Raw genomic sequence first — 54,335 nt, 5'->3', positions numbered from 1 at the left:
AAATGAGACGTAAGAAGTAAGAGATAAGAAAAAGAGTAGAAGAAAAAGATGAAATCCTATAATCCTACAAGTCCATCACGGCGGCAAATGACAACGGTTGACTATTCCACGGTCACGACCGATGTCCGTTTTAAGCCGTTGACGCGCCACCTGCAGTCCCACGCGGGCCGCAATCATAAGGGCCGGATTACCGTCCGTCACCAAGGTGGCGGTAATAAAAAGGCGTATCGCATGGTGGATTTTAAGCAGGATAAGTTGAATATTCCGGCACGCATTGAAACGATTGAATACGATCCGTATCGGACCGCGTTTATCGCGCTTGCGCTTTATCGGGACGGCGAGCGACGTTATATCTTGGCGCCGCAGGGGATGAAGGTAGGGGACGAAATTGTTGTCGCGGAGTCTGCGCCGCTCGTGACCGGCAACCGTCTGATGTTGAAGCATTTCCCTACGGGCATGTTTGTGTATAATGTGGAGATGCGCCCGGGGAACGGAGGGAAAATTGCGCGTTCGGCGGGAACATACGCGGAAGTCATGGGGCAAAGCGATGGCTATACGGATTTGCGTCTTTCATCAAAAGAAACGCGTCGTGTGCCGTGGAACGGCTATGCTTCCGTCGGTCAGCTTTCCAACGCGGAGTGGAATTTGGTTAATATCGGAAAAGCGGGACGTTCGCGTTGGCTGGGTATTCGCCCGACTGTGCGAGGATCCGCAATGAACCCGGTGGACCATCCGTATGGTGGTGGTGAAGGTAAGCAGCCGAGAGGAACCAAGCGTCCGAAGACACGCTGGGGCAAAGTCACCGGCGGCAGAAAAACCCGTAAGCATAAAAAGTGGTCCACGCAGTTTATTACCCAGCGGAGGCCAAAGGTGCGCTAAATCGGAATGCTTAAAATTTAAAGATTTAAAGATTATTGTATGTCACGTTCAAGCAAAAAAGGGCCGTACGTTGCCCCACATCTTTTGAAAAAGATTTCCAAGTTGAAGCTTGGTGATTTGACGCCGATAAAAACATGGGCGCGTGCATCGGAAATTTCTCCGGAGATGGTAGGCTTTGTTATCGGCATTCACAACGGAAAAATATTCAACAACGTGACGATTAAGGAAGAAATGGTGGGGCATCGGTTGGGTGAGTTTTCTCAAACTCGGAAATTCACGAAACATGGCGGTAAGATGCAGCGCGAGCTTGAAGCGGCAAACGCGCAGGCGGAAGCGGCAAAAGCCGCGGCGCAAAAAACAAACGAAGCCGCAAATAGCGCCGTACCGAAGAAATAGTATAGTAATCACGAATATCGCGAATAAGGCTCTAAAAATAACGCGAATAGGATACAACGTTTATGACACAGGCAACCGCAAAACTTCAATATCTGCATATGGCACCCCGTAAGGTGCGTCTTGTTGCCGATGTTATCCGCGGACTTCCCGTGAACGAAGCCGAGGCGCAGTTGTTGTACCATGCGCGCCGCGCCGCGCATCCGCTCCTGAAGCTTCTGCGTTCGGCAAGCGCGAATGCGAAAGTAAAGAACATGGACATGGATCGCCTTATTGTGTTTAGTATTACTGTTGATCAGGGACCGATGCTGAAGCGTTCGCTTCCGCGCGCCATGGGACGGGCAACGCCGCTGCAGAAAAAAATGAGCCATGTGGTGTTGACGCTCGCGGAATCCGCGCGTACACGTGTCGCGCGCTTCGTGATGGCGAAGCCCGAAAAACCGAAAAAAGAAGCGCGTGAGCATAAGGCGCCGAAAACACCGAAGACAACTGCGGGAACATCGAGCACATCAGGCAAAGAAAAGACCGGATTTTTAAAGAGGATTTTTAACAGAAAGTCGGTATAAGAGAATAGAAGCGGAAAGACGCGGATAACAACGCGGATGAACGCAGATAATCAAAAGATATGGGACAAAAAGTCAGACCAACTTCATTGCGGCTCGGGATTGTGGAGGACTGGAACGCGCGCTGGTTTCCGAAACAGCGCTTGTTTCGCGATTTTTTGCAGGAAGACGAAACCATTCGCCATATTATTGATGAAAAAATTGGCACGGCCGGCGTTTCCAAAGTTGAAATTGAACGTACCGCGAACAGCTATAAAATTTTTATCAAAGCCGCGCGTCCCGGTCTTATTATCGGTCGCGGCGGAAAGGGTATTGAGTTATTGAGCGCCGCTATTGAGGCAACGCTACAAAAGCTGTGGCGCGCGCGCAAGAAGGGCGAGGAGAAACGCAAAGTTTCCATCAGCTTGAACGTGGAGGAGCTGAAGCGTACGGAGATTTCGGCGGTGAACGTCGCGCAAAACATCGCGTGGGATCTTGAAAAGCGGTTGCCGTTCCGGCGTACGCTCAAAAAGCATTTGGCGAGCGTTATGCAGAACCGCGACGTAAAAGGAGCGAAAATCAAACTTTCGGGCCGTTTGGACGGCGCGGAAATTTCCCGCCGTGAGTGGCTTGGCACCGGCAAGATTCCGCTTCAGACGTTGCGCGCTTGGATTGATTACGGCGAGGGGACCGCGTTCGCGAGCTACGGAACTGTGGGTATCAAGGTTTGGATTTATAAAGGCGAAGTGTTTGAGAAAGTTGATTCAAAGAAGATGCCGACGGCGCGATAAGTTTGCTACACACATATGTTAATGCCGAAAAAAGTAAAACATCGCAAGTGGAACAAAGGACGCTCACGCGGGCGCAATGTTGAAACGCGCGGACTGACGCTTGCATTCGGAAGTTATGGCTTAAAAGCGCTGGAGTCCAGCTGGATTGACTCACGCCAAATTGAAGCCGCGCGCCGCACGATGACGAACTTCATTAAGCGCGAAGGCCGTATTTGGATCCGCATTTTCCCCGATAAGCCGGTGACCGCGCGTCCGCCGGAAGTTACCATGGGTGGCGGTAAGGGTTCGGTTGACCACTATGTGTTTCCGGTGCGTCCGGGCAGAATGTTATTTGAAATGGACGGCGTTCCGGAGTCTGTTGCGCGCGAGGCGCTGCGACTTGCCGGATTTAAATTGGCGGTAAAAACACGGATTGTCATCAAATAGTTCGACCAGCTCACTATAAATAATCATTTGCATAATTTTCCCGCTCACTATATACTATGAAACGCACCGCAATTCAGGAAATGAAGCGTAAACCGAAGCCGGAACTTGAGAAATTGCTCGTTGAATTTCGCGATCGTCTTTGGACGCTTAAAAATGATTTGGAGAACGGAAAGGTGAAAAATGTGCGCGAGGTGCGCGAGATAAAAAAGAATATTGCCCGAGTTGAAACATTTTTAAAACTTTCCGTAACCGCGTAACATATACGTATGGAAATCAAACACCGTCAATTAAAAGGAGTGGTCGTTTCCGACAAGATGCAGAAAACCGTCGTGGTTGAAGTGTCGGAGATGAAAATGAACTCGAAATATCTGAAACAATACCGCGTATCGCGCCGTTTAAAGGCGCACGATGAAGAACGCGCGTATCATACCGGTGATAAGGTGGTTATTGAGGAGACTCGGCCGATGTCGCGTGATAAACGGTGGAAGGTTACCGGCAAACAATCATGATTCAAGAACGTTCTATTTTAAATGTCGCGGATAACTCCGGCGCGCGTACCGTCCGGTGTTTCCGCGTGCTCGGCGGCAGCCGAAAGCGCTATGCAACAGTGGGCGATATCATTATCGCTTCCGTGCAGGTTGCCGATCCGCGCAAAGCCGTGAAGAAAAAAGACATTGTGAAGGCGGTAATCGTGCGTCAACGCAATCCGTTGCGCAGACCGGACGGTTCGTATATCCGTTTTGATGATAACGCGGTGGTATTGATTGATGAAAAGAAGCAGCCGCGCGGTACGCGTCTTTTCGGTCCTATCGCCCGCGAGGTCAAAGAGCGCGGATATGACGGCATTATTCCTTTGGCGGAAGAAATTTTGTAATTTCAATATGAAGCTCAAGAAAAATGACAATGTAAAAGTGATGGTGGGTAAAGACCGGGGAAAGACCGGAAAGCTTTTGCACATAAACACGCAATCGCATACTGTGTTGGTTGAGGGCGTCACGCAGAAACGTCATCAACGCGCCAAAAAGCAGGGCGAGAAGGGAGAGGTTGTTTCCGTTCCGCGGCCGATCCAAATTTCCAATGTTGCGATCGTTTGTCCGAATTGTGACAAGGTGACGCGCCCCGGTGCACGGTTTGAGGGCGATAAAAAAGTGCGTATTTGCAAAAAGTGCGGAGGGGTAATCTAATATATATGAAGAACGATCCTTTCTCAAAAATTGAAAAAGTTGTCGTGAATTCCGGAATCGGACGGCTCTCGCAGTCCGCGAATTTTGCGGATAAGGTGTTGCCGGAAGTTGTCGCGGAATTTTCGGCTATCACGGGACAAAAACCGATGTTTGCCCCCGCAAAGAAATCTATCGCGGGTTTTAAAATTCGTGAGGGAACGACGATTGGTCTTAAGGCCACGTTGCGGCGCCGGAGGATGCGTGATTTCCTCGCGAAAGTGCTTTACACCGTTCTTCCTCGCGTGCGTGATTTCCGTGGGATCAGCAATACCGCCGTTGATGAGCATGGCAATTTGACCATCGGCATCAAAGAGCATATAGTATTTCCAGAAGTCAATATGGAAACTGTGAAGGTAAATTTCGGCATGGAGGTCACCGTTGTTCCACGGCGGCGTGTGCGTGAATCAGCGCTCGAGATTTATCGTGAAATCGGCGTTCCGTTCAAAAAGCAAGAAAGCAAGAAAGCATAAAAACAAAAAGCAAATGGCAAAGACTTCTGTTATCGCGCGAGCGAATAAAAAACCGAAATTTTCCAGTCGAAAGGTGCGCCGTTGTTTCCGCTGCGGGCGCAAACGCGGTTATATGAGAGCGTTCGGTCTTTGCCGCATTTGTTTCCGAGAAATGGCAGGGAAAGGACAAATTCCCGGAGTGAAAAAAGCGAGTTGGTAACAAAAATATTTAAATATTTAAACGTTTAAATATACCCATTATGTTAGCAGACCTTCTTACAAGAATTAAAAATGGACAGCAAGCGCGCTTAGCAAGTGTCAAGGCGCCGTTTTCGCGCATGGATTTTGCTGTCGCGGAGCTTTTGGCGAAGCATAAATATCTTGAGTCCGCGGAAAAGAAGGGGAGAATGCCGAAGCGTATCATTGAGGCGAAGCTTCGTTATGACGCTGACGGCGGAGTTATCCACGGAGTGAAATTGTACGCAAAGCCATCGCGCAGAGTCTCGGTGAGTTATAAAAAGCTCCCCGCCGCGCATCAAGGATTTGGTTTGCTTGCGCTCTCTACTCCGAAAGGTATCTTGACTGCCACTGAAGCTCGGAAAGCGAAGGTTGGAGGGATACTGCTTTTTGAAATTTGGTAATTTCAAAAACTATTTCAATATTTAAAGATTTAAACAGCAGAAAGATATGTCTAAAATTGGAAAACAACCGGTAAAAATTATTGAAGGCGTCACGGTAACCGTGGATGGAAAAACACTTTCCGTGCAAGGCAAGCTCGGCGCGGTGACGCTCCCAATTTTGGATTATATTTCCGTTGAACAAAAAGACGGTAATTTGGTTTTTACGGCCGCGAGTGATAAAGTACAGGCGAGGGCGAACTGGGGAACCATGCGGGCGCTTGCCGCGAACGCCGTCCAGGGTGTGAGTCAGGGATTTTCAAAAGCATTGGAAATTGAAGGTATTGGTTTTAAAGCCGCTATGGAAGGGAAAACATTGGTGCTGAATGTCGGCTTTACGCATCCGGTAAAATTTACGCCTCCGGAAGGAGTCACGGTTGTGGTTGAAAAGGGAGTCATCAAGGTGTCCGGGGTGAACCGCGAATTTGTGGGAGAAGCGGCCGCGAAGATACGGAAGATCAAGAAGCCGGAGCCGTATCAGGGTAAAGGTATTCATTATCAGGGTGAAGTTGTCCGGCGTAAATCGGGCAAGAAAGTAGCGGGCGCGGGAGCTACGGCGGCGAAATAAACCTATATGCGATTGACCAAACGAAAAAATCTGAATAAGCAATTGCGCAAAGCGCGAAACCGGGCGAAGATTTTCGGATCCGCTTCAACGCCGCGGCTTTCGGTTTTTCGGAGCAATCATTATACTTCCGTGCAGTTGATTAACGATGAAAAAGGCCTTACGATTGCTTCGGCATCTACGCGCGCGTTGCATAAAGGGAAAGCAAAACTGCAAAAATTAGCGGCCGCGAAGGAGTTGGGCGGCATTATTGCCGCGGCGGCGAAGAAAGCCGGCATCGCTTCCGCGATTTTCAACAAAGGCCAATATAAATATCATGGGCGCGTGAAGGCGGTTGCTGAGGGCGCGCGTGAAGGAGGGCTGGCGCTCTAACTGCCGGTTTAAAGATTTAAAGCTTCAAGTTTAAAGTTATGGACGAACAAAAACCAGCACAACCGAATACCGCAAGCGCGTCCGTGGCAAAAGCCCCGGCGGCAAAAGTTTCAGCTCCGGTGTTTCCGGGATCCGGAGCTCCATCGGCGCGTCCGCAGGGGGACCGTGGTTTTGGAGCGCAAGGAGGTGGGCATCGTTTCGGTGGACAACGTCGCCGGATGCCTTTTCCGGATAAAAAGATGGATGAATTTCAAGAAAAAACGCTTGATATTCGTCGCGTTACGCGCGTGGTTGCCGGTGGTAAGCGTATGCGGTTCCGTGTTACGATGGTTGTCGGTGACGCTAAGGGAAGAGTCGGTGTCGGTATTGCGAAAGGACTGGACGTCGCCGGTGCGATTGATAAAGCGAAAACAGCGGCGCGTAAAAACGTTTTTCTTATTCCGCTTAAAGGGCGTACTATTCCGCACGAAGTAGAAGCGAAGTTTTCCGCGGCGCGCATCCGTTTGAAGCCGGCTATTGAAGGTCATGGATTGCGGGCCGGAGGTGCCGCGCGTACCGTGCTCTCGCTCGCTGGGATTCGCGACGTTGTGGCAAAAACATTAGGACGCACGCCGAACAAGCTGACGAATGCCTTGGCGACCATGGAAGCGTTAAAGCAATTGAGAAAGAGTAAAATAAAATAGCACTCACATGTTATTGCATGAACTAAAAAGAAAAACTGCGCAAAAGCGCGCAAAACCGACCATCGGACGTGGCGGCAAGCGGGGAAACACATCCGGTCGCGGACAAAAGGGTCAGAAATCCCGTTCCGGTCACCGAATGCGTCCGGCTGAACGTGATTTGATTATGCGTTTGCCGAAGCTGCGCGGTTATAATCATAAGCCGCACAAATTGGCGATGCAGGTGGTGAATGTCAAGGATCTTGATGCTGTTGCGGGCGCTGTGGTCACGCGTGACACGTTGGTTGCGGCGGGACTTATTCGTGACGCCGGAGCGCCGGTCAAAATTTTGGGCGAGGGGACTCTTGCAAAAGCGTTGACGGTTGAAAAACTTCCGGTATCTTTGAGCGCGAAGAAAAAGATTGAAGCGGCGGGTGGTAAAGTGGTTGCATAGAAGCGGACGGACGCGGATAGTAACGCGGAAAAACGCGGATAGTTTCAAATCATACTATGTTTGCAAAACTCGCAGCGGCGTTAAAAATTCCCGATATCCGAAACAAGATTTTAAGCATCGCGTTTTTGCTCGTGGTGTTTCGTATTTTTGCCGCCATTCCGATTCCGGGCATTGACGCGGTGCGTCTCCGGGAGTTTTTGGGTTCCAATCAGTTGTTGGGCTTTTTGAACGTATTCTCCGGTGGCACGCTTTCCAATCTTTCTATCATGATGCTTGGCGTTGGCCCGTATATCACGGCGACTATCATCATGCAGCTTTTGACCATGATTTTCCCGAACTTGAAAGTGATCTATTACGAAGAAGGGGCACAGGGTCGGGCGAAGTTCAACCGTATTTCCCGTTACATTACGGTGCCGCTTGCCGGACTCCAGGCGTATGGGTTTCTGAATTTGCTGCGCAGTCAGGGCGTACTTCCGGCGTTGGATGTTTTTGAAATCATGCGCAACGTCATCATCATCATGACGGGCACGATGATTCTTGTCTGGATCGGCGAGTTGATTACGGAGAAAAAAATAGGCAACGGTACTTCGCTTATCATTTTCGCGGGTATTGTCAGCGCCCTGCCGCAAGCTGTCCGGACAGCGGTGTTGTCTTATGACGTCGCGATGCTTCCGACTTATATCGCATTTGTCGTGATGAGTATTATTGTCATCGCCGGTGTTGTGTTTGTGAATCAGGGAGAGCGTAAAGTTCCCGTAGCATATTCCAAGCGGGTTCGCGGCAATAAGGTGTACGGCGGATCTATGAGTTATTTGCCGTTGCGCGTCAATCAGGCGGGTGTTATTCCGATTATCTTCGCGATCTCCATTTTGCTTTTTCCGCAATTTTTGGCGCAGATCGTTTCCGTGGTCTCAACCGATCTTTCGGTGCGTTTGAACGACCTTGTGGCCGGATTGCTGAATAACCAGCTCATTTACGGCATTTCCTATTTTGTGTTGGTCGTCGTGTTTACGTACTTTTACACCGCGGTCACGTTTGATCCGAAAGAAATCGCGAAAAATTTGCAGCGGAGCGGGGGATTTATTCCGGGCATCCGGCCGGGGGAGCCATCCGGCGATTTCTTGAGCAAGCTCGTGAACCGCGTGACGTTGTTTGGCGCAATGTTTTTGGGATTGATTGCGGTTTTGCCGATTATCACGCAAAGCATCACTGGCATCGCGACCTTGACCATCGGAGGCACGGCACTCTTAATCGTTGTTTCTGTGGCGCTGGAGACGATGCAGCAGTTGGAGGCGCAGCTTACGATGCGTGAGTACGAAGGGATGGAGTAGTTTGGGGCTCGCTTTCGAAATGAGCGATTGCGTTGTCGCCCCTCCTCGCAGTACCCCTGTGGGTACAGCTTTGTCGTGGCTTCTAGCACTCATTTCATTTCGAAAGCGAGCCGTTCTTCTTTGTCTTTAGTTTTATATTTATATCTTTCAACCTTTGCGTTTTATTCCCTGAGCTTGTCGAAGGGTTATGTATTTGTTTGCGCCTCTTATCTCATTGATTTTTGCCTGCGGTATTGCTATAGTGTGGGCAGTGTAGGTATGAGGAATTCTCGTTGTAGAAAGGGAGACGCGCAATGACGACATGGGCACGGAAAACGGTGGAGCGGGAGACTTTCCGTCGGCAGGCCGCGCTCTGGAGCGCGTTCGTCCGGCAGCTCATGCGAGACCTCTCACCCTCAAGGCGGCTGTTGCTTAGCCCCAACGGACTTGCGTATCTGCTCCGGCCGAGCAATCGCACCTGCATCGTGACGTTCGGGCTGGAGGTGGATCGCTGGCGCACGGGGTGTCAGATTCCCGACCGACAGACACAGGTTCTGCTGCAGCGCTTGCGTGAGTGCCTGGATGCGGCTTCCCGCACCAAGGAGGGTGGCATGTGCTACTTCTTTTTCAATGACCGTTCGCGGCACTTCGGTAGGCGGCGTCCGATGGAATTGCTGCGCACCGCACGCGGCGCCGAGCGTGTTCTGCGGATTCTCGCGTAAGCGTATCTCAAAAGTTCAACACCGATCGCCTTAGGGCGATCGGTGTTTTCATTTTATTTTTTATTTTGTTATGCTAAAAAAAGTATTCTAATGTAGTCCTTCGATAAACTCAGGAACTACTTTTTCTATCGGGAGTAACGCAATGGCTAGGATTTTTGACTTGAGCGTCTACGCGGTCGCGGTGCTTGACGCATCTGACGCGGCGCTTCTCGCTACGCCTCCCGATGAACTCTTGCTCGTTGATGTTTCAACGCGTAATGAGCCGGTTTTTCGGGAGCTTATGGATAAGCGTTCGGCGCGGATGCTTTGGCGCGCGTTCCGACGCGCGGCGAACGCAGTGTCGCCAGAGGACAACGCAACGGCATCGTTCGGCGGACGCGCCATCCCATACCGAGACATCACCGATATCGGCGTGCTTGGCTTGGGAGCGATGACCAAACTCGGGAATGGGGGATTCGCGTTTTATGTGCCAAGCCGGCGTGTTGTCTGGTCAGCATGGGGCGAGCTCGTTCGCGGGCTGTGCCGCGATTTGACGCTGGACGGCAAGACGTCGCTTCGCGCCACGGAATTCGCCCTCATTATCGGGGACGGATTGGACAAGAACACGGTTGCGCAGTGGCTCACGCACAGCCGCATTTCGTCGCTGCAGTTCGCGGAACAGTTTCGGCGGATCCGCGAATGCATTGACGCGATTCGGCTGAATTGGATACTCGCGGGTCGTCATCCGTGGGTTTGGCAATTCATTCGCGGGAACTTGCCGGAAACAAAAACGCCCGTGCTGGAATTCCTGAAAACCACGGAGGGAGCGGCGCAGGTGATGGACTGCATCACCGCTACCGCTGACCCTACGTTCCTTCGGGAGCGTGTATCGCGCTAGCGCCGGTCGCCTGGAGGCGACCGGCGTTTCTATTTCTTGCTTTCTTGCTTTCTTGCTTTTATAATAACGGTATGAAAAGGGCACTTATCGTCTACGGTTCGCCGGGAGCGGGGAAGGGGACGCAGGCAAATCTTTTGGCCGCGAAGCTCGGCCTTATTCATTTTGATACGGGAAAGTTTATGGAGATGACCGTGCATGATCCGGCGAATGCCAACGACTTGGTGATTCAGGAACAGCGCGATAATTTTGATTCCGGTCGGTTATGCGACCCGATGTGGGCGTATTCCATTGTCGCCGCGCAAACAAAGCGTATCCATTCCTCCGGCCTGGGGATTGTCTTTAGCGGTTCGCCGCGTACCGAACTTGAAGCGTTCACTGCCGAGGGTGGCAAGCGCGGGCTTGTTGATCTTTTAGAGGATCTCTATGGCCGCGGTAATGTCCACGTCATTTATTTAAAGATTAAGCCGGAAACGACGGTGTATCGCAACAGCAATCGTATGCTTTGTTCGGTATGTGGAACGCCGGTGATGTATCTTCCGGACGCGCAACCGAAAATTTGTCCGTTGTGCGGAGGATCGTTCCGCAAGCGCACGTTGGACACGCCGGAGATTATCAAAGTTCGTTTGCAAGAATTCGAACAGCGCACCGCGCCGATTTTGGCGAAACTCCGCGAACGCGGCTATGAGATTGTTGAGATTGACGGGGAGCCGATGCCGTACTTGGTTTTTGCCACAATCTTAGAGAAGCTTGGAATGGCAAAATAAATCCTAAATCCCAATATCTAAATTCTAAACAGTATCAAAACTCAAATGCTCAAAATGCAGAACTGCATGTTCTTTGGGATTTTGGTTATTTGAATTTGTTTAGGATTTAGTGCTTCGTGCTTGGGATTTACTATGTAAGAATTATCGGTCCTTTCTCCGTAATCGCGATGGTGTGTTCAAAGTGCGCGGATATTGAACTGTCCGCGGTGGCATAGCTGTCGTCGGGCAACTGCACGAGTTTTCCGCTTCCTGCGGTTGTCATCGGTTCAATAGCGATGACAAGTCCCGGCACCAGTTCCAAACCGGTGCCGGATTTTCCGAAATTATACACGCTCGGGTCTTCGTGGAGCTCGTGGCCGATGCCGTGGCCCGTCAGTCCTTCGGCGATGCCGAATTTTTTTCCATGTACGTAGGTGGCAATTGCGGCACCGATGTCGCCCAAATGTTTTCCCGGCTGGGCGGCTTTGATGCCAAGCAGTAACGCCTTTTTTGTCGCTTCAATGAGTCGCGATGCTTCGGTTGTGATTGTCCCTATTGCTACGGTGACGGCCGCGTCAAGGCAAAAGCCTTCATGCCGGAGTCCGAAATCAAGCTTTAGTACATCGCCGGAGCGCAATTTGTATTGCGTGGGAATGCCGTGGACGATAATGTCGTTTACCGAGGCGCAGATGGTCGCGGGATATGGCTTGCCGGCACCGTGTGGTCGGTAGCCCAAAAATGCGGGCAAGGCGCCCGCACGCCGGATGAGTTTTTCCGCGAGCGCGTCCAATGTTTTTAGACTCACGCCTTCACGCGCCTCCGCGGCAACGTTGCGGATAACTTCCGCCAACATTTTGCCGCCAACCGCCATGATGGCGACCTCCTCCTTTGATTTTAGCGTTACCATATGACGCCCTTTATTGTAGTGATATACTGAAAGTATGTCAAAGCCGTTCATTTCGGTCATTATTCCTACACTCAATAACGCCCGGACGCTACCGTTGGCGCTCATTGATATTGACCATCACCTCACGCAGGCGAATATGCAGTTTGAAATTATCGTTGCAGACGATGCCTCAACCGACGCAACCGCGGAAATCGCGCGTCGGTTCAGGATGCTCCTCGGGAACATCCGTCTGCTTACCTCGGGTACGCGCAAAGGGTTAGGCGCCGCGGTGCGCGAGGGTATGCGCGCCGCCTCGGGAAAGTGGCGTGTTGTGCTTTATCCCACAAATTCGTCCTCGGTGGTGGAGTTTCATAAAGCATTCCCGTATCTTCAGCGCGGGTTTGACATTGCTGTCGGTTCGCGCGTGGTGGCTCGTGGTCGCGTGCGGCCGCTCTTGCGCGTCCGTGATAGTTTGTTTAGACTACTACATAACTTCCTCATGCAGGCGATTTTGACCCCTCGTGTGTGGGACACGGAAAGTGGATGGTATTGTTTTTCGGAAAGCGCGGCGGAACGGGTATTTCCGCTGACGCGTGTTGACTCTGCCGGCTGGGTAGGTGAAGTGATTGCCTTGGGAGCCCAGCTGGGGTATCGCACGCACGAGTTTCCCATTTTCTGGTCGAATGATAATCCACGACGCTTTGATTATCATCGTTACATTGAGTCGCTGATTGACGCGGTGCGGGTGCGGTGGATGTTGTTTCGGGATACGTATCAATTACCAACGAATAAAAAGGATTCACCTTCATCATAATTATGGACCAACAGTATTTGTCACCGGAACGCCTCGAGGAATTAAAAGCGGAGTTGAATGAGCTAAAAACAACAAAGCGCATTGAGGTTGCCGATCGCTTGAAGCGCGCGAAGGAACTCGGCGATCTTTCGGAAAACTCCGAATATTTTGAGGCGCGCGAAGAGCAGGCGCAAGTGGAATCGCGCATCTTTGAGGTTGAAGACATCATCAAAAATGCGAGTGTTATTTCCAAAACAACCAGCCGCACAAAAGTTGAGGTCGGTTCTACGATTGAAGTGACAAAAGATGGAGAGAAAATGAAATTTACCATTGTCGGATCAAACGAAACAGATCCTGAATCTGGAAAGATTTCAAATGAATCGCCGCTTGGAAAAGCGTTTTTGGGACGTGAACCCGGAGAAAGCGTGAAGGTAAAGACGCCGAAAGGGGAGGTGATGTATAAGATTGCGAAAATAGATTAGTATAGTGTTCGCAAATATCGCGAATTGCAAATAAAAATAACGCGAATAACTTCGGACTCCCATTCGCATTATTCGCGATTACTCCATGTTAGAAGACCTTATCGCTGAACGGAAGAAGAAGCTTGCGGCACTCACATCTGCCGGTGTGTTGTGTTATCCGGAATCTGTGCCGCGTACGCATGCCATCGGTGTCGCGTTGGAACATTTCACAGCGCTCACAAAATCAAAAAAGCGTATTTCCGTCGTGGGGCGCGTCGTGGGCATGCGCGGTCACGGCGGCGTGGTGTTTCTTGACCTTAAGGACGAGAGCGGCGCGTTGCAGGCGGTGCTCAAAAAAGATGAACTGCCGGCGTTTGATTTGTTGCGCGATAATCTTGATATCGGTGATTTTTTGAGCATTACCGGAACGTTGTTTGTCACCCAGCGCGGAGAAAAAAGCATTGCCGCGAAAAAGGTTATGCTTGCGACAAAAACTATCCGTCCGATTCCGTCCGAACATTTCGGTCTGGAAGAGGTTGAGACGCGGCTCCGGCAACGATACCTGGACCTGATGCTTCATCCTGAGCTCCGCGAAATGTTTCGTATGAAGAGCCGGTTTTGGAACGCGTTTCGCGCCGGGCTTATTAACGACGGGTTCTTGGAAGTGGAAACTCCCGCCTTGGAGTCTACCCCGGGAGGAGCAGACGCCGAACCGTTCGTGACGCATCATCATGCCCTGGACATTGATTTATATCTCCGCATTTCGCTGGAGCTTCCGCAGAAGAAACTGTTGGTCGGCGGATATGAAAAAGTGTTTGAGCTCGGACGTATTTTCCGGAACGAAGGCATTGACCACGAACATTTGCAGGATTATACCCAGTTGGAGTTTTACTGGGCGTATGCGGAGTACGGCGCGCTGATGTCACTGGTTGAAAAATTGTATAAGTCCGTTATCAAATCCGTGTTCGGGAAATTGAAGCGGTCCTGGCAGGGACAAGTCATCGACTGGAGCAAGCGCTGGCCGAAAATTGAATACTATGACGTGTTTAAAAAACTCGTGGGGCTATCGCTCGAATCCGCGACGCGCGATGAGCTTTTTGCTGAGTCGGTGAAGCGCGGTTTCAAACCCGATCCCAAACTCGGGCGTGGCCGTCTGATCGATTTGTTGTTTAAAAAAGTCGTCCGGTCAACGCTTATTGCGCCGTGTTTTCTTGTGAACCCTCCGGCGGATATTGAGCCGCTGGCAAAACGATCAGCAACGCTTTCGGGGCGAGTCGCCAGGTTCCAGGTTGTCGCGTGTGGCACCGAGCTTGGGAAAGGATTTTCGGAGAATAACGATCCCGCGGATCAGCGCGAGCGGTTTCTTGAGCAATCGCGCTTACGCGAAGCGGGCGATAAGGAGGCGCAGCGTTTAGACGAAGACTTTCTTGAGGCGTTGGAATACGGCATGCCGCCCGCGGCCGGGTTTGGCGTTTCCGAACGATTGTTTGCTATACTCGTAGATAAGCCGGCGAGGGAATGCGTATTCTTTCCGACATTGCGACCGAAAAAATTATAAGTCCCATTTGTCCTATAAGTCCCATAGGACCTATAACACCAGTATGAAAAAGGTCATGGTATTCGGCGTATTCGACGGTATCCACGAGGGGCATAAGGCGCTTTTGAAAGAAGCAAGAGCGTTCGGCGAATATCTCATTGCCGTTGTGGCGCAGGATCATATTGTGGAACACCTGAAAGGGCATTTGCCGAAGGTTGACGTCGGTGAACGCCTCGCGCATCTTGAAGCGGAAGATAGTGTCGATGAGGTCGTCATCGGCGATCGCGAACTTTCTAGCTGGGAGGTAGTGAAGAAATATCAACCGGACGTGATTGCGCTTGGGTATGACCAGGCATTATTGCGCGAAGATTTGGAAAAGAATATTGAGCAGCTCGGTTATGTGCCCGAGATCGTCGAAATCGCGGGTTTCGAGCCGAACATTAATCACAGCAGTTTATTACATAAATAAAAGTATTATGACATTTGATCAAAAAACGAAGGACACGATGATTTGGAGCGCGGTGTATAACGCGGGAGCAACCGTGGCGGAAAGTATTATCAGCAATATCGCATTCTCGGCATTGCTCGGTTACAGTCTTTCCATTGTTGGTGGAGTGGTGAATGCGGCGGTGAACGGCGCCATTATCGGAGCGATTATGGGTTACGTGCTTTCGCAGTGGTATCCGCAGGTGCTCGCGATTAACAAAAAGTATCTCGGCAATAAATTTAATACGCTGTTCAAACTGCTGTTCTATCCGTACCTTATCGGCGCTGCGCTTTCGCTGCTGACGAGCATGGGATTCGCGAGCATTGTCGGAATGGCGCCGCTGGTCGCGGTTGTCGGAACCGTCGTGACCCGTTACGCGTACGCGAAGTTGCTTGTCGGAAAGATTGGGAAGTATTATTCGGCTGTGCCGCAGCAATAACGGCGTAGTGCGTAATGCATATGAAGATTCTTATTTATTTGGTTGTGATCGCGGTTGTTGTCGGGGGAGCAGTTGTGTTGCTCGGCGGAAACGGAGCGGTGTTGGACGATATGGTATCGGATGAAGATGCCGCGTCTTTTGTTGATGAGGGCGTGCCTGAAGAAGAGGCAGGCGCGCCATTTCCCGCGACGAGCTTGTACACCGACGAGGGGTTTGTGGATTGTACGTATTTTTGGAACGACGTGCGCGCGGCGTGCCCGGGCGTGAAGCAAACGCAGTGGAACAGCAGTGATCCGTGGGATATCAACGCGTTTCCCCAAACCTGCAAAATGAAAGCGGAGGGCGGGGAGGAGGATGGGGAATTCTTGGTTAACGTCAGTCGAGCGGACGGAAAAGGCGCGGAATCGGCGGATGCTATTTTTGCCGAAGGGCGGGCGAATTTTGGGACGATCGGATTCAAAACGATTGACGTCGTCGGACTTGGTGAAAAGGCGTATACGGTTCCGGACCCGTTTTCCGATGTGCAATCCGGATATAATTTTAGCGTCAAGAAGGGCGTCTGGCTCGTGGATATCACTTCAAGCAATCCGGCGTTCTGCGCCACCGAGGCAGAGACGCGTGATGTTGTAGCGCGAATTTTGCGTAAACTTCCGTAGTCTTAATCATTCATGCTTGATATCGCGGTTATCCGAAAATCACCGGACGAGATAAAGGCTCGTCTTGCAACCAAGCGTGTTCCCGCTTCCGCGGTGGACGAGCTTTTGGCCGTGGATGCGGCTTGGAGGGAGCGGACAAAAGCCACAGAGGATCTCCGCGCGCGTCTGAATGCGTTGAGTAAAGAGAAAAAAATTGACGAGGCGAAAGTTATAAAGGCGGAGCTGAAAGAGGCGGAAAAAGAATTGCCCGCGCTGGAATTAAAGCGCGATGACTTGCTTTCTCGGCTTCCGAATATCCCTGATCCGTCCTGGCCGGTCGGGAAGGACGAATCAGAAAATAAGGAGCTGCGTTTGGTCGGAAAAAAACCGGAGTTTGATTTTCAACCGAAGGATTATCTGACGCTCGCGGAAACGCTCGGCATCATTGACACCGCGCGCGCGGCGAAGGTGTCGGGGAGCCGGTTCGGGTACTTGTTCGGCAAAGCGGCGCTTTTGGAATTCGCGCTGGTGCAGTTCGCGATGCAAAAACTTTTCGCTAAAGGATTCTGTCCGGTGGTGCCGCCGGTGATGATTAAGCCGGAAGTGTTTAGGGGGATGGGGCGCCTCACGGGCGGGCAGGAGGAGGAGCGGTATTATTTGCCGAAGGACGATTTGTACCTTGTAGGAAGCGCGGAGCATACCATCGGCCCCATGCATATGGGCGAAGTGCTTGACGCAACAACGCTGCCGCTCCGCTACGTCGGTTTTTCCACGTGCTTCCGGCGCGAGGCGGGTTCATACGGCAAAGATACGAAAGGTATTTTGCGCGTGCACCAATTTGATAAAGTTGAAATGTTTTCGTACGCTCACCCGGACCACTCAAACGAGGAGCATGAGTTTTTGCTCTCTATGCAGGAAGAACTCATGCAGGCGCTGGGTTTGCATTATCGCGTCGTGCAGATTTGCACGGGGGACATGGGTTTCACCGACGCGCGGCATTACGACATTGAGGCGTGGATTCCGGGAGAGGGGAAATTCCGCGAAACACATTCGTGCTCCAACACGACGGATTTTCAGTCGCGTGGCGTGAATATCAAATATAAGGCCGAGAAGGGCAATGAGTTTGTCCACATGCTGAATGCCACGGGGTTTGCCATCGGCCGTACGATAATCGCGATTATGGAGCAGTATCAGCAATCCGACGGCTCAGTCAAGATTCCGGAGGCGCTACAGCCGTATACAGGCTTTGCCGAAATAGGCAAAGAGGACCGATAAGCATGGCTTAGGGGTCCTCTTTAGTAGAGCATCGTTCCACCGAGTTTCGCGCTCGCGATGACACAGAGGTTGATGAACGCGTGGGCTCCTATGCTCCACAAGATGTTTCGCGTTTTGATCATGATTGACGCGAAGATGAGTCCCATTGCGAACGTCGGAAGCGGGTAGGGGTGGTCTTTTGCCGCCCAGACGTAGGTGCCCGCGACAGCAAGTATCCCTGCGATGATGTCGTGAATCGCCACGCCATCAATGCGTCGGGCGGTGAGCAGTGTACGTCCGGTCACGCGCTTCGTGAGCCACGCCGCGAACAGTGACGCGACGAGGAACCCATACGCCGGACCACGGAATACGATCTCTTCGTATACCGCGGCTTCTAAGACGTATTCCTTGATGATCTTGCTCCACGGCTCGGTCTTATACCAGCGGCACACCGTTGCCCACAACGATGCGTCATAGATCTTGAGTCGTAGTGACACGGCAGAGAGCAACATCACGCCAAGAATGGGGTAGATGAGCATTCGGAGCGACTTCGCGCCCATGAAACTCTTGATGTTCACGGCTTCACCTCCTTTCTCTAATGAGGATTCAACTACTTTCAGTGTCCGCCGTTTTTTGATTTTTTGCAACTAATACGATAATATAGAGATACAATGAAATCTCTCGCGCACGATGTCCGTACATGGGTTGAAATAAGCCGCAGCGCGGTGCTGCATAACGCCGCCGCGATGCGGAAATTGTTGTCGGCGAAAGTGAAGCTTTTCGCGGTCGTGAAATCCAATGCCTATGGGCACGGCATTTTTGTCATGCCGCCGCTGCTCTTCCAAGCCGGCGTTGACGGCTTTTGCGTGGACAGCATCATTGAAGCGGTTGCGATGCGCGAGCGTGGCATCACGGCTCCGATTCTTGTGCTTGGTTTTACGCTGCCGAAACTTTACCCTTTGGCGCAGGAACATAAGGTCACGCTTACTATCTCCGGTATGGATGCGCTCCGCGCGCTTTGCGCTGAAAAGAACGCCCCCGAATTTCATCTGAAAATTGACACCGGCATGCATCGGCAGGGTTTTTATGTTGAAGATCTGCCCGAAGTTATCGACGCTCTCAAGAAATCATCGTCGGGAAAATTTTTGACCGGCGTGTATACGCATTTTGCATCCGCGAAGGACATCAATTATCCGACCTATACTGACATGCAGGCGGCGGCGTTTGACCGCGCGATCGGGATGCTCAAAAAAGCCGGCTGGAAGAAATTGGTCCGTCACGCGGCCGCGACCGCCGGAGCGATGGTCAACAAAAAATATCATTACGATGCCGTTAGAGTCGGTATCGGCTTTTACGGTCTCTACCCATCAAAAGAGTTGCGCATCCAGCTTCCGGAAATAAATCTGCAGCCCATTCTCTCGTGGCATACCATTGTCGGCGAGGTAAAAACAGCGAAGAAAGGGGATTATGTCGGATATGATTTAGTGGAGCGCCTGCGCCGCGACTCAATGCTCGCGGTGTTGCCTGTCGGTTATTGGCACGGATTCCCCCGGGCGCTTTCCGGGGTCGGCGAGGTGCTCATTAATGGGCATCGCGCGCGGGTGCTTGGCAGAGTGTCTATGGATATTGTTGTTGTGGACGTGACGGGGATTCCTTGCAAGTTCGGCGACCGGGTGACGCTCACGGGTATGCAGGGAAAAGAAGAAATCAGCGCGGAGGAAATCGCCGCGGCCGCGGGTGGCGCCTCGTATTATGAATACTTGACGCGCATTAATCCGTTGATTGAGCGAATTGTCGTGGAGTAATCGCGAATAATGCGAATGGCGGCAAATAATGCGAATGGGGTGAGTTTGTACATACTATGACAAGTGCGGGCGTTCGCGGTCGACCACAGGAGCATATCGGATTTTTGGTGTGGTTTTCGCTTCTCGGCCTTATGTTCATCGGGCTTGCGGCGGTTGTGCTGAAATTTCCATTTTTTTATTATCGCTCTATCGAAATTTCCGGCGAAAGTCATGTGTCGCGCGCCGATCTTTTGGCTGATCTCCGGGCATACCCGCTGAAAAATGTTTTCGGCAGATTTTTGGGATTTGACCACTTTTTTGTGTGGGGGAGTTCAAGCATCGCGCTTCCTGAGCTTGTGCTCTCGCGCGTAGAAGTGTCGCGGGATTTTGCGCGACGCGTATTGCGTGTCAGCGTCACCGACCGCGAGCGGGCACTCGTGTGGTGCGGGGCGGAAAACGCGTGCGCGTGGGTTGATCCAATGGGAATCGCGTTTCAGTACGCGCCGTTCGCTGATGGGCAGTTGATTACCTCAATCAGCGAAGATGGTGCTTTGCCACCGCTCGGCGCTGCCGTGCTTCCGGGCAATCAATTTATGCGTTTGCAGCGCGTCATTGAAATTGTGCAGGGCGCCGGCCTTATGGTGGAGCATATTGTTTTTGACCGGAACCTGCTGGAAGTCACGGTGACCGCGCGAAATGCTCCGACGCTCGCCTTCAGTCTGCGGTTTGATTCGGCGTTTGCGGCAACGGCGTTAAGCGTTCTCTCGGGACGGAAGGACTTCCGGAACATCAACGTTGTTGATTTCCGGGTTGAGCAGAAGGCGTACTACAAGATGAAGTAATCGCGAATAATGCGAATGGGGGATAAATAATGCGAATAATGACGAGTAGCCTATTCGCATTATTACCGAGCCTAATTTGCGATATTCGTGATTACTCTGCCGATAACGTTCGTGTACGCGGAAAAGTTCGGGGCGCTTATGAGGGCGGTAATAATCGCGGTGAGGAGAAGCATAGCAAGCACGAGCGCCTTGATTGAAATGCTCCCGATGTTTTGCGCAAGCACGAGTACGCGCAGTAACGAGTTGCGCAACAATTCCTCGTCAATAATAATAAACCACCGCTTGATCGCGCCTGCCGCGAGGATTGTCAGCGGGGGGAGTATGAGCATGAGTGCGCCCCGGCTGTTCGGATCGGCGAGGCCGACTGCGAGATACGTCGCGGTACTCAGTTGCAACGCGAATCCGACAGGATTTGTCGCGATGTGGTTGATGAGCATGGGTTCCTTCGCGATAATATCCTCAAACGCCGCGCGTAGCATGCCGCTGATCCCCGACCATAATGCAATGACGAAAAGCCCTAAGAGTGGCAGAGGAAGCGTCAGCGCAAACGCCGTTCCTATGTGCGCGTTCAATGCCGGTAGCGTTTGGATATATTGAACGATGTGTAAGAGGTATGCGCCGAAGGGGCGGAGCGCGGCGTTTTCTCCAATCCACGCAATGATGAGTGGCGTATCTTCCGCGGTGGGCATTGCCGGCGCGGCCGCGTAAAAAAGATAGGCGAGCGCGATGCCAATGCCTAGCACCACGGATGTCCCGCGCGCGTAACGCATGGCGCGGATGATAAAGCGGTGGCGGCGCATTTCGGGAGCGACATCTTTCCAATCAACGGCAATGCTTGTCATGAGCGCGGCAAACGCAAGTGTTACGTTTATGGCGCCGGTCATAAATCCCATCGGGTGAACAAGGAGCGCCCCGCCGAACGCAAATCCCGCGATGATGAGCCCGGAACGCGACGGATGCTGAACAAAATACGCGAACGTCCATATCGCAGTGAGTAGCGCAAGCGCGGCCGAGATCCCAGGGAGCCCATCGGAGCCGTATGCAAGAAACGGCGGAGCGAACCCGAGCATCACGACGGGGAGTAGCGCCCATATGTCGCCAATGAGTCCCCTGGCGATGATGAAGACGAGGCCGAGGAGCGCAAGCGCCGCGCTTATTCCAAGAACGCGCATCGGAGTAATCGGACCGGCATTCGCCAGTAATAACCCGACGGACGCGAGAATGAATACGAGTGTGATGGTGTGCCAGTGGCGCATGTTTATAGTATACCCTTGTTTTTATATTTATCTGTAGTACATTGTAGTCAGTTCACAAATCAGGATTTCAACGGTATGAGAGGGGGTGATCCATGAGTTCGGTTCTTGACATGGTTCGGCAACGGTTGCTGGAAAAAGGGATGCAGTATCTTGTGGTGTTTGAGGGCAACTGCACCGGGACGCCGATGATCTGGGTTCACGGTCCGCAGTATCGCTCACTCGCGACCGACGAGCTGGACTTCCTGGACGAGTTGCTTGGCGATCCTAAGCCGCACACGGGTCACGTGTACTCCTACGGTGTCTGGGAGGCGCAGATTGCCATGGCGCTCGGCCTTCGGCCGGTACAGCCGATCTGCCGTCTCTGCGGGCAGGTCCTCGCGACTGATGGCGAGGTCAAAGGTTGTGTAGGGAAGCATATGGAGTCGGGCGCGAAGTAGCCGGAGCGAGGGGGGGGTCCTAGGAGCCCCCCCCGTTTCATTTTTAAATGGCAAGGCATACAATAAAAGATATGCAAAAAAGAAAAGTTGCGATTTTTGATATTGACGGAACGATTTTTCGGTCCAGTTTGCTGATTGAACTCACCGACGCGTTTATTCAAGAGGGCGTTTTCCCTATTCGGGCGCGGCGCGTATACGCGCGCGCGTTTACGGAGTGGCTTGAGCGACGGGGGACGTATGAGGAATATATTCTCGCGGTTGTTCGCGCGTTTTTGAAGCATATCAAGGGCGTACGATATGTTGATTTTTTGCGTGTCGGGAAAAAAGTTGTGGCGTTTCATAAAAATCGTGTGTACCGGTACACGCGCGATTTGGTCCACGACTTGAAGCGTCGCGGGTATTATCTTTTAGCGATTACGCAATCGCCGAAATTACTCGCTGAACCGTTTTGTGAGACGCTGGGTTTTGATAAGGTGTACGGCCGCATGTATGAGGTTGATAAGCACAAGCGTTTTACCGGAAATATTCTTCATCTTGATGTTATCTCCGACAAAGCGAACATTGTCCGGCGCGCGGTAGCAAGTGAAGGACTGACGCTCCGGGGTTCTGTTGGCGTCGGCGACACGGAGGGCGATATCAGTTTCTTATCACTTGTTTCAAAACCGATCTGCTTTAATCCCAACGCGCTATTATATGCTCACGCGAAGCGCGCGGGATGGACGGTGGTGGTGGAGCGAAAAGATGTGATGTATAAAAATATCTAGCTTGTGCTATAATATCGGAAAAGGTCAGCGTTTTATATTTCATATTCGCTATGACGACTGCTCAAAAATTATCAATATTCTTTTTACGGTTCACGCTCGGATGGATGTTCTTTTACGCCGGTATCACAAAAGTGCTTAACGCGGAATGGTCGGCGGCGGGATACCTGACAAACGCGAAATCGTTTACTGGGCTTTTCGCGTGGCTTGCGTCGCCCGGCGTATTGCCCGTCATTAACTTTGTCAACGAATGGGGGCTTACGTTGCTGGGCGTGTCGCTGATACTCGGCATCGGCGTGCGGTTTTCTTCGTTGCTCGGCGCGTTGCTCATGCTGCTCTATTATCTGCCACTCGGTTTTCCGTATCCAAACCCAAATGCGTTTATTGTTGATCAGCACATCATTTATATCGCCGCGTTGCTGTATCTTGCGGCGACGCGCGCGGGGCGTGTGTGGGGCCTTGAAGAATGGTGCGAGCGTTTGCCGATTTGCCGTAAATTTCCAGGCTTGCATCAATGGTGGGGGTAGGCAACAGTTTGCGCGGGTTAGTTTTATAGCATACAATTATTCCACAAACCGCACGTTCGGCGCGGTGAAAGGTCAATAATAACAAACAACCAAATATACTTTATGGATGCTAACCAACCGATGGCTCCTCGCCCGAAGTTTCAGGGTAACTGGGCGTGTGGAAAATGTAAGGGTGCGATCACCGAACTTCCGTTTCAGCCACAGGAAGATCGTTTGAAGGATTTGCTTTGCCGCGATTGTCATCGCGCGCGCAAGGAATCAGCTCCGCCGCGCGCGTAGTCGCAGCGTGAAGAACGACAAACAGTCCGCCCAAGGCGGGCTGTTTGTGTTTTTTGTTCGTTTTGTGATAAATTAGAAACAGTTTCTACCATAGAGAAAAGAGGTGTTTCGTGGCTCGAAAAACGTATAAAACGAGGAAAAAGAAGCCCCTTGCGGACTCCTTGGGGGAGGCTGAGGTCATGAAAATGGCGCGTCAAATCGCGGATAGGTGCGGCGCCGACGGGATCGAGGAAGTTGACCGGGATGACCTCGCGCAACATGTTTGGAAGCTTGCTATGGCGCTTTCGCCGCGCGACCGGTGGCTGCTCGTCGCGCACAGCATCAAGGAGCTTTCGTTTCGGGAGATCGGTAAGCAGGAACACCTGAAGCGGAAGGATGTGGAGCGGATCTTCAACGAGGTCTGCGAAAAGTTGAAGCGGATGTTTGAGCGTTTTGGCACGCAGTCGCTGTAAGGAGGACCCGATGGAGAACGACGGAGTTCGGCCGCATACGGAGTGGGGTCAGTGGGACGCGACCACGTGGCCAGACACGGTTTTGTGGCGCGGCGAGTACTCGGAGCGGTACCAAGCGGAAGTTCAGCGTACCGCGATGGGCATCGGCGTTCTGGCGCTCTTTGACCATGAACGGCGCAACTGCCTCGTTACGTTATGGCCGGTGCCGCTTCCGGTGGAAGCGGCGGTGGCGGATGCCGATCGGTGGAACAGGACAGTGCGTGACCATCTCTACGCTCCGCCGCCACGATACTTCGCGGTGCGGAACGTCTACCGGCGCGGGTGGCGCAGGAAGTAGGGAATTAATCGGTCCGACAGCTTAAAGCCGTCGGACCGATACTCGTTTTTTATGCTGGCCTTTGCGCCATAACATAGCGCCAGCGGCTGTATTGGTCTTTATGAAATTGAACGTTGCGATACTGTTGCGCGGCAAAAAGTTTTTCAATCGCTTTTTTTTGCGACGGGTCATATTCCATCCAAAGTACACCGTCTAGCGAAAGGTGCTGTGGCGCGGTTTTGATGAGCGCCTTGATGAAGCGCAGTCCGTCCTTGCCACCGAAGAGCGCCTTGCGCGGCTCGTATTTTAATACCGACGGTTGGACGTATTTTTTTGTTCCGATGTATGGTGGGTTGGCGACGATGGCGTTGTAGACGCCGCGGGTGTTTTTCAGTATGTCGGAGGGGATGAGGTGGTAGCGTGACGGCGGGATTCTATTTTTGCGAGCGGAGATTTTAATTCCACGTAGAACGAGCGGGTCAATGTCCGCGAAATCAACGTGAGATTTTGGGAGATGTTTTAAGATTGCGATGCCAATGCATCCGGAACCGGAAAAAATATCTAAAACGCGAAGTGATTTGTTTGGAGTCCGATGACCGGCGTCCGAAATGAACGCTTCTGTCCAAAATTCGGTTTCCGGGCGGGGGATTAACGGATGCGCTGAAAGGTCAATGCGGCACCTCAAAAATGGCGCCCAGCCGATGACATAATCCAGCGGCTCGCCCGCCTTGAGGCGCGCGATGTCGGCTAATATTTTCGGCGACCAGCGGGAATGATACTTGTCGCGTTGGAGCTGCTGAATTTGTATATCAATGTTTTTCATCGCTTACATTCTAGCGTTATTATTCTTTTTTGTCTATTGAAATGGTATGGTGGAAGGAGTGTCAGGTAAATGTCCGTCCCGATTTGGAGCGTGAGTCATGAGAGATATCTTTGCGTTTCGGTGCGGTGTCACGAAGCATGGTCTTCGCGTGTTTGTGAAGTCAATGCGCATTGACCCTCCGCAGGTTTCGGCCGGTCTCGTGATGTTCGCCGGGGTTCGGCAGGATCCTCCCGAGATGCCGGGTCTTTCGCACGCGGTAGAACATGCGATGGGTATTGCGGGTAGCGATTCCGGCGATGTGTCGAAGGCGCGGCGATACGCAATCGAGCGCGGATTTCTTCCGGAAGATTTGGGAAGTACCGGCGCGGAAAGTACGTGGTGGATGGTACGCGGCGTTTCGCTTCGGCTTCGGGAGATGCTGCGATTCCTCGCGGTATACGCGCGAGTGTTTCCGAAGCATCTTTCCATCACTCATCTTCAGGAAATCCACCAGCGTGAACTTGCCGAAGTGGGGCCGCGGACAACGCCGGTGCATCGCGCCATCTTGCGCGCGGCGTTTCCCGAAGGACACCCTGTTCTTCGCGTTGAAACATCGGAAGGTATCAATCGGTGGACGGCAGGCGCCATCAAGGATCACTTCGTCCGTTATCACACGTTGCCGAACATGGCGCTCGTTGTCGCGGGAAGCACCACGTTTTCCGAGGTGATGCGGGCAGCAGCAGAAGCGTTCCCAAAGCTTCCGCACGACGGAGACGCGAAGCGTACGATAGTTGCTCCGATGGCGGCAAGTCCCATCCGGTGCGGCCAGTATGTCGTTCGTCCGAGTGACGTGCTTGGCCTGCCTTCAAACGACGATGAGCCTGCCGGCGAGTGTTCTGTCTTGCGCATGCGCGCGACACCGCTCACGCTCATGCATGAACAGCGCGCGATGTTATGCGTGAACGTTGCGGCATCCGCGTGCTTCGCGACGCTTCGGGAGAAACTCGGCATTGTCTACGCCGTACGGCCGACCATCGAGACGTTCCGCGACTTGCGATTCTGCCGGCTCGGCGTCGATGCCGCTCCCGACCACTTCGTGGCATGCGCGGAGGCATTCAAGCAGATTCCCGAGCTCGTGAAGCGGCGGGGGCGCAAGTGGTTTGAGGTGGAGCGTGACGAGTTGCTTCTGGGGATGAGGTTGAAGCAGGTTCAGCTCTCCGGGCTTGTGCTTGCGACGCTCATCGACCTCTCGATTTTCGGGTGCGTACAGACGCAAGAAGAACTAGTGAAGGTCATCGAAACAACGACATGGGCTGACGCGGTAGCGGGCGTTGAAGAACTCTTCGCTCCCGACCGGTCACTCATGGTATCCATCGTGCCGTAGAGTGAGAAGTAAGACGTAAGAAATAAGAAGTAAGAGCATATGATCCCCGCGGTCGCCTAAGGCGACCGCGGGGATACTCATATATACTGAAACTATAGGTACCGTATTAAATATTTTCGCATCTGCATTATTACCGAGCCAAATTTTTGTGCATTAACTGTTTACATGTTCATAGCTTAAGCTGTAAAAACGTCAACAATTTATGAACGAAACCGAAGTAAAATTCCGCGTCAAAAGTTTTAACGCTGTCCGCGCGAACATAAAAAAATTAGGCGGGGTATGCGAGTGGAAAGGGGAGGAGCGGAATTATTTTTTTGATACGCCCGACAAAACATTGCGGAAGCAGAAAGCAACCCTACGGTTGCGTGAGCGGGAAAACGGCCCCGCTGCTTTGACAATTAAAATTACTCCGGAGCGCAATCACGGAAAATATAAGGTGATGCAGGAGTACGAAATTACCGTTTCTGATGTTTCCGAAACTGCGCGTATGTTAAAACTATTGGGATTTGCGCAGTGGTTTAAATACAAAAAACAGCGCGAGCATTGGAAAGTTTCCGGCGCGCACATTGAGCTTGATTTTGTCGGAAAGCTACGATTTGTAGAAATTGAAGCATCAAAGAAAAAAATAGACGCGCTCGCGAAGACGCTGGGGCTTGATTGGAAAAACTCAACAACGAAAGGATATCTGTCAATATTAGGGGAGAAGTAGGACGTAGGAAGTAAGAAGTAAGAAAGGTGGCGACTGTCATTGCGAGTCGCCTGAGGCGACGAAGCAATCTTACATTGTATTTTGTCATTCCGGACTTGATCCGGAATCTAGAAATGCAAAACTCTGGATTCTCGCTTCCGTGAGAATGACAGTGACGACGTGTAAAAATAGAATCGGCCACCCGTCCCGAAGGATAAGTGGCCGAAGTATTGCGAGAGGCGCTAGGGCTAGTGAGGAAGGAGAACGGCGGTGTAGTTCATCGGCACGAGTCCGGCCGCGGTGATCACTCTCTGGATCTCCGCGTGGTTCCTCTCCCTTTGCGTCATTTCCCTCGATTCGTCTCCGTTCATCGAAGACCTCCTCATGTTTTGTCAATGGTTTGACGTTTGGCATCTTTTTGTGTCAGAATGTATGTAATTGAATATGTCCGAGCGCGAAGTTCGCGCTACCACCCCCTATGTCGTGAGACGCGGGGGCGTTTGGGTATTTCGGACAAGAAAGCAACGAAGCAAGAAAGCATAAAAACAACATAATGTTCAAGTTGCAATCCAATTTTATGCCCGCGGGGGACCAGCCGAAAGCCATCGAGTGGCTTGTTTCTGGTTTGAAGAAAGGTATGAAGCACCAGACACTTCTCGGCGTCACGGGTTCCGGCAAAACATTTACCGTCGCGAATGTCATCCAGGCGGTACAAAAACCGACGCTCGTCATTGCGCCGAATAAAACCCTTGCCGCCCAGCTGTGCAACGAGTATCGCGAGTTTTTTCCGAAAAATTCTGTGCACTATTTCGTGTCCTATTATGACTACTACCAGCCGGAGGCGTATTTGCCGGTGACGGACACCTACATTGATAAAGAAGCGATGATTAACGACGAGATTGATAAACTGCGCCACGCGGCAACCGCGGCGTTACTCACGCGACGCGATGTGATTGTGGTGGCGTCGGTGTCGTGTATTTACGGCTTGGGCGCGCCGGAGGCGTATGAATCACAGATGCTGCATTTCAAAGTGGGTGATGCGGTGACGCGCGCGGAGCTTATGAAAAAGTTGGTCGCGATGCAGTTTTCGCGCACGAATGCGGACCTCACGCGTGGCACATTCCGCGTGCGCGGCGACCAGTGGGAAATGATGGCGCCGGATCAGGATCTGTTGTATCGGTTTGATATTCACGATGGCGTAATCTCGCATATTTTTGCGGTGGATCCTGTGAAGGGATTCGGTAGCCGCGAGGAAGTGCCGGAGGTTTATGTATTTCCGGCAAAACATTTCGTCACGCTGGGACCGGAAAAAACGCGCGCGATGAAGGTGATTAAAGCGGAGCTCCGCGAGCGGTTGCATTATTTTGAGCAAAACGGAAAATTGCTGGAGGCGGAGCGGTTGGAACGCCGCACGCGCTATGACGTGGCGATGATGAAAGAAATCGGCTACTGCCACGGCATTGAGAATTATTCTCGGCATCTTTCGGGTCGCGCGGCAGGCGAGCCGCCGGATACGCTGCTTTCGTATTTTCCCGTTACCGAAGACGGCGCGCCGGATTACCTGATGGTGATTGATGAAAGCCACGTGACGGTGCCGCAGATTCGCGGAATGTCGGAGGGCGATGCGGCGCGAAAGAAAACGCTTATTGAGTTCGGTTTTCGTCTGCCTAGTGCGGCGGACAACCGGCCGCTCAAGTTCACCGAGTTTGAGGCGCGTATGCCGCAGGCGATCTATACCTCGGCAACGCCAAGCGGTTATGAACTGGAACGCAGCTTGGCGAGCGGGCAGATCGTGGAACAAATTATTCGGCCGACGGGACTGGTAGACCCGGAAATTATTGTGCGCCCGGTCAGTGGTGGCGGTAGGCCTTCGACAAGCTCAGGCAATAAAAATAAAATAGTTCCCGAGCATGTCGAGGGACAACCGCTTAGTCAGATAGATGATTTAATTTCCCGCATCAAAGATCGCGTGAAGAAGAAGGAACGCACGCTCGTGACCACGCTCACCAAAAAAATGGCGGAAGATCTCACGGCGTATTTGCAGGAGTTGAAAATCAAGGTGAATTATGTGCACAGCGACGTGCTGACCATTGACCGCATCACGATTCTTTCAGATTTTCGCCGCGGCAACTATGACGTGCTTGTGGGCGTGAACCTGTTGCGCGAAGGATTGGACTTGCCGGAGGTGTCGCTCGTTGCCATTCTTGACGCCGACAAAGAGGGATTTTTGCGGAGTGAAACTTCGCTCATCCAAACCATCGGCCGCGCGGCGCGCAACGTGAACGGCCAGGTGGTACTGTATGCCGACGTGATGACCGGGTCGCTCACGCGCGCGATTTCTGAAACCAACCGCCGGCGGAATATCCAGCTTGCGTGGAATAAGGCGCATGGCATCACGCCGAAGACCATCATCAAAGCAATCCACGACATTGTCGCGGCGTTTGACGTCAAACGGGAGAAGGAAGTCGCCGAAGTATTGAAAACGGAATTTTCGGCGCTCGGCGCGGCGACAAAAATGAAACAAGGGTCGCTTGACCGCATCATTGCCGAAAAAATGAGACAGATGAAGGACGCGTCAAAACGATTGGACTTTGAACTCGCGGCGATATTGAGGGATGAAATACACTTGTTGAGGCGAAAAACGAAAGATAAAAAATAAGGTAAGCCTTCGATAAACTCAGGCAATAAAGTTTTATTCGCTGAGCGAAGGTCCGATGTCCGTCGGACCGAAGTCGAAGCGTTACAATAACCCATGAACGACAAAATCATTATCAAAGGCGCCCGCGAGCATAATCTCAAGAATATTTCTCTTGAGCTGCCGCGTAACAGTTTAATCGTCTTCACGGGACTTTCCGGTTCGGGGAAGTCATCGCTTGCTTTTGACACTATTTTTGCCGAGGGTCAGCGGCGCTACATAGAGTCGCTTTCCGCGTACGCGCGGCAGTTTTTGGGAAAAATGGATAAGCCGGACGTTGATGAAATTGAGGGACTCTCTCCTGCCATTTCTATTGACCAGAAAAGCCATTCCGGCAATCCGCGCTCAACCGTCGCGACGCTCACGGAAATCTATGACTACCTCCGCGTGCTGTTTGCCCGTATCGGCAAGCCGTATTGTCCGACGTGCGGAGACGAAATCCGCAAAATGACGCCGGAGGAAATTGTTGATACCGTCATCGAAGTTGCGAGTAAAGGTAACCCTTCGACAAGCTCAGGGAGTAACGATAAAATAGTCCCCGAGCACAGTCGAGGGGCTACCGCTGCCAAGCAAGAGATTATAGTGCTCGCTCCGGCGGTCATTGGACGCAAGGGGGAATATTATCAACTGCTCTATGACTTTTTGAACGGCGGTTTCGGGGAGGTGCGCGTTGACGGGAAAATATTGTCGCTCCACAGCCGCATTGAACTTTCGCGGTATAAACAGCACACGATTGAGCTTATTGTTGACCACATGCCCGCCGGATTAAACTTCGGCGTCAAAGACGTGCGCGCGCGGCTTGCGGAAGCGGTGGAAAGCGCTTTGAAGTACGGCAACGATGTCGCGACGTTTATCATCGGAGAAAAAGAATTCACGCTCTCCTCAAAGTTTTCATGCCCGAAGGACAATTTCGCGTTTCCGGAAATTGAGCCGCGGCTCTTTTCATTTAACAGCCCATATGGCGCCTGCGAGGCGTGCCACGGTTTGGGGGTAGTGGATGTGTGGTCCGAAGAGATTTGTCCGCAATGCAAAGGCAAACGTCTGAAGCCGGAGGCGCTGAACGTGCTCATCAACAATAAAAACATCGCCGACCTTACGGGGCTTTCCGTGGGCCATGCGTACGATTTTTTTGATCTGTTGGGTAATAAGGTAAAAAAAGCGGCGGCGGAAATCGCGGAAGTGCCGCTTAAAGAAATCAGAAATCGGCTGAAATTTATGTTGGATGTGGGGTTAGATTATCTGACGTTGGACCGCAGAGCCGGAACGCTCTCGGGAGGGGAGTCGCAGCGCATCCGGCTGGCTTCGCAGATCGGATCGCGGCTGGTGGGCACGCTCTATATTTTGGACGAGCCGACCATCGGTCTGCATCAGCGCGATAACGATAAGCTGCTCGCGACCTTAAAGCAACTGCGCGATCTGGGGAATACCGTCATTGTTGTTGAACACGACGAGGACACTATCCGTACGGCGGATTATTTGGTGGACATCGGCCCTGCTGCCGGAGTACACGGCGGCAATATCGTGGTTGCGGGGCCGCTTAAAGAAGTGCTCGGCAAAGGAACGCCGAAGGGCAAGTCATTGACCGTGGATTATCTCCGCGGCGATAAAAAAATTCCGGTGCCGCAAAAGCGCCGAATGATTGATAGGGACATGCTCAAAATCCGCGGCGCCTCGGCGAATAACTTAAAAAATATCAACGTGGACATCCCATTGCGGCGTTTTGTGGCGGTGACGGGCGTTTCCGGTTCGGGCAAAAGCACACTCGTGTATGACGTGCTGGAGAAAACGCTTTCGCGTAAGTTTAATCATTATTCCCTGAGCGAACCGCCAGCGGGCGGGGAGTCGAAGGGCTACAAACATCCATTGAATGCCATTCTCGGCTTGGAATACTTGAATAACATCATCTCCATTGACCAGGGAGCAATCGGCCGCACGCCGCGGTCAAACCCCGCGACCTACATCGGCGCGTGGAGTTATATCCGCGATCTTTTTGCTTCAACGGCGGAGGCCCGTATAAGGGGGTGGAAAGTCGGAAGGTTTAGTTTCAACGTGCCCGGCGGGCGGTGTGAACATTGCGAGGGCAACGGCACGATTGCGATTGAAATGCATTTTTTGCCGACGGTGTTTGTGCAGTGCGATGTGTGTAAAGGAAAACGTTTTGACCGCGAAACGTTGGAGGTGGACTACAAAGGCAAAAATATCTACGACATTCTGCAGATGACGGTGGAGGAGGCGGTGGTGTTTTTTCGCGACATTCCGTGGGTGTATGACCGGTTGAAGATTGTGAACGAAGTGGGGCTGGGATACTTACGGTTGGGGCAGAGCGCCACAACGCTTTCCGGCGGCGAAGCCCAGCGCATCAAACTTTCTACGGAACTCGCGAAGCGCGACACCGGCCGCACATTGTACTTGTTGGATGAGCCGACAACGGGATTGCATTTCGCCGACATTGAAAATCTTTTGAAGATTCTGCATCGGCTCGTGGATCGCGGCAACACGGTTGTCGTTATTGAGCACAACCTGGACGTCATCAAAACCGCGGATTGGGTGATTGATTTGGGGCCGGAGGGAGGAGAGAAGGGAGGGGAGGTGGTGGCGGTCGGCACTCCGGAAACTATTGCGAGGGCAAAGGGGAGTTTTACGGGAGAATATTTGAGGAAAGTGCTGCGCTAGGTATGTCATCCTGAGTGAAGCGAAGGATCTCTGTCTCTGTCGGCAACCCTCCTTTCTCTCCAGCGGTTTCCGCTCGGAGCACTGCTGCTCGCTACAAACCGCGCACGTTACCGAAACAAGGCGAACTCAACCTTCACGAGCAGTCGCCTCGGGCGACTGCTCGGTTTCGGGATTCATACAGCGCCATTGTTCCGACGTCGCGGTTTTCCGCTTCGCGCAGTGCTGCCCTCGCTCCAACATGCTGGCTCAAAAGAAGGGTTGCCTCCATGCGCTCTGCATCTTGGGGGAGGAGAGTGATGATAATGTAGCGCCGCGCGCTTTTGATTTTAGGTCATGGACTCATTCGCACGAATGAGGGTATAACGAGTTTAATGACTGGCGGTTGCAAAAAAGCAAGAAACGGTATATGCTTATATTCATGAAAACATCCTCTATTTCGTCATTGCGAGGGTCGACCGCGGTCGTACCCGTGGCAATCTTACATTTATTTATTTTGTCTATTGCTTTGATACTGCCAGTTTCTGCCTTCGCCGCCACAACCGCAGGTGTAAAGCCGGGCAGTTTTTTCTATATTTTTGATACGGTTTCTGAAAAGATCGCTCTATTTTTTTCATTCAATCCCGAAGCGAAAGCTAAAAAGGCACTAGAGTACGCCGACGAGCGGTTGGCAGAGGTAGAAGCCATCGCAGGAGATAAAAATCCGGACGCGGTCAAAGCGGCTATCGCGGACTATGAAGGTAACGTTGCCTTGGCGACAGAAAAGTCCAAAGAAGTTAAGGACAAAGGACAAGCGGAAAGTTTGTTTGCCGCGATTGAGGATGGTGCCTCAAGAAATCAGGAAGTGTTATCTGCTGTTTTGATTAGGGTTCCGGAGGAAGCGAGGGCGGCGATTGAGCAAGCCATTGAAGCAAGCAAAAAAGGCCAAGAAGAAGCGGCGAAACAGATCGTTGAACTCAAAGGCGAGGTTGAGAAATTGAGGCGGGAAGTGGCGGAGCTGAAAGCAAAAGATGAGGAAAAACAAGTAACCGAAGTTGAGAAATTAAAACAGGAGGTTGAAGAACTGAAGAGCGAGTTGATTAAAAAAGAAGTAGAGGAGAACAAGAAAAGGGTCGTAGCACCGATAGTTCCAACAAAATCTACTACCCCGTCCTTTGCGCCGCAAGTAGTCACACCAACTCCAGTGACTACATCAACCACGGTAAAACCACTCGAAATTACATTAATAAATGCCACCTCAACATTTGATGCGATGTTATTTGAATGGATGACAAATAAACCGACTAATTCAAAAGTTTTTCTTTCAAGCGGGAATTTACCACCGAAGATTTATGATTCCGAGTCGGGATTATCTACTCGCCATATAGTTCACGTATCTAATTTAGAGCACAATACTAGCTATTCATACGAGATTGAATCTGTTATTGGCATAGAAGTTGCAAAAACACACGGAACTCTTTCGACGAGATCAACAAAAAACTATGCGGCGGTTATCGTAAATCCATCACCTTGTCGAATAGATATGGACAATAAAAAGGTTTGCAGTATAGAAGTTTTTTATTTTGAATTCGACCAAAGAGTTGCCGCCAACAAGGTTACGATTAGTGCTGCTGATGGTGGGATGTTTATCGGGTCCGCCTATATCGATCGTTTTCCGGAATTGAATCGTTTTTGTAGCGGCGGAATAAGCAGTAACTCTGGGGCGCAAATGCAGGGGCCAAATATTTCTTGCCCCACTCTTTTGAGCAGCGTTGACGGAAAACCGTCCGCTAACTTCGTTTATTACCCGTCAGGGCCGGGTACGAGAGAGATTATAGCAATCGTTAATGGGGTAACAGGGGTCGCATTGACTCAGCAGTGAGCCTTTGGATTTAGTTCGTGTTAGCAACCCAATTCTCGTATTCTCTTACAGAGTTCTTAAATTTTTACTTTTGAATTTTTATAATAATGACCCTCCCTCACCTCAAAAAATCTCTCCCCACCACCCCCGGCGTGTAGCTTATTTTGTCATTAATTAGTAATTTGAAATTAGAAATTCTGCCCGTGTTATGTCTATTGACATCAAAAAATTAAAAAAACAACTTCCGTTAACTCCCGGTGTTTACTTTATGAAGGACACGCACGGGCGGGTTCTGTATGTCGGGAAGGCGGCGAATTTGAAGAGGAGGGTACTCTCATACTTCCAGAGGCCACAGGAGTTGCGGATTGCAAAAATGGTTAGCGAAGTGGCAAGGGTTGATGTTGAACAAACAGACACCGTCATTGAGGCGCTGATTTTGGAGGCGCGGCTCATTAAGAAGTATCAGCCGCAGTATAATGTGCTGGAAAAGGACGACCGGAGTTTTCTCTATGTCGTGATTACCCGCGAGGTATTTCCGCGCGTGTTGTTGCTTCGTGAGCGCGAGGCGCTGTCGCACGATAGGCCGCTTGGCCGCTTCGGGCCGTTTACTTCCGCCGCGTCACTGCGTGAGGCGTTGCATATTCTGCGCAGGATTTTTCCGTGGAGTAGTCACGAGATAAACAAAGGTACGCCTTCGACAAGCTCAGGCAATAAAATAAAAAAATTAGTTCCTGAGTTTATCGAAGGACAACCGAAACTGAAGCCGTGTTTTAATTATCAAATCGGCCTTTGTCCCGGGACGTGCGCTGGCGTCATCACATCTCGCGATTATAAAAAAATCATCCGGCAGCTTATCGCGTTTTTTGAGGGGAAAAAGCAAAAGATTTTGCGCGATCTGACGCGCGAGATGCGGGTGTTGTCGCGAGAATTAAAATTTGAGGAAGCCGTCGTTATCCGTCGGCGCATCGCGGCGTTGCAGCATATTCACGACATTGCGGTATTGGGTGATAAAGCGACGCGAGAAAACGACTTTCATCGTGTTGAGGGCTACGACATTTCGCACGTCAGCGGCACTTCGGCGGTCGGTTCTATGGTGGTGTTCACCGATGGCGCGCCAGATAAAAACGAATATCGCAAGTTTCGGATTAAAACAATTATCGGCTCAAACGATGTCGGGATGCTTGCGGAAGTGCTGCGTCGGCGATTTACGCACGATGAGTGGCCGATGCCTGATTTGCTTTTGATTGACGGGGGATTGCCGCAGGTGAATGCCGCGCGCGCGGTGATTGCGGAGTTGAAACTGCCCGTGCCGGTTGTCGGCATCGCTAAGGGGCCAGAGCGCAAGCGCAACGACTTTTTCTATCCGCACGAACTCCACACCGCAGTCGCGCGTAATCGCGATATGCTCATCCGCGTCCGCGACGAAGCACACCGGTTTGCGGTGAAGTACCATCGCGAACTACGTTCCAGATTGCGTAAATATTAATATCGCGGCGTTACGTATACCCTCATTCGCGCGAATGGTAGAATGCGGTGGAATGGTATATAGTGAAACGTATGCAAAATATAAAAAATTTGGAACGCGTACTCAAGGCGCTAGCAAACAAACGTCGCCTTGCGATTGTGGAGTATATCAAGCGACACCAATCGGCGTTCGTTGGCAGTATCGCCGAGGAAATCGATCTTTCACTCAAGGCGACGTCAAAGCATCTTGGCGTATTGAGCGCCGCGAACATCATAGAAAAGACACAGCATAGCTCGCGGGTGTTTTATCGGCTCGCGACACAGCAAGAGCCGGCCGCAAAATATATCATCTCGTTGCTATAGTGGTTGTAATATTTTTCTGTTTATCATTCCACCATTCCCTCCAGAGGCGGGCAGGCGCACGAATGAGCGAATGAGAGTATAACGGTTTTGGCAAAATTAAGACCACCCCGAGTAGCCTAGGGCTACCGCGGGGTGGTGGGTCGAGGGACGGATGGGGCTACTTGTTAGTCGGCTGAGGTATCGGCTCGGATACCGTCGCGCGGAGCCTGATCCACGTTCCCGTGAACAGGAGACCCGCGGGACCTAGGAGAATGTAGAGGATCGCGTAATTGTCCAGTACTTGCGCGATGGGTCCGCAGATCGTCTCCACAAACCGATCCTTGCGGCCGAATGCCGCATGGGTTGCGTGAAGCTGGAGCGAGGTGTGCGCGAAGCCAATGGCGAGCCATCCGAAGATGGAACCGAGGATTATCAGGGTGTCCATCGGATTTTCTCCAACAGGTGATAACCGAATGATTGCCACTTACTGTCGTATATGATAACTGATGGCGGCGCGGATGTCAAACTTATCATTCCACCATTCGCGCGAATGAGGGTATAACGGCGGGAATTTTAATAAGCGATGGATTCCCTGTTTGCGTCTCAAAAGAAGAAGCCCCGCGCCGAGGTGGCGGGGGCTTCGCGGCTGTTTGCGGCTCGCGGGGTTCTACCGCGTGAGGAACAGGAACGTGTCATGCTCGTTCACGCCGAGGGGAATGTTGCCGTTCAGGTAGAACGTGCACCACGGCCCAAGCGTTTCGGCGCTATCTCCGTCGCCGATGGAGAGCAGGATGACGAGGTGTATCAGTGTGAAGGAGAGTCCTTCAAACATTGCTGTCTGGATATTTTGCGACAGTACAGTGCCGTGCGGCAATCCGTGGCTGATTTCCCAGAAGATCGGCCTCGCGAGCCGTTCCTCCAGCATGCACGCCGCGGTGTTTATGACTTCTAGCGCCGAAACGCCGCCGTCGTCATACTCTTCCGCGCGCTCGCGGAGATTGCCCCACTTCCAGACGATGTCGGCAAAGCTGCTGGTCAGCGTGATGTTCGGGTTGTTCTTGATGTCCGCAAGTGTCAGGGCGGCGATGTCGCTGCAGCTCACACCGATCGCTTCAAGAAACGGTCGTGCCGTTGTCTCGAGATGATCAACCGGTGGCGCAAGAAGCATGGGCCGTTCGTGGAAGTGTCGGAGTACCTGGGCAATCTGTACGCCGTTTGGCGTTCCTAGCCGCTCACTCCATTCCACCGCAGGGGTTTCGAGTCCGTTCATAACTTATACTCCCTTCAGATTCATGCAGGCGGGATACTGCCCATAGCATAACAAAACTCTCAAAATTTGTATATAATAAAAATATCTCATGAAAAAGCTACTCATTCTCACTGCGGTTGCGGCGATCGTCTTTATTTTTTTACTGTTGTGGCGTGAGCGGCCGCTGATAGTGATTTTTACTCCGAAAGCCGATGACGTCATTGCAAGCCCGCTTGCATTTTCCGGCAAGGCGCGGGGGTATTGGTTTTTTGAAGCGAGTTTTCCGGTGCGCGTTTTTGACGCGAGCGGGGCGGAGCTTGGCGTTGGTATTGCGCAAGCCGAGGATGAGTGGATGACCGAGGATTTTGTGCCGTTTTCCGGTAGCGTGGAGTTTCGCGCGCCCGGAACGCCAACCGGCAAAGTCGTGTTTCAAAAAGACAACCCGAGCGGTTTGCTGGAACACGATGCGGCGGTGGAGGTGCCGGTGCGGTTTTTGCTGCCGTAAACTTATCCACACCCCCCGTTTGACAACTTGGCGCGTTGGTTCACCATTACAGGTGAGGATAGAGGAACAGAAGGTTCAACCGTAAGGAAGGATCGCGCAGTGCAGCAATGTGCTGCTAGAGAGATCTCAGTCCTCGTGAGGAAGACCGCGCAAGCGGGCTTCTTCATTTTTATATGTCTTTGTCTTATGCTTTTGATACATGTTGCTACGATTTCCAAAAGATGATACTGCTACGCATTGGACGTCGCATGTGAAAAGTAAAATGATCCACTATGGCCTCGGCGAGGGGCGTATTCGGCGCGTGATTAAGAATGGCACGCGGCGCGAGGAGGGAGTCGCGCCGAACACGGTGGCGGTGATGCAGCGGAATGATACGCCGAGGCGCAAGGAGGAAATTTGGGTGATGGTACAGGAGGCAAAAAAGCAACAAAGCAATAAAACAATAAAGCATGGGGACGCAAAACTGGAGGCGCTGCGGGTGTCGCTATGCAAACCAAAAATGACTATCATCAGCGCGTGGAGGTATCCGGGGATAAGTAAGCCCGGCAAGGCAATTCCGATACCGGATGACGTGATGGAGGAGCTTGACCGGATGATCGCGGAGGGAGAGGAGGTGCAGCGATAAATCAAGAAAACAATGAAGCAAGAAAGAAAAGCGGCGATTATTTCGTGCTTCCGCTTACGAGCGTAATATTTGTTTTTTCTCCCAGCCGCATTGCGATGACTGCGAATATCCGGGCGCCTTTTTTTGCTTGCACGGAGCCGCCGCTAGGGATTTTGGTGTTTGATACGATTTCCCAGCCGGCGGATGTTAATGCTTGAGCGAAATAATCGGTGACTTGTTGTACGGAGTCCGTGGTGGTGAGTGAAACGCTGATGCCGGATGTGCCCGACGGATCATTTACCGCCCCTGAGTATGTGATGCTTGCCTTGGGATATGTTGGCGCGTCTGATGGCCAGTTTTTCGGCATCACGCCTCCTGTGGAAAATGTTCCTTGACTGGTTTCAACGGTTGTTGCTCCGCTTGCGTCGGTGTTTACCGTAACATCGCCGCCGGTCTGCGCTTCAAGCGCTTTCTCTACGGCGTTTTTCCCGAAGCGGTTTCCGATCAAACCGGAAATGATCAAAAGCAAAATGACCGCGCCGACGACGTATGTTACTGTTTTTGTTCGTGAACCCACCGGAGTTTGTTGATTGTTGTCCATATATTAATTTTTTAATTAGTGATTTTATTATGGCTGATTGGTCGCAAAAGGAAATGCCCGCGCATCGGAGTGCGATGCGCGGGACCTTTATGGGCGGGGAAGAAGTGGCGGTTTGCCGTTGAAGCCGCGGACTAGATGAACGTGAGCACCGGCTTGTCTCCGTAAAGATCGTCGATCTTGAGGCGGGGAAGCGAACCGGGTTCCATCTCCGGCCATGTTTCAAGGTATGTAGGGGCCATTCCACCTTCCGTGTATGTCGGGTAGAACGGCAGTAGTGTTCCGACGACCGGCGCTTCGTGGTCTTTCGGAAGTGTTTTGGGGTCAACAGCGACTACCTTGAAGCAAAAGCGAACCTCCTCTGCGTCGCCGCCATACCGGTATTCGAGTGTGAGACCCTCACCACTGACTTGCTTTCCGCATTGCGTAAAACAGCGACGCATAATGACTCCTTATGCTGGAACTGCTTTCATGATTGTAGGATGACGGGGAAAATATCGCAAGCGTCAGACGCCTTTTCTTTTGAAAGATTTAGCGGTATAATACTGAATGATGAATCCCGTTAGAAGCCGCGATCGCGCGAGGTTTGCGGTCGCTACTTTTTACTGTACGGTATTCATATTACCAGTAAATAATTTTGCAGAGCGCTGATTGCGATCTGCTTCTAACGGGATGAAACTATCCATCGGCATTGTTGGCCTCCCGAATGTCGGCAAGTCAACGCTGTTCAAAATCCTCACGAAGAATGAGGTGAATATCGCGAATTATCCTTTTTGTACCATTGACCCAAATGTGGGCATTGTTCCTGTTCCCGACGAGCGGGTGGATAAGTTGGTTGCGATGAGTAAATCAAAGAAGCGGGTGCCGGCGATCGTGGAGTTTTATGACATCGCGGGGCTTGTGAAAGGGGCGAGTACGGGTGAAGGATTGGGAAACAAGTTCCTGTCGCACATACGCGAGTGTAGCGCGATTGTGGAGGTGCTGCGGTGCTTCGGCGGCAGCGAAATTATCCACGTGGAGAATACCGTGGATCCGTTGCGCGACATGGACATTATCAACACCGAATTGGTGTTGAAGGATTTGGACACAGTGGCGAAGAGGATGGAGAGCGCCGGCAAGGAAGCGCGCGGAGGGAAAAAGGAAGCTGCGGCGGAGCTTGTGGTGTTGGAGAAAGCAAAAGCGCGGTTGGAAAAAGGCGAGTTGATTTTGGATATGGGGCATGAGCCGGCGATCAGCGGCTTACAGTTGCTTTCCGCGAAGCCGCAGATTTATTTGTTGAATGGCGTGGAGGCGGACGTGCCGCAGGCGCTCAAAGATAAAATTACAGCGCTAGGTGCCTCGTATCTCGTTGTTGATGTGGGTGTGGTTAGTGAAATTCCGGAGTTGGTGCGCGAGGCGTATAAGAGCTTGAACTTGATCAGTTTTTTTACGACGGGCGAAGATGAGACGCGGGCGTGGACGATTGAGCGCGGGATGAAAGCTCCGCAAGCCGCAGGCGTGATTCATACGGATTTTGAGAAGAAGTTTATCCGTATGGAGACGATTAATTGGCAGAAGTTGTTGGAGGCTGTTACGTGGAGCGCGGCGAGGCAGAAGGGGTGGCTACGGCAGGAAGGGAAGGAGTATGTGGTGCAGGATGGAGATGTTGTGGAAATTAAGCACGGGTAGGATTAGGATGCCGCCGCGCTTATTTTTGTCGACGATTTTTTGTGTTTCGCCGCCCCATTCTTTTTCTTACCCGCTCCGCCTCGAATACTAGAGCGGCGCCGCGCTCATTTTCAGCAACGATTTCCGCTCGCGGAAATTCTATTCGTAAAAAATCGCGGAAGTTACCGGAACAAGGCGAACTCAACCTCCGGTCCGATGGCCATCGGACCTGCGGGATTCACACAGCGCCATTGTTCCGACTTCGCGATTTCTTTACTCGTGAATTTCACGCATCGCTCCAATATGTTGCCGAAAATGAGCGCCGCGCCTTTTTGTGGAGCACCATTCTTTGGAGGTAGGAGTGATGATAAGGTAGGCGTTGCACGCCTTTGATTTTAAGCATTTTTTGATGTTAAAAAAGAAGATAAATCCTATGTTTTTTAACGGCTCAACAGCGCACTGCCGTTGAGCCGTTTACGGTTTTTAGCGTTGTGCTTGCGGGAGAGCGCGCACTAACATTACTCCACTAATACGCGGCCGCGTAATGGTGGAGTATAAATGCTTGACTTTTGCTTAGATAGAGCGTATAATGAATGTGTTCGTTTTGGAGGAGTTAGCCATGGCGGAGATCCTGGAAGGTCCGAAGGAGTGGAGCAAGAAGTTGACCTGCAAGCATCCGGACTGTGCTGCGGTCTACTGCGTGAAGGCGGAAGACGTGAAGGAGGTCGGGGGCTTGGAAGGATTCCTCGAGTATCACGTTGCCTGTCCTTCGTGCGAAACCGATGTGAGGTTGGAGAACACGCCTCCGGTTGCGATTGAGGCGGCCAGGAACAGGAAGAAGCTGGGGTAGCACAGGCCAGACGCGAATGCCAGCCGTTCCCGATGGGGCGGCTGGTTTTCTTTTTAATGTATTCCTTCGACAGGCTCAGGAAATAAGGAGAGTGAGATTGCCACAGCCGACCGCGGTCGGCTTCGCAATGACGGACGATAATGTAAGATTGCTTCGTCGGCCGATGGCTGTCGGTCTCCTCGCAATGACAAGGATGCGCTATAATAAAACGATGGAACAAAAGTTTGATGAACATGGTAGCTTAGAGGCGGATATGAAGCGGCTTGCGGTGGAGGTGGAGCGGCAAAAAGAAATTGAAAGCCGCGAGGTGATTAAGGCCGCGTTGGGCGCAAAAATCCGCGAGGGAGAACCGGCGGGCGGGGCGGGGCATGAGGCGGCGGCATCGGCCGGCGCGTCACCGCTTCCAGCGTATTCCGACGACGCGACTCCCGAGATGCGGTTGAAGGTTGAGCAGTTGGTGGACGTTGCGTGGCACAAGGGTATTGACGCGGCGGTTGCGGAGGCGCGGGCGCTCGCAAAGCAAAAAGACGGTCCGGCGCTTTTGGATATGTTCCACGATGCGTTGACGGGAAAGTTGCATGAGGAGATGGTCAGACGCGGGTTGCTTTAATGTATCCCTTCGACAAGCTCAGGGAATAAGTACCATATATGGTTTCTCCTTTGACATTCAGTATCATATTCGCGGCGGTTGGCGCTACGATAGTCGGGGGTTATTTTCTTCGGCGGTATTTGCGTCATCAGCGACTGGCGCAGGCGCTGAACCGCCGACTGCTCTTGGTGCGGTTGCCGGTGCGCGCGACGGAAGAGCACAAAGGAACGACCGCTGATCCGTTGAACGAAATTGCGCTTACGTCGCAGCTCCTGTCGTTGCTCGTAAAACCGGACGCGCCTGCGGTATTTGAAATCGCGGTGCATAATGTTGGCGAGGAAATTGTGTTTTATATCGCGGTGGAGCGGCCATACGCGGAGTTTGCCGCTCGGCAAATTCAGGGACTGTGGCCGCAATCGCAGGTGGACACCGTGCATGAGGACTACACCATTTTTAACCCGCAGGGCGAGGTGGTTGCCGCGTACGTGAAACTCAAAAAGCATTACGCGTTGCCGGTGCGCACGTACGCCGAGGCGAAAGTGGACACGTTCGCGCCTCTCCTCAGTAACTTCTCAAAAATGAACACGGTGGGCGAGGGGATTGCCCTGCAGGTTGTTGTGGCAGCAGCGCCGCGCGGAACAAAGTCAAAAATCTCGCATTTTATTTCAAAACTCAAAAAAGGAGAAAAGCTGGAGCACGTGTTGCATGCGCGCATTGAATTGCCGCTTTCCAAAGCGGACAGAGAAAAAAAGGATAAAGAACAAAAGATTATTGACGAGGATGCGATTAAGGCGCTGGATCAAAAAATCAGCAAGCCTTTGTTTAGCGTGAATGTGCGGTTGATTGCTTCGGCGCCGACGCCATACCGTGCTTCTGAATTATTGGAGGGACTCAGCGGATCATTCGCGCAGTTTTATTCGCCGCAGCGCAACGAGTTTCAGGTGAAACAATATAGTGACACGCGCAAGGCCATTTATAAATATATTTTTCGCGAATATGACTCTAGTGAGGCGATGATACTTTCCTCCGATGAACTCGCGAGTATTTTTCATTTCCCGATTGCGACGACGGACATTCCGCGCGTGAAGGCCGTGAAGGCGCGCGAGGCGGCTCCTCCGTCGGCGCTTCCTAAGGGTGGCACGCTTATCGGCGAAAGTTTGTATCGCGGCGAGCGCAAGCCGATTTATATTACCGATGAGGATCGGCGGCGGCATGTGTATGTTGTCGGTCAGACCGGCACGGGTAAATCTAACCTGCTCGTCAATATGGTGCGGGCGGACATCGCCGCCGGGAAAGGCGCGGCAATCATAGATCCGCATGGAGATTTGGTGGACGCGATTCTCGCGGCAATTCCGCCGGAGCGTTATGACGACGTGATTGTGTTTGACCCGGGCGACCGGATGTATCCGCTGGGCTTAAATATGCTGGAATATGACCCGAATTATCCGGAGCAAAAGACGTTTATTGTGAATGAAATGCAGGGTATTTTCAATAAACTTTTTTCGCAAGAAACAATGGGCCCGATGTTTGAGCAGTATATGCGGAACGCCTTACTGCTCCTGATGGAAGACGCGGAGAACGAACCGGCAACGCTGATGGAGGTGCCGCGTATTTTTACGGACGTGGAGTTCCGGAAACGAAAACTCGCGCGGATTCACAACCCTACGGTAATTGATTTCTGGGAGAAAGAGGCGGTGAAAGCCGGCGGCGAAGCGTCGCTTGCCAACATGACGCCGTATATCACTTCCAAGTTCAACAACTTCATCGCGAACGATTACGTGCGCCCGATTATCGGTCAGCGGAAGTCGGCGTTCAATTTCCGCAAAGTGATGGACGAAGGGAAAATTTTGCTCGTGAACCTCGCGAAGGGGCGCATCGGCGACATTAACGCCGGACTTTTGGGTATGGTGATCGTGGGGAAGCTTTTGATGGCATCATTATCGCGCGTGGATGTGCCGGAGCCGAAGCGGCGCGATTTTTATCTTTACATTGATGAGTTCCAAAACTTTACGACGGATTCCATCGCCACCATTCTTTCCGAGGCGCGCAAATATCACCTAGACCTCGTTGTTGCGCACCAGTTTATCGCGCAACTGCAGGAGAAAATCCGCGACGCGGTGTTCGGCAACGTCGGGTCTTTAGTCGTGTTCCGCGTGGGAGCGGCGGATGCCGAGTTTCTCGTGAAGCAGTTTGAGCCGACGTTTACGAAAGGCGACCTTATCAACATTGATAACTACAACGCGTACGCGAAGCTCCTGATTGGCGGGCAGACAGCGCCTCCCTTTAACATCCAAACCATCCGCGCGTCCAGGGACCAAGAGGATTCGCTGCATATTCTTCGCGAGCAATCCCGCAAGCGTTACGGAGGGGATTTGCGGGCAATCGAAGAAGACATTATGAAGCGGCTGAGGGGATAGCGTTCATAGTAGCCCTTCGACAAGCTCAGGGAATAAAATTTCTGAATATCGTAGCCCTTCGACTACGGCGCTTGCTAGCGCCTCCGCTCAGGGAATAAAAATTTTAGTTCCTGAGTTGATCGAAGGACAACCTTAATGAAATATGAGAAATTTACATCGGCTAACAATAGCCAATTTTCTTTAACCAGCTCTCGTTCTCCCACTCCCAGAGTTTTTTGGCGCCCAAAAATCCTTCAAAATCTGCTTTCCAAAATGGCATTTCTTTAAGTTCGGGAACGCCGGTTAGGGGGCCCCAGTCGTGATCGTTTTCCGCGCAGAGCACGTGGTTGCCGCGGCGGATTTTTTCGCGTCCTCCTTTGGGCCGGAGGGTTGCGTTGCAACGGAAGCACGTTTTATTTTGGTCAATGCGGAAGATCCAGCGCGTGTTCAAGTTTTTTATTTCCGGTGTCAGCGCCGCCATGTATGCCGAGGTTTGGAGGTTGTAGTCGCGGTAAATTGCCTGCGAGGTTTTGATGTCCAGCACGCCGAGCTGGCCGTTGATTAAGGCAATCGCGTCAATCGTTCCCGCGTAGCGCGCGTCTTTGTTGCAAATGCGTTTTTCAATATATGCCGCGTCAAATTGTATGCCGTGTTCCTCTACGAATTTCATGGCGCCCTCCACCGCGGGGCGGATAGAGGGATCAATCGGGGGATGTTCGCCGACTAATAATTTCTGTACGGTTTCGTGGACGAGCGTGCCTTCTTTCGCGGAGAGTTCGGTTGCTTCTTGTGCGGCTTTGTAGCTTTTGGCTTCGCCGTAGTAATAATAGAGCGCGGGCTTTGACTTGATGTCAAGAATTTTCGTCACGCGCGGATACCACAAGCCGTCAATGGTGTAACCACATTTTTCCCTAAACTGATCTTCGTCTTTGTAATCAAATAAGCTCATATAGGACAAATAGGACTCATAAGACCAATAGGACTTATTGGATTAACTTGTCGCTCCACTCATTGATGCTTCCCGCGCCCATCATGATGACGATAGTTTCTTTATTCTGAACGCGCAAGTCGGCAAGAATTTTTTTGAGCGCGGAAACCGACGTTGCGACAGCGATATTTTTTCCGGAACGCTTTTCAATCGCGAGCGCTAATTTTTCGGATGAGACGGACGCAGATCCGGCATCTCGGCCGGCGACGGCGTACAGGGGGAGTAGGACGACATCGTCGGCCGAGTCAAACGCGCCGACAAAATCTTTGAACAGTAACTTCAACCGTTCGCGCTGATGCGGTTGGAAGACGCAAATGATTTTCCGATTAGGGAATTTTTCGCGGAATCCCGCGAGCGTCGCTTTGATTTCGGTGGGGTGATGGCCGTAGTCGTCGTAGACATCACTCCCTAGGAAACGCCCTCGGAATTCGCTGCGGCGCCACGCACCGGTATAGTGAGAAATTGCTGATAAAATGACGCTTTTTTTGATACCGAGGGCACGGCAGAGCGTGTAGGCACCGGTCGCGTCCGACCAGTTGTGCTCGCCCGGAATTTGCATCACTTTTTTGATTGCGTCCGCTTCCTTACTTTTGATCGTATACCACACAAGCGGACGCTTGATGCGCTTTCGGAGCGCGAATAAATTTTTGTCGTCCTTGTTCAGCACCACGAGACCATAGGGATGCACGTTTTCCAAAAATCGGACGAATGCTTTTTTTATAGCGGTAAAGTTTTTGTAAAAATCCAAATGCTCGCGATCAATGTTTGTGACCAGTGCCGCGAACGGGAAGTAATTCAGAAATGACGCCTTCCATTCGTCCGCTTCAATGACGAGGTGATCACTTCCGCCACGGCGGAAATTTCGGTTGCCGAATTCTTTGAGTTTGGTGCCGACGATGACTGTGGGATCCATTTTTGCGCGCTGCATGATAAGCGCGACCATTGAGGTCGTGGTGCTTTTGCCGTGCGCGCCGGCGATGGCTATTGTCCTATAAATTTTTGTGAGCTCGCCCAATGCCTGCGGATACGTGGAGACGGGAATGCCGAGTTCTTTGGCGCGTACGAGTTCGGGATTGTCATCGCGAATGGCTTGGTTGTAGATGATGCGTGTGATTTTTTTAGACATGCGTTTCTCGTCGTGCGCGCCGATGGCAACGGCAATGCCCTCGCGTGCGAGTTCATCCGTCGTGGAGCTTTTGGTAAGGTCGGAACCGGCAACGTCGTAGCCGTTCGCGCGGAACCAGCGCGCCAGGGCGCTGATGCCGATGCCGCCGATGCCGATGAAGTAGACGAGTGATTTTTGCATCTCATTTATGCTAGCAAATCACGACTTCTTTGAGAAGAAGCTCGCATGAGTGTTATACTGAATAATAAACCCGCATTGTGCTGACGGGTTAGATAATATTATTTATGTACGGCCGTCAAAAAAAAATAATTATTGCCGCCACTGTACTCGGTATTTTTAGCGCCGGGTTTTATTGGCGCCAGCCGTTGGCGGAAGCGACGATGAAATTATTGAAGGTGGCGCAGGGGATTGTGCGTATTCGCTCATCGCCGAAAAATGGCTTAGTTGGTCATTGGAATTTTGATGAGTGTGATACGTGCACCACGACCACCGATAGGAGCGGCAACAACAACGCCGGAACAATGTACGACAATGTTACGGTGGCAAATCTTCATACTGCTTCTGGTAGGGTGGGCAACGCAGCTAGTTTTGATGGTAGTAACGATTACATTGCCCTTACGCAATCCGCGACGCTCAAGCCTACTACTGCTTTTACGGTATCGGCTTGGGTTAAGCGTACCGCGAATATGGTGACATGGAGCGGCATTTTTGCTTCACCGGAAGCATCTAACTCAACTGGCGGATTTTTCTTGACGGGTCTTTCCACGAATGTCATCCGTCTTTATATATTTAACGGCGTCTGGGTAACGGCGGATTCAAAAACTGTTCTCGCCGCAAATCAATGGTATCATGTCGCCGCAACATGGACTGGGTCATTTATGAATGTATATATAAATGGCATTCTTGACATGACCCCTGTGGCGAATTCAGGTATTGGTTATGGCACTACGGCTCGAAACGCCGAGATCGGCAGGTATTCTGCATACGGTAATTTTCCAGGCCCTATAGACGATGTCCGTATCTACAACCGCGCATTAAGCGTTGACGAGATTAAGCGCCTTTATGAAGAGGGAAGTTATCGCACAACAATTAACGCGAACCAAAATAGCAGTTTCAACAATGGACTCGTCGGTATGTGGTCGTTTAATGGGCCGGATGTGAATTGGGCAAGCGCTAGCGCGGAGATATTAGATAAGTCGGGGAATGGGAATAATGGAGATGCTGTCGGACTTACAAACAAAAGCGTGCGAGCTGGGGTTGTGGGCCAGGCGCTTTCGTTTAATGGGAGCAGTGATTATGTTGCCGTCCCCGCGAGTTCATCATTATCTCTCGGAACCACAATGACTATTTCGATGTGGTTTAATCGTCGTTCAACAACTGGTCTTCAGGCGCTTGCGTCAAGTAATAAATATTCTGCAGTCGGGTTTAATGGGAACTGGATATTGCGTATCACGAGCGGAACCGTCCTTGATTTTGTGTCGTACGATGGCCAAAGTAATCAAGAGTGGGGGCAGTTCGCTTTCACGATAAATAATAATGTTTGGAATCACGTCGTCGTATCTATTAATGGATCAACCGTAACGGCGTATCTTAACGGCGCTCCATCGGTAAGCGGAACTTTTGCTCACACGAAAGCGTTGATTGATGCAGGGGTGAGCGGGATGAGAATTGGTGATGATCTGAATTGGAGCAACGTGCCTTTTAACGGCCAAATTGACGACGTCCGCATCTACAACCGCGCATTGAATGCGACAGAAATTAATGAGCTTTATCTGTCTTCCGCAAGACAATGAGTATCATAACTCGCAAAGCAAGCTTAATCTATGTAGCGGGTTTAATTTCCGCCATTCTCCTTTTCGCACCACCCGCGTTTGCGCAAGAATTTACGTCGTCAAATTTTCGTATCTCCGCGCCGGTTATTGCGGTGCCGGGCGGATATGGAGCATCATCAAACTTTCAGTTGTATGGCGCGCTGCAGCAGCCGGCCATCGGCGAAAGTACGATAACAAATTTTGACGTGAAGGGTGGATTTCTGTATTACCCGTACGTGAATGCGCCGGTTGCTACCGCCGCTGCGGGTGATGCCCAAGTGACAGTGACATGGACGGCATCGGTGGGCGCACTCGGTTGGACGGTCGGGGGTTATAACGTGGGACGAAGCACGACTGCCGGAAGCGGTTATGCGTATACCTCGGTCGGCAACGTGCTTACGACGACCGTCACCGGACTCACGAACGGCACGACATATTATTTTGTCGTGCGCGCCGAGGATGCATTTAGTAATTCCATCGTAACGTCAAATGAGGTTTCTGCGACGCCGGCAGGGACTGGCGGCGGTGATGAGGGTGGAGGCGGAGGAGGAGGCAATGGGAATGGTCCGCCGGGCCCCGCGCCGCAGCCGTTGTATCAGCAGATTATCGAGTTCATTCTCGGCAAGCCCGAGCCGGCGCCACCATCGGCTTTGCCGGGATGCGACGCCGGAACGCGTTCTGACTTTAACTGCGACACCGACATAAATCTGAGCGATTTCAGCATACTGCTCTCGCAGCCCAAATTAATTACCGGAAAAGCACTAAGCCTCCTTTTTGCTAATTGGACCGCACCGTTGCCGATTCCGCGTCCTGACGCCGCGTTGCCGCGCGCGTTGTATGAAACATCTCCGTTGAACGCCTTCGCGCAGGCATCAAACATTCTTGCGCCGCAAGCGACGGGGCCGGTGCTGGCGCCGACGACGTCGACGAGAGCACTCTCTGTTTTTTGGTTTATGCGCTTATTGTTTATTCTTTTGCTTCTTTTGCTGCTGTTCACGGCATTACTTTGGATGGTTATTTTTGAATTTTGGCCGGCTATGCGGTTTTTGTTCCGTCGCCGCGAGCGTTGATTGCGAGTTGAGTTGTTATGATGAGTAGTGGGGATCAGGTCTTATGTTAAACCGCACATTGTACAATTTTTCTTTCGCGGCAATGTTATCCCTCGTGTTTGCATTTCCCGCGCACGCGGCGGTGTTACGGTTGAGCCCCGCGGCAGGGACATTTATTCTCGGCAGTACGTTTGACGTGTCCGTAATGTTGAATACCGAAGGCGTGGCCGCGAACACCGTGGAAGCAGAGCTGCATTTTCCGCCGGAAAAATTACAGATCGCGAATCCATCGCTTGGAAAATCCATCGTGCAGATTTGGGCGAGTCCGCCGACGTTTTCCAATCAGGAAGGAAAAATTTATTTCATCGGCGGAATCCCCACTCCGGGCGTAAATATTTCCGAGGGCGTGGTGCAGTCGTTTACGTTCCGCGTGGTGGCACCCGGAGAAGCAAAAATTTCGTTTGGAAAAAATACATCAGTGCTCGCGAACGACGGACTTGGTACAAATATTTTGAAACAAACTTCGCCGGCTCTTTTTAGGTTGCTCCTGCCGCCCGCGCGGGGGCCCGAAGTATTTTCACCGACGCATCCGGAGCAGGGGAAATGGTACAACGATCCTAACCCGACGCTGAAGTGGACGGTGATTCCGAGTTCGCAGGGGTTCAGCTACCGTCTTGATCATAGTCCCATTTCCTCGCCCGACACCGCGGTGCGGACTGGAGACGCGGAGGTGACGTTCAGTGACCTTGAAAGCGGGAGCTGGTATTTTCATGTGCGCGAAAAAGCGGGAGGGAGCTGGGGAGGCACTTCGCACTATGCGTTGAACATTGATACGCAACCGCCGGCGGCATTTGGCGTTGATGTTTCGCCGTCGCTTCGCACCACCGAGCCGCGCCCGATTTTACGATTTTTCACCACCGACGCGCGGTCGGGATTTGACCACATTGAAGTGAAGATGGTGCCCTTGAGTACCGGGCCGGGTGACTCGTCCTTTTTCTTTGAGGCCTCAAGTCCGTACCAACTTTCAGGTTTGAAACCCGGACGCTATGAGGTGGTGGTGCGCGCGTATGACAAGGCCGGTAATTTCCGCGACGAGTCGGTGACGCTGACACTCTTATCTTCGCGGTTCCAGATTTTCGGTCCCGAGGGCATGGACATGTTTTTCGTTTTCGTTCCGTGGACAATTTTGTTGCCCATCGTACTCGGACTCACGCTGTTTTTCGCGATCGTGCTTGTATTCCTTTGGGTGCGGCACCGTCACCACCTTACGCACGCGTTTTGGGAGGACGTGAAGAACATCGGGCGCGATAAATATCGGTCACAAGGCGACGACAATCGGCATGATTAAAGCACTATTTATCATAGGTTTTATACGGTTTTTCTTGCTTTTTGCGATGCTCATTCCCGGCGCGGTTTTTGCGGCTGTGGCCCCCGTCGCGCCGCCGGTCCAGGACCTTGGCGAGCCATATATCTCCATCAGTCCAGATTATTTTTATCCGTTGGAGGAGGTGCTCTACATCGAGGGACGGGGAGATCCGAGGGCGGTGGTGACGGTTACGCTGCGTGCGGACAATCAGCCACCGGTGAAGTTTACCGCGGTACCGGATTCCACCGGCGAGTGGGTGGTCGCGGAAAAAACATATTTGCGCGGAGGGAATTGGGAAGTGCGCGCGAGGCAGTCTGTTGGCGCTATCATTTCCGACTGGTCCAACCCGCGCATCATCAGGTCCGTGGTCACCGGCGTTAACGTGTTCGGTTTGCGCATCCGGTACGTGGTGATCGCGGGAGTCATCTTCGCGTTCTTATCCATCCTCGGTGTCGTGCTGTTATATTTCCGGAAAAAAATTAAAACATTGCGGCGCGGATTGATGGAGAAACAGTTGCAAGCAGCCGAGGAACGTTTTGATCATGGGTTCGCGGAAATTCGAAAAGAACTGATGGACCAGCTGCGCGACTTGGCGCAGAGCGCGAAGCGCCGCGCGCTCACGACGAAAGAAATTGAGCAGCGCGACCGTGTACTCGCGGAAATTGAAAAATTGGAGCACGAATTGCATCACGACATCGGAAATATTGAGAAGGGGATGGAGTGAAAAATCGGCAATAAATTCCCTAAAATCCCGCCTCGGCGGGGTTTTTGTTTTGTGCGGACTTTTCCACAGTTTTTCTTAAAAATTACCTGTATCCATTTGCTATAATAATGATATAGAGAAGAAACGAGGTTTTGCTGGAGAAAATAAGCTTGGTCGCTTATGAGATTGTTCCTGTTTTTTTATAAGAAAGTTCGTGCGCGATCGATACATCTTGCGGTGGTTTTTGTTGCCATCGCTTTTTTGTTTTCAGGTGCCGTTGCCTCTGCCGCCGGTGTGCCGCAAATCTTTAGCTATCAGGGACGGTTGCTTGATGAGGACGGTAATTTGCTTGGCGGTAGCGGTACGACCTATTACTTCAAGTTCTCAATTTGGACGAGCGCGACCGTCGGCGCCGGAGGACGCGTGTGGCCGGCATCCGCGCCGGGTACGGTCAGCACAACTGTGCGGCAGGGTGTCTTCAACGTGAATATCGGCGACATCGCGAACAGCTATCCTGACGCATTGGATTTTAATTTCAACAACGCGACCACAACGATCTATTTGCAAGTTGAAGCATCGTCCGACAATTCTACGTTTGAAACTCTTTCACCGCGGCAGCAGATTTCCTCGGCGGTATTCGCCGAGCTTGCAGCTGCTGTTTCTGGAACCGGATCGTCAGCGTTTGGCACCACGACGCCGGTGGGAGGCACGGTGGTCACCATCGAGGCGTCGTCTACCAGCGCCATGCCGCTCTTGCTGCGAGGAGCAACAAGCCAAACCGCGGATCTTCTTCGGATTCAAAACTCCGCAACGTCAAACTTATTATTTGTGAACGCCACCGGGGGGCTCTTTGCGTCGTCAACTTTGCAGGTCACGGGAGACGCCGTTTTTTACGGGAGTTTACTTGTGAATAATGCGACTTCCACTATCACGAATTTGACGATGATTTCGGCAACCACGACGAATCTCGTTGTTTCCGGCACTGCTTCCACCACTGCGCTGATTGCTTCCACTCCGATTACAGTGAATGGCGCCGGCACCTCCACGTTTGCCGGAGGACTTCAGGCGTTGGCGCTGAATGTCACTTCGTCATCTGCCACCTCTACCTTCGCGAACGGCATCGATCTTACCGGCGGCTGTTTCCGCGTCAATGGTTCATGTGTCGGTAGTGGTTCGGGCGCAGTGTCCTCGGTTGCAAATTCCGACGGCAGTCTCACGATTTCACCCACCACCGGTGACGTCGTTGCTTCGTTGAATCTTAACAACGCCAACACATGGAGAGCATTGCAGCAATTCGCAAATGCCTCCACCACGCAATTCACGGCGACGAGTAGCGTGTACCTCGCGACACTCGGCGGAAGCGTCGGAGTTGCGACGACATCGCCCGGCGCGACACTCGGCGTGCAGGGCAATTTGCTTGTTTCCGGAAATGTCACTGCGGCAAATGTAACTGCTACCGGAACGCTCACGATGGGTAACCTCGCGGTGTCCGGATCCTCCACGATCGACGGCTTGTATGTGCGGAATGCGACAACCACTTTTGCCACAACCACCAATCAGGTCATCACCGGAAGTTTGCTCGCCAACACCGGCAGTTCCACCATCACCAACCTCACCACCACCAACGCGACGGCGACGGTGCTCACGGTTTCAAGCATCGCCTCCACTTCGGCGTTGGTGGTCTCCACGGGATTGACGGTGAATGCCGCCGGCACCTCTACTTTCGCGGGAGGAGTCAGCGCGTACGGTCTCGCTTCTGCGAACGGGTTGACGATTTCTTCCGGCGACTTCCTTGCTTCTTCGGTCTTGGCTATTCTTCGATATCTCGGCGTTTCAACCACTTCTCCATCCGCAACTCTCGCGGTGCAGGGGAATCTGCTCATCTCAGGTGACATCACCTCGGTCGCCAATATTACCGCGACCGGAACGCTTGCTTCCGCGAATCTCGCGGCTACGGGATCATCTACCATCGACAGTTTGTATGTGCGGAACGCGACGACAACTTTTGCCACAACTACAATGCTCGCGGTGACTGATCTCGCATCCACTTCGCGACTCGTGGTTTCATCGTCATCTACGCTCGGGACTGTGAATTCGGGTATTTGGCGCGGTACGCCCGTCGGTGAAACATTCGGCGGCACGGGGCAGAATGCGTATTCAACGGGAGACATTCTTTATGCCAGCGCCGATAATACGTTAACGCGGTTGACTGCGGGTGGCAGCGGCACTGTTTTGAAGATTTCCGGTGGCGTGCCGGTGTGGGGGACGGACTCAACGAGCAGCGGTTCCGGGACAAGTCCGTTTGCGACGACAAGTGATAGTCTTGCGATCGTGGAGGTTGATACGTCGGACGTTTTGGTTATCGGCGCGACCGCGACGACAGAGGTCGGATTTATTTTTGAGATCGGCGGGCTGACTCCGCGCGCGAAAATTCCGTACGCGTCAAGCACTGCAATCACTGTTTCTTCGCTCGCTTCTACTTCTCAATTGATCGTCTCCACCGCTTTCACCTCTAACGTTGCCGGTACCTCCACTTTTGCTGGAGGCGTTTCCACGTATGGCCTGGCCTCCGGCAATGGCTTGACTATCACCGGTGGCTCCCTCACCAACACCGACGCCGCCACCTCCACCTTCGTGGGAGGCATCAGCGTCGGCGGTATCTCCACCTCTGAAGGATTGACCATCACCGGCGGAGGACTGGTTGTTGATGTGATCACCGCCACAAATCTTGCCGTCACTGG

General features: G+C 52.0%; 63 protein-coding genes. 53 read left to right on the top strand and 10 right to left on the bottom strand.

All coding sequences use genetic code 11. From position 1 onward, the window contains the following. Nucleotides 1–48 precede the first annotated feature (48 nt). The 20 genes from rplB (at nucleotide 49) to Q7R85_00575 (ending at nucleotide 11,103) form a co-directional block, all read left to right on the top strand. A complete protein-coding gene (rplB, locus tag Q7R85_00670) occupies nucleotides 49–879 on the top strand; it encodes a 50S ribosomal protein L2 (GenBank protein MDO8584620.1) in 831 nt (276 codons plus the stop codon). A gap of 39 nt (nucleotides 880–918) precedes the next feature. Further along, nucleotides 919–1,275, top strand: coding sequence for a 30S ribosomal protein S19 (gene rpsS / locus Q7R85_00665; GenBank protein ID MDO8584619.1), 357 nt, complete (start codon nucleotides 919–921; stop codon nucleotides 1,273–1,275). A 62-nt stretch (nucleotides 1,276–1,337) separates the two neighbouring features. Further along, on the top strand, nucleotides 1,338–1,838 hold the full coding sequence (gene rplV, locus Q7R85_00660; GenBank protein ID MDO8584618.1) for a 50S ribosomal protein L22: 501 nt from the start codon (nucleotides 1,338–1,340) through the stop codon (nucleotides 1,836–1,838). A gap of 59 nt (nucleotides 1,839–1,897) precedes the next feature. Next, nucleotides 1,898–2,605, top strand: coding sequence for a 30S ribosomal protein S3 (rpsC, locus tag Q7R85_00655; protein MDO8584617.1), 708 nt, complete (start codon nucleotides 1,898–1,900; stop codon nucleotides 2,603–2,605). A gap of 15 nt (nucleotides 2,606–2,620) precedes the next feature. Continuing rightward, a complete protein-coding gene (gene rplP, locus Q7R85_00650) occupies nucleotides 2,621–3,031 on the top strand; it encodes a 50S ribosomal protein L16 (GenBank protein ID MDO8584616.1) in 411 nt (136 codons plus the stop codon). A gap of 56 nt (nucleotides 3,032–3,087) precedes the next feature. Beyond that, the gene (rpmC, locus tag Q7R85_00645) at nucleotides 3,088–3,288 is read left to right on the top strand and encodes a 50S ribosomal protein L29 (protein MDO8584615.1); all 201 of its coding nucleotides are present in this window, start codon (nucleotides 3,088–3,090) and stop codon (nucleotides 3,286–3,288) included. A 9-nt stretch (nucleotides 3,289–3,297) separates the two neighbouring features. Next, nucleotides 3,298–3,540: a 30S ribosomal protein S17 gene (gene rpsQ / locus Q7R85_00640; GenBank protein ID MDO8584614.1), complete on the top strand. Its 243-nt coding sequence runs from the start codon at nucleotides 3,298–3,300 to the stop codon at nucleotides 3,538–3,540. Continuing rightward, complete coding sequence (rplN, locus tag Q7R85_00635) at nucleotides 3,537–3,905, top strand: 50S ribosomal protein L14 (GenBank protein MDO8584613.1); 369 nt, start codon at nucleotides 3,537–3,539, stop codon at nucleotides 3,903–3,905. Before rpsQ ends, rplN begins: the two co-directional genes overlap by 4 nt. Before the next feature lie 7 nt (nucleotides 3,906–3,912). After that, nucleotides 3,913–4,215: a 50S ribosomal protein L24 gene (gene rplX / locus Q7R85_00630; GenBank protein ID MDO8584612.1), complete on the top strand. Its 303-nt coding sequence runs from the start codon at nucleotides 3,913–3,915 to the stop codon at nucleotides 4,213–4,215. Nucleotides 4,216–4,220: 5 nt separating this feature from the next. Beyond that, nucleotides 4,221–4,724 carry a 50S ribosomal protein L5 gene (gene rplE, locus Q7R85_00625; protein MDO8584611.1) on the top strand — a complete coding sequence of 168 codons (504 nt, stop codon included), beginning with the start codon at nucleotides 4,221–4,223 and terminating at the stop codon, nucleotides 4,722–4,724. Nucleotides 4,725–4,737: 13 nt separating this feature from the next. Beyond that, a complete protein-coding gene (locus Q7R85_00620; protein ID MDO8584610.1) occupies nucleotides 4,738–4,923 on the top strand; it encodes a type Z 30S ribosomal protein S14 in 186 nt (61 codons plus the stop codon). A gap of 40 nt (nucleotides 4,924–4,963) precedes the next feature. Further along, nucleotides 4,964–5,344 (top strand): 30S ribosomal protein S8, encoded by a 381-nt coding sequence (locus Q7R85_00615; protein MDO8584609.1) that lies wholly within the window; start codon nucleotides 4,964–4,966, stop codon nucleotides 5,342–5,344. A 46-nt stretch (nucleotides 5,345–5,390) separates the two neighbouring features. Next, nucleotides 5,391–5,948 carry a 50S ribosomal protein L6 gene (gene rplF / locus Q7R85_00610; GenBank protein ID MDO8584608.1) on the top strand — a complete coding sequence of 186 codons (558 nt, stop codon included), beginning with the start codon at nucleotides 5,391–5,393 and terminating at the stop codon, nucleotides 5,946–5,948. A 6-nt stretch (nucleotides 5,949–5,954) separates the two neighbouring features. Continuing rightward, on the top strand, nucleotides 5,955–6,317 hold the full coding sequence (gene rplR / locus Q7R85_00605; GenBank protein ID MDO8584607.1) for a 50S ribosomal protein L18: 363 nt from the start codon (nucleotides 5,955–5,957) through the stop codon (nucleotides 6,315–6,317). Between the two features lie 38 nt (nucleotides 6,318–6,355). Then, nucleotides 6,356–7,000: a 30S ribosomal protein S5 gene (locus tag Q7R85_00600; protein MDO8584606.1), complete on the top strand. Its 645-nt coding sequence runs from the start codon at nucleotides 6,356–6,358 to the stop codon at nucleotides 6,998–7,000. Between the two features lie 7 nt (nucleotides 7,001–7,007). After that, nucleotides 7,008–7,430: a 50S ribosomal protein L15 gene (rplO, locus tag Q7R85_00595; GenBank protein MDO8584605.1), complete on the top strand. Its 423-nt coding sequence runs from the start codon at nucleotides 7,008–7,010 to the stop codon at nucleotides 7,428–7,430. A 56-nt stretch (nucleotides 7,431–7,486) separates the two neighbouring features. Further along, on the top strand, nucleotides 7,487–8,761 hold the full coding sequence (gene secY, locus Q7R85_00590) for a preprotein translocase subunit SecY (GenBank protein ID MDO8584604.1): 1,275 nt from the start codon (nucleotides 7,487–7,489) through the stop codon (nucleotides 8,759–8,761). Between the two features lie 377 nt (nucleotides 8,762–9,138). Beyond that, nucleotides 9,139–9,462, top strand: a complete 324-nt coding sequence (locus tag Q7R85_00585; protein ID MDO8584603.1) for a DUF2384 domain-containing protein — start codon at nucleotides 9,139–9,141, stop codon at nucleotides 9,460–9,462. Between the two features lie 142 nt (nucleotides 9,463–9,604). Then, nucleotides 9,605–10,339 (top strand): hypothetical protein, encoded by a 735-nt coding sequence (locus Q7R85_00580; GenBank protein MDO8584602.1) that lies wholly within the window; start codon nucleotides 9,605–9,607, stop codon nucleotides 10,337–10,339. Between the two features lie 71 nt (nucleotides 10,340–10,410). Then, a complete protein-coding gene (locus Q7R85_00575) occupies nucleotides 10,411–11,103 on the top strand; it encodes a nucleoside monophosphate kinase (protein ID MDO8584601.1) in 693 nt (230 codons plus the stop codon). Nucleotides 11,104–11,233: 130 nt separating this feature from the next. Here the strand turns inward: Q7R85_00575 and map are convergent, their stop codons facing one another. Next, nucleotides 11,234–11,989: a type I methionyl aminopeptidase gene (gene map, locus Q7R85_00570; GenBank protein ID MDO8584600.1), complete on the bottom strand. Its 756-nt coding sequence runs from the start codon at nucleotides 11,987–11,989 to the stop codon at nucleotides 11,234–11,236. A gap of 34 nt (nucleotides 11,990–12,023) precedes the next feature. On the opposite strand from map, the gene Q7R85_00565 reads away from it, so the two are divergent. From Q7R85_00565 to serS, 7 genes are all read left to right on the top strand, one after another. Next, on the top strand, nucleotides 12,024–12,782 hold the full coding sequence (locus Q7R85_00565) for a glycosyltransferase (GenBank protein ID MDO8584599.1): 759 nt from the start codon (nucleotides 12,024–12,026) through the stop codon (nucleotides 12,780–12,782). Between the two features lie 2 nt (nucleotides 12,783–12,784). Continuing rightward, complete coding sequence (gene greA / locus Q7R85_00560; protein MDO8584598.1) at nucleotides 12,785–13,243, top strand: transcription elongation factor GreA; 459 nt, start codon at nucleotides 12,785–12,787, stop codon at nucleotides 13,241–13,243. Between the two features lie 85 nt (nucleotides 13,244–13,328). Then, nucleotides 13,329–14,780: a lysine--tRNA ligase gene (lysS, locus tag Q7R85_00555; GenBank protein MDO8584597.1), complete on the top strand. Its 1,452-nt coding sequence runs from the start codon at nucleotides 13,329–13,331 to the stop codon at nucleotides 14,778–14,780. A 43-nt stretch (nucleotides 14,781–14,823) separates the two neighbouring features. Next, nucleotides 14,824–15,228, top strand: a complete 405-nt coding sequence (locus tag Q7R85_00550; GenBank protein MDO8584596.1) for an adenylyltransferase/cytidyltransferase family protein — start codon at nucleotides 14,824–14,826, stop codon at nucleotides 15,226–15,228. A 7-nt stretch (nucleotides 15,229–15,235) separates the two neighbouring features. After that, complete coding sequence (locus Q7R85_00545; GenBank protein MDO8584595.1) at nucleotides 15,236–15,685, top strand: hypothetical protein; 450 nt, start codon at nucleotides 15,236–15,238, stop codon at nucleotides 15,683–15,685. Nucleotides 15,686–15,705: 20 nt separating this feature from the next. Further along, complete coding sequence (locus Q7R85_00540) at nucleotides 15,706–16,341, top strand: hypothetical protein (protein ID MDO8584594.1); 636 nt, start codon at nucleotides 15,706–15,708, stop codon at nucleotides 16,339–16,341. 12 nt (nucleotides 16,342–16,353) lie between these two features. Next, nucleotides 16,354–17,595, top strand: a complete 1,242-nt coding sequence (gene serS, locus Q7R85_00535) for a serine--tRNA ligase (protein MDO8584593.1) — start codon at nucleotides 16,354–16,356, stop codon at nucleotides 17,593–17,595. Between the two features lie 20 nt (nucleotides 17,596–17,615). On the opposite strand, the gene Q7R85_00530 is transcribed toward serS, so the two are convergent. Further along, entirely contained in the window at nucleotides 17,616–18,221 is a 606-nt protein-coding gene (locus tag Q7R85_00530; protein MDO8584592.1) for a CPBP family intramembrane metalloprotease, read from the bottom strand. A gap of 24 nt (nucleotides 18,222–18,245) precedes the next feature. Here Q7R85_00530 and alr point away from each other — a divergent pair, with 24 nt between their 5' ends. Then, nucleotides 18,246–19,379, top strand: coding sequence for an alanine racemase (gene alr, locus Q7R85_00525; GenBank protein MDO8584591.1), 1,134 nt, complete (start codon nucleotides 18,246–18,248; stop codon nucleotides 19,377–19,379). 56 nt (nucleotides 19,380–19,435) lie between these two features. After that, nucleotides 19,436–20,200: a hypothetical protein gene (locus Q7R85_00520; protein MDO8584590.1), complete on the top strand. Its 765-nt coding sequence runs from the start codon at nucleotides 19,436–19,438 to the stop codon at nucleotides 20,198–20,200. 71 nt (nucleotides 20,201–20,271) lie between these two features. Here Q7R85_00520 and Q7R85_00515 read toward each other — a convergent pair whose 3' ends face one another. Further along, on the bottom strand, nucleotides 20,272–21,456 hold the full coding sequence (locus tag Q7R85_00515; protein MDO8584589.1) for a hypothetical protein: 1,185 nt from the start codon (nucleotides 21,454–21,456) through the stop codon (nucleotides 20,272–20,274). Between the two features lie 92 nt (nucleotides 21,457–21,548). Here Q7R85_00515 and Q7R85_00510 point away from each other — a divergent pair, with 92 nt between their 5' ends. The 6 genes from Q7R85_00510 to Q7R85_00485 all read left to right on the top strand — a co-directional run bounded on the left by Q7R85_00510 (nucleotide 21,549) and on the right by Q7R85_00485 (nucleotide 24,249). Then, on the top strand, nucleotides 21,549–21,893 hold the full coding sequence (locus Q7R85_00510) for a hypothetical protein (GenBank protein ID MDO8584588.1): 345 nt from the start codon (nucleotides 21,549–21,551) through the stop codon (nucleotides 21,891–21,893). A 71-nt stretch (nucleotides 21,894–21,964) separates the two neighbouring features. Next, nucleotides 21,965–22,657 carry an HAD family phosphatase gene (locus Q7R85_00505; protein ID MDO8584587.1) on the top strand — a complete coding sequence of 231 codons (693 nt, stop codon included), beginning with the start codon at nucleotides 21,965–21,967 and terminating at the stop codon, nucleotides 22,655–22,657. A gap of 50 nt (nucleotides 22,658–22,707) precedes the next feature. Then, complete coding sequence (locus tag Q7R85_00500; GenBank protein MDO8584586.1) at nucleotides 22,708–23,181, top strand: DoxX family membrane protein; 474 nt, start codon at nucleotides 22,708–22,710, stop codon at nucleotides 23,179–23,181. A gap of 102 nt (nucleotides 23,182–23,283) precedes the next feature. After that, nucleotides 23,284–23,460: a hypothetical protein gene (locus tag Q7R85_00495; protein MDO8584585.1), complete on the top strand. Its 177-nt coding sequence runs from the start codon at nucleotides 23,284–23,286 to the stop codon at nucleotides 23,458–23,460. A 179-nt stretch (nucleotides 23,461–23,639) separates the two neighbouring features. Further along, the gene (locus Q7R85_00490) at nucleotides 23,640–23,912 is read left to right on the top strand and encodes a hypothetical protein (protein ID MDO8584584.1); all 273 of its coding nucleotides are present in this window, start codon (nucleotides 23,640–23,642) and stop codon (nucleotides 23,910–23,912) included. Between the two features lie 10 nt (nucleotides 23,913–23,922). Next, nucleotides 23,923–24,249: a hypothetical protein gene (locus tag Q7R85_00485; GenBank protein MDO8584583.1), complete on the top strand. Its 327-nt coding sequence runs from the start codon at nucleotides 23,923–23,925 to the stop codon at nucleotides 24,247–24,249. A gap of 49 nt (nucleotides 24,250–24,298) precedes the next feature. On the opposite strand, the gene Q7R85_00480 is transcribed toward Q7R85_00485, so the two are convergent. Continuing rightward, nucleotides 24,299–25,051 carry a HemK/PrmC family methyltransferase gene (locus tag Q7R85_00480; GenBank protein MDO8584582.1) on the bottom strand — a complete coding sequence of 251 codons (753 nt, stop codon included), beginning with the start codon at nucleotides 25,049–25,051 and terminating at the stop codon, nucleotides 24,299–24,301. A 97-nt stretch (nucleotides 25,052–25,148) separates the two neighbouring features. Between Q7R85_00480 and Q7R85_00475 the strand changes: the two genes are divergently transcribed. From Q7R85_00475 to Q7R85_00445, 7 genes are all read left to right on the top strand, one after another. Continuing rightward, entirely contained in the window at nucleotides 25,149–26,414 is a 1,266-nt protein-coding gene (locus Q7R85_00475) for an insulinase family protein (GenBank protein MDO8584581.1), read from the top strand. Between the two features lie 202 nt (nucleotides 26,415–26,616). Next, nucleotides 26,617–27,123: a class IV adenylate cyclase gene (locus tag Q7R85_00470; GenBank protein MDO8584580.1), complete on the top strand. Its 507-nt coding sequence runs from the start codon at nucleotides 26,617–26,619 to the stop codon at nucleotides 27,121–27,123. A gap of 532 nt (nucleotides 27,124–27,655) precedes the next feature. Further along, the gene (locus Q7R85_00465) at nucleotides 27,656–29,761 is read left to right on the top strand and encodes an excinuclease ABC subunit UvrB (GenBank protein MDO8584579.1); all 2,106 of its coding nucleotides are present in this window, start codon (nucleotides 27,656–27,658) and stop codon (nucleotides 29,759–29,761) included. Nucleotides 29,762–29,854: 93 nt separating this feature from the next. Next, nucleotides 29,855–32,470, top strand: coding sequence for an excinuclease ABC subunit UvrA (gene uvrA, locus Q7R85_00460; GenBank protein MDO8584578.1), 2,616 nt, complete (start codon nucleotides 29,855–29,857; stop codon nucleotides 32,468–32,470). Nucleotides 32,471–32,888: 418 nt separating this feature from the next. Next, on the top strand, nucleotides 32,889–34,328 hold the full coding sequence (locus tag Q7R85_00455; GenBank protein MDO8584577.1) for a DUF5667 domain-containing protein: 1,440 nt from the start codon (nucleotides 32,889–32,891) through the stop codon (nucleotides 34,326–34,328). Between the two features lie 187 nt (nucleotides 34,329–34,515). After that, entirely contained in the window at nucleotides 34,516–35,793 is a 1,278-nt protein-coding gene (locus Q7R85_00450; GenBank protein MDO8584576.1) for an excinuclease ABC subunit UvrC, read from the top strand. A 71-nt stretch (nucleotides 35,794–35,864) separates the two neighbouring features. After that, on the top strand, nucleotides 35,865–36,134 hold the full coding sequence (locus Q7R85_00445; protein MDO8584575.1) for a metalloregulator ArsR/SmtB family transcription factor: 270 nt from the start codon (nucleotides 35,865–35,867) through the stop codon (nucleotides 36,132–36,134). Between the two features lie 157 nt (nucleotides 36,135–36,291). Here Q7R85_00445 and Q7R85_00440 read toward each other — a convergent pair whose 3' ends face one another. Both Q7R85_00440 and Q7R85_00435 read right to left on the bottom strand, forming a co-directional pair. Next, nucleotides 36,292–36,558, bottom strand: a complete 267-nt coding sequence (locus Q7R85_00440) for a hypothetical protein (GenBank protein MDO8584574.1) — start codon at nucleotides 36,556–36,558, stop codon at nucleotides 36,292–36,294. A gap of 222 nt (nucleotides 36,559–36,780) precedes the next feature. Further along, a complete protein-coding gene (locus Q7R85_00435; protein ID MDO8584573.1) occupies nucleotides 36,781–37,383 on the bottom strand; it encodes a hypothetical protein in 603 nt (200 codons plus the stop codon). 88 nt (nucleotides 37,384–37,471) lie between these two features. Between Q7R85_00435 and Q7R85_00430 the strand changes: the two genes are divergently transcribed. Together Q7R85_00430 and Q7R85_00425 are read left to right on the top strand one after the other, a co-directional pair. Further along, nucleotides 37,472–37,867, top strand: a complete 396-nt coding sequence (locus Q7R85_00430) for a Gmad2 immunoglobulin-like domain-containing protein (GenBank protein ID MDO8584572.1) — start codon at nucleotides 37,472–37,474, stop codon at nucleotides 37,865–37,867. Nucleotides 37,868–38,117: 250 nt separating this feature from the next. Further along, entirely contained in the window at nucleotides 38,118–38,492 is a 375-nt protein-coding gene (locus Q7R85_00425; protein MDO8584571.1) for a hypothetical protein, read from the top strand. A gap of 37 nt (nucleotides 38,493–38,529) precedes the next feature. Here the strand turns inward: Q7R85_00425 and Q7R85_00420 are convergent, their stop codons facing one another. Continuing rightward, complete coding sequence (locus Q7R85_00420; GenBank protein MDO8584570.1) at nucleotides 38,530–39,072, bottom strand: hypothetical protein; 543 nt, start codon at nucleotides 39,070–39,072, stop codon at nucleotides 38,530–38,532. Between the two features lie 131 nt (nucleotides 39,073–39,203). Continuing rightward, complete coding sequence (locus Q7R85_00415; GenBank protein ID MDO8584569.1) at nucleotides 39,204–39,512, bottom strand: hypothetical protein; 309 nt, start codon at nucleotides 39,510–39,512, stop codon at nucleotides 39,204–39,206. A 229-nt stretch (nucleotides 39,513–39,741) separates the two neighbouring features. Between Q7R85_00415 and Q7R85_00410 the strand changes: the two genes are divergently transcribed. The 4 genes from Q7R85_00410 to Q7R85_00395 all read left to right on the top strand — a co-directional run bounded on the left by Q7R85_00410 (nucleotide 39,742) and on the right by Q7R85_00395 (nucleotide 44,572). Continuing rightward, on the top strand, nucleotides 39,742–40,737 hold the full coding sequence (locus Q7R85_00410) for a redox-regulated ATPase YchF (GenBank protein ID MDO8584568.1): 996 nt from the start codon (nucleotides 39,742–39,744) through the stop codon (nucleotides 40,735–40,737). A 598-nt stretch (nucleotides 40,738–41,335) separates the two neighbouring features. Beyond that, the gene (locus Q7R85_00405) at nucleotides 41,336–41,566 is read left to right on the top strand and encodes a hypothetical protein (protein ID MDO8584567.1); all 231 of its coding nucleotides are present in this window, start codon (nucleotides 41,336–41,338) and stop codon (nucleotides 41,564–41,566) included. A gap of 16 nt (nucleotides 41,567–41,582) precedes the next feature. After that, entirely contained in the window at nucleotides 41,583–42,176 is a 594-nt protein-coding gene (locus Q7R85_00400; GenBank protein MDO8584566.1) for a hypothetical protein, read from the top strand. A gap of 38 nt (nucleotides 42,177–42,214) precedes the next feature. After that, entirely contained in the window at nucleotides 42,215–44,572 is a 2,358-nt protein-coding gene (locus tag Q7R85_00395) for a type IV secretion system DNA-binding domain-containing protein (protein MDO8584565.1), read from the top strand. A gap of 160 nt (nucleotides 44,573–44,732) precedes the next feature. On the opposite strand, the gene Q7R85_00390 is transcribed toward Q7R85_00395, so the two are convergent. Continuing rightward, nucleotides 44,733–45,500 (bottom strand): hypothetical protein, encoded by a 768-nt coding sequence (locus Q7R85_00390; protein MDO8584564.1) that lies wholly within the window; start codon nucleotides 45,498–45,500, stop codon nucleotides 44,733–44,735. A 34-nt stretch (nucleotides 45,501–45,534) separates the two neighbouring features. Continuing rightward, nucleotides 45,535–46,845: a UDP-N-acetylmuramate--L-alanine ligase gene (murC, locus tag Q7R85_00385; protein MDO8584563.1), complete on the bottom strand. Its 1,311-nt coding sequence runs from the start codon at nucleotides 46,843–46,845 to the stop codon at nucleotides 45,535–45,537. 104 nt (nucleotides 46,846–46,949) lie between these two features. Between murC and Q7R85_00380 the strand changes: the two genes are divergently transcribed. The 5 genes from Q7R85_00380 to Q7R85_00360 all read left to right on the top strand — a co-directional run. Then, a complete protein-coding gene (locus tag Q7R85_00380; protein MDO8584562.1) occupies nucleotides 46,950–48,458 on the top strand; it encodes a LamG domain-containing protein in 1,509 nt (502 codons plus the stop codon). After that, entirely contained in the window at nucleotides 48,455–49,546 is a 1,092-nt protein-coding gene (locus Q7R85_00375; protein MDO8584561.1) for a hypothetical protein, read from the top strand. The genes Q7R85_00380 and Q7R85_00375 overlap by 4 nt, the downstream gene beginning before the upstream one ends. Before the next feature lie 43 nt (nucleotides 49,547–49,589). After that, on the top strand, nucleotides 49,590–50,873 hold the full coding sequence (locus tag Q7R85_00370; GenBank protein ID MDO8584560.1) for a cohesin domain-containing protein: 1,284 nt from the start codon (nucleotides 49,590–49,592) through the stop codon (nucleotides 50,871–50,873). Then, nucleotides 50,866–51,615, top strand: a complete 750-nt coding sequence (locus Q7R85_00365) for a hypothetical protein (GenBank protein ID MDO8584559.1) — start codon at nucleotides 50,866–50,868, stop codon at nucleotides 51,613–51,615. The genes Q7R85_00370 and Q7R85_00365 overlap by 8 nt, the downstream gene beginning before the upstream one ends. 159 nt (nucleotides 51,616–51,774) lie before the next feature. Beyond that, nucleotides 51,775–54,335 (top strand): hypothetical protein (locus tag Q7R85_00360; GenBank protein ID MDO8584558.1); only part of this gene is annotated, 2,561 nt, incomplete at its 3' end.

The organism is bacterium (genome assembly GCA_030649055.1).
Lineage (GTDB): Bacteria > Patescibacteriota > Minisyncoccia > UBA6257 > JAUSGH01 > JAUSGH01.
This window is presented reverse-complemented; position numbering and strand designations above follow the sequence as displayed.

What these genes read in the sequence shown, in the direction of transcription:
- Q7R85_00410 (MDO8584568.1), top strand. Translation starts at nt 39,742, where the DNA reads ATGAAACTATCCATCGGCATTGTTGGCCTCCCGAATGTCGGCAAGTCA.
- Q7R85_00450 (MDO8584576.1), top strand. Translation starts at nt 34,516, where the DNA reads ATGTCTATTGACATCAAAAAATTAAAAAAACAACTTCCGTTAACTCCC.
- rplN (MDO8584613.1), top strand. Translation starts at nt 3,537, where the DNA reads ATGATTCAAGAACGTTCTATTTTAAATGTCGCGGATAACTCCGGCGCG.
- rplR (MDO8584607.1), top strand. Translation starts at nt 5,955, where the DNA reads ATGCGATTGACCAAACGAAAAAATCTGAATAAGCAATTGCGCAAAGCG.
- rplO (MDO8584605.1), top strand. Translation starts at nt 7,008, where the DNA reads ATGTTATTGCATGAACTAAAAAGAAAAACTGCGCAAAAGCGCGCAAAA.
- Q7R85_00480 (MDO8584582.1), bottom strand. Translation starts at nt 25,051, where the DNA reads ATGAAAAACATTGATATACAAATTCAGCAGCTCCAACGCGACAAGTAT.
- Q7R85_00395 (MDO8584565.1), top strand. Translation starts at nt 42,215, where the DNA reads ATGGTTTCTCCTTTGACATTCAGTATCATATTCGCGGCGGTTGGCGCT.
- rplP (MDO8584616.1), top strand. Translation starts at nt 2,621, where the DNA reads ATGTTAATGCCGAAAAAAGTAAAACATCGCAAGTGGAACAAAGGACGC.
- Q7R85_00600 (MDO8584606.1), top strand. Translation starts at nt 6,356, where the DNA reads ATGGACGAACAAAAACCAGCACAACCGAATACCGCAAGCGCGTCCGTG.
- Q7R85_00515 (MDO8584589.1), bottom strand. Translation starts at nt 21,456, where the DNA reads ATGCGCCACTGGCACACCATCACACTCGTATTCATTCTCGCGTCCGTC.
- Q7R85_00540 (MDO8584594.1), top strand. Translation starts at nt 15,706, where the DNA reads ATGAAGATTCTTATTTATTTGGTTGTGATCGCGGTTGTTGTCGGGGGA.
- Q7R85_00455 (MDO8584577.1), top strand. Translation starts at nt 32,889, where the DNA reads ATGAAAACATCCTCTATTTCGTCATTGCGAGGGTCGACCGCGGTCGTA.
- uvrA (MDO8584578.1), top strand. Translation starts at nt 29,855, where the DNA reads ATGAACGACAAAATCATTATCAAAGGCGCCCGCGAGCATAATCTCAAG.
- rpsQ (MDO8584614.1), top strand. Translation starts at nt 3,298, where the DNA reads ATGGAAATCAAACACCGTCAATTAAAAGGAGTGGTCGTTTCCGACAAG.
- Q7R85_00490 (MDO8584584.1), top strand. Translation starts at nt 23,640, where the DNA reads ATGAAAATGGCGCGTCAAATCGCGGATAGGTGCGGCGCCGACGGGATC.
- greA (MDO8584598.1), top strand. Translation starts at nt 12,785, where the DNA reads ATGGACCAACAGTATTTGTCACCGGAACGCCTCGAGGAATTAAAAGCG.
- rpsS (MDO8584619.1), top strand. Translation starts at nt 919, where the DNA reads ATGTCACGTTCAAGCAAAAAAGGGCCGTACGTTGCCCCACATCTTTTG.
- Q7R85_00545 (MDO8584595.1), top strand. Translation starts at nt 15,236, where the DNA reads ATGACATTTGATCAAAAAACGAAGGACACGATGATTTGGAGCGCGGTG.
- Q7R85_00375 (MDO8584561.1), top strand. Translation starts at nt 48,455, where the DNA reads ATGAGTATCATAACTCGCAAAGCAAGCTTAATCTATGTAGCGGGTTTA.
- Q7R85_00505 (MDO8584587.1), top strand. Translation starts at nt 21,965, where the DNA reads ATGCAAAAAAGAAAAGTTGCGATTTTTGATATTGACGGAACGATTTTT.
- Q7R85_00470 (MDO8584580.1), top strand. Translation starts at nt 26,617, where the DNA reads ATGAACGAAACCGAAGTAAAATTCCGCGTCAAAAGTTTTAACGCTGTC.
- Q7R85_00370 (MDO8584560.1), top strand. Translation starts at nt 49,590, where the DNA reads ATGTTAAACCGCACATTGTACAATTTTTCTTTCGCGGCAATGTTATCC.
- Q7R85_00615 (MDO8584609.1), top strand. Translation starts at nt 4,964, where the DNA reads ATGTTAGCAGACCTTCTTACAAGAATTAAAAATGGACAGCAAGCGCGC.
- rplF (MDO8584608.1), top strand. Translation starts at nt 5,391, where the DNA reads ATGTCTAAAATTGGAAAACAACCGGTAAAAATTATTGAAGGCGTCACG.
- Q7R85_00365 (MDO8584559.1), top strand. Translation starts at nt 50,866, where the DNA reads ATGATTAAAGCACTATTTATCATAGGTTTTATACGGTTTTTCTTGCTT.
- rplB (MDO8584620.1), top strand. Translation starts at nt 49, where the DNA reads ATGAAATCCTATAATCCTACAAGTCCATCACGGCGGCAAATGACAACG.
- Q7R85_00550 (MDO8584596.1), top strand. Translation starts at nt 14,824, where the DNA reads ATGAAAAAGGTCATGGTATTCGGCGTATTCGACGGTATCCACGAGGGG.
- lysS (MDO8584597.1), top strand. Translation starts at nt 13,329, where the DNA reads ATGTTAGAAGACCTTATCGCTGAACGGAAGAAGAAGCTTGCGGCACTC.
- Q7R85_00500 (MDO8584586.1), top strand. Translation starts at nt 22,708, where the DNA reads ATGACGACTGCTCAAAAATTATCAATATTCTTTTTACGGTTCACGCTC.
- Q7R85_00415 (MDO8584569.1), bottom strand. Translation starts at nt 39,512, where the DNA reads ATGCGTCGCTGTTTTACGCAATGCGGAAAGCAAGTCAGTGGTGAGGGT.
- Q7R85_00435 (MDO8584573.1), bottom strand. Translation starts at nt 37,383, where the DNA reads ATGAACGGACTCGAAACCCCTGCGGTGGAATGGAGTGAGCGGCTAGGA.
- rplX (MDO8584612.1), top strand. Translation starts at nt 3,913, where the DNA reads ATGAAGCTCAAGAAAAATGACAATGTAAAAGTGATGGTGGGTAAAGAC.
- Q7R85_00445 (MDO8584575.1), top strand. Translation starts at nt 35,865, where the DNA reads ATGCAAAATATAAAAAATTTGGAACGCGTACTCAAGGCGCTAGCAAAC.
- Q7R85_00510 (MDO8584588.1), top strand. Translation starts at nt 21,549, where the DNA reads ATGAGTTCGGTTCTTGACATGGTTCGGCAACGGTTGCTGGAAAAAGGG.
- Q7R85_00585 (MDO8584603.1), top strand. Translation starts at nt 9,139, where the DNA reads ATGCGAGACCTCTCACCCTCAAGGCGGCTGTTGCTTAGCCCCAACGGA.
- murC (MDO8584563.1), bottom strand. Translation starts at nt 46,845, where the DNA reads ATGCAAAAATCACTCGTCTACTTCATCGGCATCGGCGGCATCGGCATC.
- Q7R85_00580 (MDO8584602.1), top strand. Translation starts at nt 9,605, where the DNA reads ATGGCTAGGATTTTTGACTTGAGCGTCTACGCGGTCGCGGTGCTTGAC.
- Q7R85_00405 (MDO8584567.1), top strand. Translation starts at nt 41,336, where the DNA reads ATGGCGGAGATCCTGGAAGGTCCGAAGGAGTGGAGCAAGAAGTTGACC.
- map (MDO8584600.1), bottom strand. Translation starts at nt 11,989, where the DNA reads ATGGTAACGCTAAAATCAAAGGAGGAGGTCGCCATCATGGCGGTTGGC.
- Q7R85_00565 (MDO8584599.1), top strand. Translation starts at nt 12,024, where the DNA reads ATGTCAAAGCCGTTCATTTCGGTCATTATTCCTACACTCAATAACGCC.
- rpsC (MDO8584617.1), top strand. Translation starts at nt 1,898, where the DNA reads ATGGGACAAAAAGTCAGACCAACTTCATTGCGGCTCGGGATTGTGGAG.
- Q7R85_00620 (MDO8584610.1), top strand. Translation starts at nt 4,738, where the DNA reads ATGGCAAAGACTTCTGTTATCGCGCGAGCGAATAAAAAACCGAAATTT.
- rplE (MDO8584611.1), top strand. Translation starts at nt 4,221, where the DNA reads ATGAAGAACGATCCTTTCTCAAAAATTGAAAAAGTTGTCGTGAATTCC.
- Q7R85_00520 (MDO8584590.1), top strand. Translation starts at nt 19,436, where the DNA reads ATGACAAGTGCGGGCGTTCGCGGTCGACCACAGGAGCATATCGGATTT.
- rplV (MDO8584618.1), top strand. Translation starts at nt 1,338, where the DNA reads ATGACACAGGCAACCGCAAAACTTCAATATCTGCATATGGCACCCCGT.
- Q7R85_00400 (MDO8584566.1), top strand. Translation starts at nt 41,583, where the DNA reads ATGCCAGCCGTTCCCGATGGGGCGGCTGGTTTTCTTTTTAATGTATTC.
- secY (MDO8584604.1), top strand. Translation starts at nt 7,487, where the DNA reads ATGTTTGCAAAACTCGCAGCGGCGTTAAAAATTCCCGATATCCGAAAC.
- rpmC (MDO8584615.1), top strand. Translation starts at nt 3,088, where the DNA reads ATGAAACGCACCGCAATTCAGGAAATGAAGCGTAAACCGAAGCCGGAA.
- Q7R85_00475 (MDO8584581.1), top strand. Translation starts at nt 25,149, where the DNA reads ATGAGAGATATCTTTGCGTTTCGGTGCGGTGTCACGAAGCATGGTCTT.
- Q7R85_00485 (MDO8584583.1), top strand. Translation starts at nt 23,923, where the DNA reads ATGGAGAACGACGGAGTTCGGCCGCATACGGAGTGGGGTCAGTGGGAC.
- Q7R85_00430 (MDO8584572.1), top strand. Translation starts at nt 37,472, where the DNA reads ATGAAAAAGCTACTCATTCTCACTGCGGTTGCGGCGATCGTCTTTATT.
- Q7R85_00440 (MDO8584574.1), bottom strand. Translation starts at nt 36,558, where the DNA reads ATGGACACCCTGATAATCCTCGGTTCCATCTTCGGATGGCTCGCCATT.
- serS (MDO8584593.1), top strand. Translation starts at nt 16,354, where the DNA reads ATGCTTGATATCGCGGTTATCCGAAAATCACCGGACGAGATAAAGGCT.
- alr (MDO8584591.1), top strand. Translation starts at nt 18,246, where the DNA reads ATGAAATCTCTCGCGCACGATGTCCGTACATGGGTTGAAATAAGCCGC.
- Q7R85_00380 (MDO8584562.1), top strand. Translation starts at nt 46,950, where the DNA reads ATGTACGGCCGTCAAAAAAAAATAATTATTGCCGCCACTGTACTCGGT.
- Q7R85_00495 (MDO8584585.1), top strand. Translation starts at nt 23,284, where the DNA reads ATGGATGCTAACCAACCGATGGCTCCTCGCCCGAAGTTTCAGGGTAAC.
- Q7R85_00390 (MDO8584564.1), bottom strand. Translation starts at nt 45,500, where the DNA reads ATGAGCTTATTTGATTACAAAGACGAAGATCAGTTTAGGGAAAAATGT.
- Q7R85_00420 (MDO8584570.1), bottom strand. Translation starts at nt 39,072, where the DNA reads ATGGACAACAATCAACAAACTCCGGTGGGTTCACGAACAAAAACAGTA.
- Q7R85_00575 (MDO8584601.1), top strand. Translation starts at nt 10,411, where the DNA reads ATGAAAAGGGCACTTATCGTCTACGGTTCGCCGGGAGCGGGGAAGGGG.
- Q7R85_00465 (MDO8584579.1), top strand. Translation starts at nt 27,656, where the DNA reads ATGTTCAAGTTGCAATCCAATTTTATGCCCGCGGGGGACCAGCCGAAA.